The following is a 56,392-nucleotide window of genomic DNA, read 5'->3' on the forward strand; positions in this document are numbered from 1 at the left end:
AGGATCACCAGCGCGATGCCGACCGCGAGCCACCAGCCGACGTCGGCGCCGGTGGCGGCGAGGGTGCCCACCCCGCCACCGGCCACGCCGACCCCGGCGCCAGGCATCTTGTACATCGATCCATCACCTCACCGGGTCAGGCAGCCGCGCGTCGCCGGGTGAAGCGCAGGCCGACCGGCACTGCGACGGCGGCGAGCACGCCGAAGCCGATCCACATGCCTGCGCCCGAGGCGAGCGGCATCGGCGGAGCGGCCGGACCGCAGGTCGCCGACGACAGGATCACGTCGCCCGAGCCGAGCGCGCCCAGCGCGTCGCCGCCGAGCAGCTTGAGGTGCAGGGCGTTGACGGTCAGGCTGCCGTCCTTGTTCTTGATCTGCTCGTTCAGGATCAGCGTCGCCACGTGCAGCGGGCCGACCTGGACCTTCAGCTCGGTGTTCGCCGCCGGGGTGGCGTCGACCTTGCCGAGGCTGCCGAGGTTCGCGCCGACCAGCGTGCTGCTGCCCTTGACGCCTTCCTGGGTGGCGGTGCAGACGGCTTCGACCGCCTTGACGCCGACATCGCCGGCGGCGGCCTTGAGCAGCGGCAGCCCGACGTCGGCGACGGACGCCTTCGCCGTGACCGCGCCGGAGTTGTCGTCGCGCACGGCGGACGTCTTGATCACGCCGGTGGTCAGCACGCCGGGCACGTTCGCGGAGACCGCGGTGCTTTCCGTCGGGCCGTTGGTGTTCGCGGCCGCGAGCGGGCCGAGGTGCACCGCGGGCTGGCCCAGCAGCGTGACGTTGACGTCGACGCCGTAGGCCGACCCGTCGCCGGGAGCGGCGCTGGCCGGAGCGGCTCCGGCCAGGGCGATGCTCGCCACGACAGCGGCGAGCAGGCCGCCTCGTCGCACGAGGTGTCTCTTCACTGGTCCTCCGATTTTTCTCAGGGCGAGCCGCTGCGCGGACTAAACCCGCTGAGCAAGAGTCGGCACGCGGATCGGTTATCGGCGGACGTTTCAGAAATGGCACAGCTTTTTCGCTGGATCACTACATCGGGTGATATAGATTCCGGTTTTTCCCAGGCCGGGTGAAGTATCACTCGAATGGCGTAGCAAGCTTGGGTAAGAATATGCCGAAAGCTGCTCGGGTGTCCCCGGAAAGGGGGCCGCCCGGGGAAGGGCGGAAACCGTCGCGGACACGACCGTGGCCGGGTCCGCCCCGGTTCCGCTGGGTTTCTTCTCGAGAGGGTCGTCGTGACAGCAGTCAACGCGCCGGTGTCAGGCGCATCCCGGTTTCCGCTGCGTATGGCGGTGTTCGGGGTGCTCGCCGCGGGGGTGGTGCTGGTGCTCGTGGAACGCGGGTACCGCGAACTGGAGGTACAACTGGCCGGTGCCATCCTCCGGGTTTTCACCTCATCGGGGGTCTATGTGGCCGGAAACCGGGAATCGGTCTACTTCGGGTTGTCCGGCGATACTCCATTCGGGTTGCGGATGACTCCGGAATGCTCGTCGGTATTCCTTCTTCTGCCGTTGCTATTGGTCACCGCCGCACTTCTGTGGTTCCGGCCACAGAATGCCCGCAGACTCTTTTTCTCGCTGGGAATTTCCGCGATCGCGGTGATTCTGGTTAATCAGTTACGGATTCTCACGATCGTCGGGCTGGTCAACGGGCTCGGCACCGACGACGGCTACTACTGGGGCCACACCCTGCTCGGCTCGCTGGTCAGCGTCATCGGCGGGGCGATCTCGCTGGTGCTGTTCGTCTGGCTGGCGACGCGGAAGACGAAGGCCGAGAAGCGGGCCGCGGCGTGAGCAGCTCCGGCCTGAAGATCCTGCTGTCGGTCACGCAGGCGTTCGCGCTCACCATGAGCGTCGCGTTCCTCGTGTACGTCGTGGTGATCGTCGTGCCGTACCTGCGCCGCAAGCCCGCTCCGGTCGGCGATCCCGCCGACTTCTCGTGGCACTTCTTCGTCCCCTGTCGCGACGAGGAAGTGGTGATCCGCGAGACGGTGAAGTACCTGCGCAGCACCTTCCGCCGTGCGCACGTGTGGGTGGTGGACGACGACTCCGACGACCGCACCGCCCGCGTCGTGCGCTCGGTGTGGCGGCGAAACGGCGGCTACGACGCGAATCTGCACCTCGTCGCCCGGCAACGTCCGGAAGCGCGCACCGGCAAGGGAGACGCGCTCAACGCCGCCTACCGTCAGCTTGACGACTGGCTCGGTCCCGACGCGGATCGGGACCGGGTGGTGGTCGTGGTGGTCGACGCGGACGGCCGTCCGGCGTCCAACTGTCTCGAAGTGTGCGCGGCGGACCACCTGTTCGGCGACGAAACCGTCGGCGCCGTCCAGCTCGACGTGCGGATGAGCAACTTCCGCAGCCGACCGCCGGGGCGCACGTGGTTCTCCCGCGCGTTCGGGCTCAAGCTCGCCCAGTTGCAGGACTTGGAGTTCCGTACCGCGATCGCGGCGATCCAGACCTCCCGCGGCTTCACCGGCACGATCTCCATGGGCGGCAACGGACAGTTCACCCGGCTGTCCGCATTGGACTCGATCGCCGGCGACGAACTGGCGCCGTGGCGCGGATCGCTGCTGGAGGACTTCGAACTCGGCGTGCACCTGCTCACCGCGGGCTGGCGCACCGGGTTCACGCCGGATTCGCATGTGGCGCAAGAAGGTCTGTACAGCCTCCGCCGGTTCCTGGTGCAGCGCACGCGCTGGGGCCAGGGAACGATGCAGTGCATGCGGTACCTGCGCCGGATCTGGGACTCGCCGCATGTGTCCACTTTGGGCGCCGCGGAGATGATGTACTACCTGGCGCAGCCGTGGATGCAGCTGCTCGGCTCGCTGCTGTACCCGGTGCCGTTCATCCTGCTTCTCGTGAGCACCGCGGGCGATCCGGGCCAGGTGTGGACGTGGTTCACCGGCGGCGCGTGGATCCTGTTCGCGATCTACGGTTCGTTCGGACTGCTGCCGTTCGTCGTATGGGGCCCGATCTACCAGATGAAATGCTTGCGCAGCAAGAACATCTTCCGCGGCATCGGCATGGGCCTGCTGTACGCGGCCTACATCTACACCTTCTACATCACGTCCTGGCGCGCGCTGTTCCGGCTGGTGCGCGGTCGCAACGGCTGGGCCAAGACCCGGCGCAACACCGAGGCCAGCGCCGGCGTGAAAGTGGCACTGGACGCGTGAATGCCCGGGCCGCGCGCGGGCGGCCCGGGCATTCAGCGTGGTGTGATCAGGACGCCGGTTCGAGGTCGACGTCGTCGCGGCTGACGTACGCCACGCGGTGGCCGAGCTGGATTTCCACGTACCGCGACTTGCCCTTCACGACCTTGTTGGTCGCGACGTCGAACGACGCCGAGTAGTACTCCGAGCCGGTCAGCCCGCCGACCGAGTACTTCTGGCCCGCGCCGAACTGGTACGGCAGCGGCTTGAGCTCCTGCACCGGAATGTCCTTCGGGTACGCCCCGGCCTCCGGGTACGCACTGCCGTAGACCGGCACGGTCGCCTTGCCCGCCTTGGGAGTCGCGACGAATCCGTCGGCCGGGTACGCGGTGGGCGCGTCGCCCGGGTTGCGGAACCAGCCCTTCTGGCCGAGGTACCAGATCGCGGTCCAGTCGCCGCGGGTGTCCGCGACGGCGTACTTCTGGCCGGTGGCCGCGCGGCTGCCGATATCCGAGACGTCCATTGTGGACGGATTCGGCCCGTGCATGCCCACATCGGACAGCAGCGGCGCGGATTCGCTCGGCTCGGTGTGCAGCACGACGGATCCCGAACTCCGCTCGGGGCAGGGGTTTCCGGACCCGATCTTGTCGCAGCCGGTGAACACCGGGCGGTTGGCGGAGTACTCCGGCGCGATCGTCACCAGGTCGGAATCCGGCGCGCCTTCGTGCTCCAGCGGGGCTCCGAGCAGGTCGAAGTAGTGCGCCCAGTCCCAGTACGGACCCGGATCCCAGTGCATGCTCTTGATCTTGTCCGCGTTCGGGCCGGGCACGTTGTCGTGGCCGAGGATGTGCGCCCGGTCCAGCGGAACGCCGAAGCGGTGCGCGAGATAGCGCACGAGCTTCGCGGACTGGCGGTACATCGCCTCGGTGAACCAGGTGCCCTGCGCGGCGAAGCCCTCGTGCTCGACGCCGAGGGATTTCGCGTTCAGGTACCAGTTCCCGGCGTGCCAGCCGACGTCCTTGGTCGGCACGTGCTGGGCGACCTGGCCGTCCGAGGAGCGGACCGTGTAGTGCCACGCGGTCTGGCCCGGGGTCTGGGCCTGCTTCATCACCGAGTCCCAAGTGCCCTCGGTGTCGTGGATGACGATGTAGTCGATCTTCTGGTCGCGCGGGCGGTCGGCCTTGTCGTAGTTGCCGTAGCTGTCGCCGATCTTCTGGAACGGCGCGGGCACCGACTCGCAGGACATCGACCTCGGGCACTCGGTGGCCGGCGGCTGTCCGGCGCGCAGGCCGAGGCGGTCTGCCTGAGCACGATCCGGGGTGACGCCGGATGTCGCGGCGAGCTTGACCGCCTGGCCGTCGTCGGTCGTACGCGCGATGCCGCTGTTGATGGTGGCGAAGACTTCATCGGCGAAGGTACGCGCGCCGGTGACGTCTTCGGAGCCGCTGTACCGCGCGACGGCTCCGTACCAGTCCTTCGCGTTGTCACTCTTGACGCCTAGCTCTCGCTGGTACTGGGCCAGCAGCGCCGCTCCGCCGCGGATGTTCGCTTCGGCGTCCGTACGGAGCTTCGCGGCATCGGTGTGCAGCAGCTCGGCGGCCTTGTCGATGGTCTGGCTGCCGGGCGGGGGAGTCGAGGGCTTGAGCGCCTTCAACCGCAGAGTCGGGCGAGAGTCGTCGCCGCGGGGGTCTTCGTCGGGGTTGTCGAACTCGCTGGTGCGCAAGCCGGTGGCGCGGACGTCGGTGAGGTGCATCGGTCCGTAGCCGGCGGCGGTGCTGGGAGCGCCGGAATGGGTGTCCCAGCGGGATTCGAGGTAGGAGACGCCGAGCAGGACGTCCAGCGGGACGCCGAACTCGGAAGCGGCGTCAGCGAAGGTGCGCTGGCGGGCCTCGTTGGCCGGTTGGGCGGAGGCCGGGACGGTGACCGCGATCGCGGCGAGTGCCAGCAGCCCGGTGGTCGCGGCGGCCAGGCGCCACGGGAGTGAGCGGGGCATAGGAGGACTCCAGGAGTGAGATGCCTGTCTGTGCGGATCCAACCAGGAGCGAGGGGACTTGGTGGGGTTTGTCCGCCGGATGGAGGCCGATCGGGCACGCGCCGGTGCCCGGGAGCCTGGGCCGGTCGACGAGGTGCCGTGATCAGCGGGTTGCCGCGCCCGGCCGGGGGTGCGGAATCCGCGCGGAGCAAAGCCGCCGGTCAGCGGCTTCCGTTCCGAGTTCCGGCTCGTGAGCGGACCCTCCTTGCGAAGCTGGCACTCCCATGGCTAGAGTGCTAAATGAACGGCCCGGACACGCCCCGGCACCCGCGACGGCGGGGGTGGTATGAGCCGTAACCAGTCATCATGCCGACGCTTTCGACGACCGTGGAGGTCAACCCGGTGAGCGTGAACATCAAGCCGCTCGAGGACAAGATCGTTGTCCAGACGAGCGAGGCCGAGGAGACGACCGCTTCCGGCCTCGTCATCCCCGACACCGCCAAGGAGAAGCCCCAGGAGGGCAAGGTTCTGGCCGTGGGCCCGGGCCGCATCGACGACAAGGGCAACCGCGTTCCGCTGGACGTGGCTGTCGGCGACGTCGTCATCTACTCCAAGTACGGCGGCACCGAGGTCAAGTACAACGGCGAGGACTACCTGATCCTCTCCGCCCGCGACGTGCTGGCCGTCATCAACTGACGCGTCACTCGCAGCGCAAGGACGCCCCGGGCCCCGCTCATGCCGGGGTGCGGGGCGTTTTGCGTCGCACGACAACCGAAAGGTAAGCGGAAAGCGTTATGCCCAAGCAGATCAGTTTCGACGAGGACGCTCGTCGCGCGCTCGAGCGCGGGGTGAACAAGCTCGCCGACGCGGTCAAGGTCACCCTCGGCCCGCGCGGTCGCCACGTCGTCCTCGACAAGAAGTTCGGCGGCCCGACGATCACCCTCGACGGCGTCACCGTCGCTCGCGAGATCGAGCTCGACGACCCGTTCGAGAACCTCGGCGCGCAGCTCGCGAAGAGCGTCGCCACCAAGACCAACGACGTCGCCGGCGACGGCACCACCACCGCCACGGTGCTGGCCCAGTCGCTGGTCAAGCACGGCCTGCGCAACGTCGCCGCCGGCGCCAACCCGACCGCGGTCGGCAAGGGCATCGAGGCGGCCGCGGAGAAGGTCATCGAGGTCCTCAAGGCCAAGGCCACCCCGGTCAAGGGCCGCGACAACATCGCCCAGGTCGGCACCGTCACCTCGCGTGACGCGGCGATCGGCGCGCTGCTCGGCGAGGCCGTCGAGCGCGTGGGCGAGGACGGCGTCATCACCATCGAGGAGTCGTCGACCCTGGCGACCGAGCTGGTGATCACCGAGGGCGTCCAGTTCGACAAGGGCTTCCTGTCGGCGCACTTCGCGACCAACCCGGAGGACCAGAAGGCGATCCTCGAGGACGCCTACATCCTGCTGAGCCGCGAGAAGATCTCGGCGCTGGCCGACCTGCTCCCGGTGCTGGAGAAGGTCGTCGAGGCGAAGAAGCCGCTGCTGATCATCGCCGAGGACGTCGACGGCGAGGCGCTGTCCACCCTCGTGGTGAACTCGCTGCGCAAGACGATCACCGCGGTCGCGGTCAAGGCCCCGTTCTTCGGCGACCGCCGCAAGGCGTTCCTGGACGACCTGGCCGTCGTCACCGGCGGCGAGGTCATCTCCGCCGAGGTCGGCCGCAAGCTGTCCGAGGTCGACCTCAGCTCGCTGGGCAAGGCCCGCCGGGTCGTCGTCACCAAGGACGACACGACGATCGTCGACGGCGCGGGCACGAAGGACGACATCGCCGGGCGGACCGCGCAGATCCGCAAGGAGATCGAGACCACCGACTCCGACTGGGACCGCGAAAAGCTGCAGGAGCGGCTCGCGAAGCTCGGCGGCGGCGTGGCCGTGATCAAGGTCGGCGCGGCCACCGAGACCGAGCTGAACGAGCGCAAGCACCGCATCGAGGACGCCGTGGCTTCGACCAAGGCGGCCGTCGAAGAGGGCATCCTGCCCGGCGGCGGCTCGGCGCTGGTGCACGCGGTCAAGGAACTCGAGGGCGACCTCGGCCTGACCGGTGACGAGGCCACCGGCGTGCGCATCGTCCGCGACGCGCTCACCGCCCCGCTGCACTGGATCGCGACGAACGCGGGCCACGAGGGCGCGGTCATCGTGAACAAGGTCAAGGAACAGAGCTGGGGCCAGGGCTTCAACGCGGCCACCGGCGAACTGACCGACCTGATCGCGGGCGGCATCGTCGACCCGGTCAAGGTCACCCGCTCGGCCGTCGCGAACGCGGCGTCCATCGCCCGGCTGGTGCTCACCACGGAAAGCTCCGTGGTCGAGAAGCCGGTCGAGGAAGAGCCCGAGGCCGCCGGCCACGGACACTCGCACTGACGCGGTTCGCTTTTCGGCGGGGCGGCACTTCCCTTGGGGGTGCCGCCCCGCTTTACGTGGCGAGGCCGTTGGGCCGCAGGCGTTTCCGCATGATCGGCCGGCTCGGGAACGTCCTGCCCAGCTCGGTGAAACCGGCCCGCGCGAACATCGCGGCGGTGCCGGTGAAAACGGCCGAGGGCGACGGCGCTGTCTTCAGGGCGGACACCTCGACGGGATGGCCGTCCAGCACCGATCCTCCGTGCGCCCGCGCCCATTCGACCGCGGATTCCAGCAGCGCGACCCCGACGCCGGTCCCTCGCTGTGCCCGCCGCACCACGAAACACGCGACCCACCAAGCATCCGGGTCGTCCTCAAGCAACCGGCGGACCGCGCGGTTGCCCGTCACGCCGGGCAGCGAGGCGCGTGGTTGCACCCGTGTCCAGCCGACCGGTTCGTCGTCGAGATATCCGATGAGCCCGACCGGTACCGGCAGGGTTTCCACTTCCGAGCGCGGGGCCGAGCGCTGGCGAAGACGCGCTCCAGATCCGGCCAGGTCTCGGCGGTAAGCGCGCCGAACTCATAGGCACGGGAAAAGCCGCGGTCCTGAAACCGCGGCTTCCCCACCGGTCGGTCAGGCAGTGAACCCGCCGTCCACCGTGATCGACGTCCCCGTCAGATACCGCCCGTCCGGCCCCGCCAGGTACGCCACCGCGGCCGCGATGTCCGACGTATTTCCGTAGTGCCCCAACGCGATGTGCGCCAACTGGTCACCGGAATGCGGCCCGTCCGCCGGGTTCATCTCGGTGTCCGTCGAGCCCGGGTGCACCACCATCGCCGTGATTCCGCGTGGTCCCAGGTCTCGCGCCAGGCCCTTGGTCATCCCGATCAGCGCCGACTTGCTCGCCGAGTACAGGCTCAATCCGACGAACGGCGTGCGTTCGGCCAGGTCGCTGCCGATTGACACGATCCGGCCGCCCGCGGTCATGTGCCGCACTGCTGCCTTGGCCGCCACCAGCGGGGCCTTCACGTGGATCGCCAGCGTGCGGTCGATCGTCTCCGTCGTCAGTTCGTCGATCGGCGCCGCCGGGAACACTCCGGCGTTGTTCACCAGCACGTCCAGTCCGCCCAGGTCGGCCGCGGTCTGGTCGACCGCGCTGGTCACGGCGTCCGCGTCCGCGGCGTCCGCCTGCAGTGCAAGACCGCGGCGGCCGAGTTTTTCGATGGACGCGACCACGTCCGCCGCCCGGTCCGCGGCGCGTTCGTAGGTGATCGCGACGTCCGCGCCGTCCTCGGCCAGCCGGAGTGCGATCGCCGCGCCGATCCCGCGGCTTCCGCCGGTGACCAGCGCGACCTTGCCGTCCAGGGTGCCCATGCCCCCACCTCTTTCTATAGCGATAACTAAATAAATAGCCGCGTACGATGGGCGAGGTCAAGGATTCTGTATCGTTCGCTAAAGAAGGTGGTCCATGTCACCCCGCGGCCGCCCGCGCGCATTCGACCGCGAGCAGGCGCTCACACAGGCCATGTTGGTGTTCTGGGAGCGCGGCTACGACGGTGCGTCGCTGGCGGAGCTGACTGAGGCGATGGGGATCAAGCCGCCGAGCCTGTACGCGGCCTTCGGGGACAAGGAGTCACTGTTCCGCGAAGCAGTCGAGCACTACCAATCCGCGCACGGACAACACACGATGCGCGCGTTGACCGAAGAGCCGACAGCGCGCGCGGCGGTCGAAGCGATGCTTCGCAACAACGCTTGCGCGTACGTGGAACCCGGACACCCCAAGGGGTGCATGGTCGTTCTCGCGGCTACCAATTGCACGCCGGCCAATGCGTCCGTGTGCGAGTTTCTCGCTGCTTCGCGCGACAACGTGCGACGCGAGATTCGCGAGCGGCTTCGTCGCGGAGTGGAAGAAGGCGACCTCGCGGCCACTGTGGACACTGATGCGCTCGGCGCGCTGTACGCGACTGTCTTTTATGGACTGACCATGCAGGCGCGCGACGGCGTCAGCCTCGAGGAGATGATGACCGTGATCGACCTCGCGCTGTCGATGTGGCCCGAAAACGGCGGAGGGACGGCGTCCACTGTGGACACCGCCCCTTCCGCGCCGTGAGTGAAGTCAGATGTGCGCCATGGTCAACGCGCGTTTGTCCTGTTTGATGATGTGGTCTCGTTCCGATTCGGACAGCCCGCCCCAGATGCCGTAGGGCTCGTGCACGGCGAGCGCGTGCTTGCGGCACATCTCCAGCACCGGGCACGACAGGCAGATCGCCTTGGCCCTGGCCTCGCGCCGTGCCCTCGCCGGTCCCCGCTCTCCGTCCGGGTGGAAGAAGGATCCGCTGTCCATCCCCCGGCACGACCCCTCCAGCTGCCAGTCCCACATGTCTGCGTTGGGGCCGGGGAGCCTGCGCGTGTCTGCCATCCTGACCGCCTCCGTCATCCGGTCGATGCCATTAGCTGCTCTGCTGTGGTGCCGATACTCCATTCGGTGCAACGGCGGTAACGTTAGAAGCGCGCCAATAGTTGTTCAATAGATCGGCGGCGATTCAGCCGTTAGGCATCCCCCAGATGTGTGAGCAGGGCTTTTGGCTCGGGTTGCCGGGACCGCGAGCGGGCTGGATATTGACCGGGTGGGATCCGGATCAGGCGATGGAGAACCCACCCTGCCGGTGGCCTCGGTCGCCCGCCGGCTCGGTGTCGCGCCGTCCACCCTGCGTACCTGGGACCGCCGCTACGGCCTCGGCCCCAGTCGCCACACCGACGGCAGACATCGCCGCTACGGCAGCTCGGACATCGGCCGTCTCGAACTTATGCAGCGCGCGCTCCTTCGCGGCGCTTCAACGGCGGAGGCCGCGCAGTACGCGTTAGAGCAGATGCCGCGCGCGGACTTCGTGCCAGCGCCTGCGGAGCCCGCTGAAGCGACGGAGGCGAAGTCTGCGGCTGACGACGTCGAAGTCCCTTCGCGACTCGCGCGTCGACTGAGCACTGCGGCGTTGGCGATGGACGTCGGCGCGGTGCAGCGAATGCTTGTCGACGCCATCCGCGAGCTAGGCGTGCTTCAGGCGTGGACTGGCGTGATCGACCCAGTCCTCACTGCGCTCGGCGCGCGGTGGCGAGGGGTGCACGCGGGCGCGGAAGTGGAGTACCTGCTTGCCGAGTGCGTGTACGCGGCCTTAGTGCGCGCGACGCCGGTCCTCGACGAGCCTCGCAACCAACGGCCGGTCCTTCTCGCGTGTGTGCCGGACGAACGGGACAACATGCCGGTGTACGCGCTCGCGGCCGCTCTCGCGGGACGGCGGATCGGCGCGCAGCTCTTCGGCATCGCGCTGCCCCAGGAAGTGCTGGCGGTAGCTGTACGCCGAAGCGCGCCGGCCGCAGTGGTGTTGTGGGCGAATCGGGCGCACGCTGACTCCCGGCTCTTCGCGCGCGTGTCTCGCGGACGGCAGCGGACTCGGATGTTCGCCTGCGGTCCCGGCTGGGATCCGGCGTTGCTGCCGCCGAAGGTCGAGCTGCTCGCGGATCTTTCCGCGGCGGCCGACCGCGTGGAGCACGTTCTTGTCGGTGCTCCACGCTAGAAAGGTGAGGTGGACGAAGAAGCGCTGACGGCCCTCGCGTTCGGCTCGGACGCTGCCGGACCGGCGGACTCGATACCTCGCGACGGCTCGCCAAGGCAACGCCTCCTGGCGGCGATCGTGCTGGGCGCCCGCGGCCGATACGCGGCGGCCGCGGCCTTGCTCGACCCGCTCCGGCGCGGCCGGGATCCGCTGACGGCCTCGCTGGCGGCGAGCACGCTCGCGTCGCATCGACGGCAACTGGGCGGACACGTGGCGGCGCGGAAGCTGGACGGGGAGGCGCTGCTGGCGGTGGGGCTGCGCGGAGTGGGGGCTGTTGGCGAGGGCCTGACTGCTGCCAGGCCGGGCTCGGGCTCGACAGGCGGAGCGGTGGATTCGGCTGCTTCGTCGGGCTTGGTTGCTGGCTCGGGTCGAGGCGGCTCTGAGGCGGGCTCGGTTGTCTCGGGAGCGGCGACCGCAAGCACCGGCTCGCGAGGTGCCAGAGCGGGCTCAGCTGGTCCGGGATCAACTCCGGCAGCTGCCGACTCGCCCACCACCGCAAGCCGCGGCGCACCCCTCCGTCCAAACCTCAGCGCACCCGCCCCCGCTGACAGCCCGGTCGCGCCCGCCGAAGACCCCCACGGACTAGACCTCCAAGGCGCGAGAGCCGACGCCCTCCTCGGCCTGGCCGCCGACAACCTCGCCCTCGGCCGCATCTCCGCCGCCCGCCGCCTGGCCGTCCGGGCTGCCCAAGCCGACCGGCGCTGGCGGGCGACCGTCCGGGGCGGCTGGGTGGGCGCCGAGATCGAACTCGCCGACGGACAACCCGAAGCAGCCGTCGCCCCGGCTCGCCTCGCCTACGAGACCGCCGTCGCCCGTCACGCTCAGCGACACGTCGTGAAGTCCGGCATCGTCCTCGGCGTCGCCCTCCTCGCCGCCGGACAACCAGGCGCGCGGGAGCTCGTCCTCGCGGCCGTCGCCGACGGCGAAAAATATGAACTCGATTCACTTAATTGGGTGGCCACCCGTGTCGCCGCTGACCTGGACCCCGACCGGGCCGAGGAGTATCGATTCAGGAGCCGCCAGGTGTTGCACGCAGTGTTACGGCACGCGGATCCTTGCGTGATGCGCATCGCACACGAATCGCCGTGGGTGCCCGTCGGACCCGGGTAGGCCTGCGGGAACGGGCGTTCCGGCATCCGGGCTAAGAAACTTCAAAAAAAGCCACCGGATCGTGTCAAGGTTCGGACTAAAGCGTCCGATAGGGGAAGTGGAATGTCACCCGGCTGCAGGAAGGAAACCCCGTGACGACGGTCTTGATCTGCGACGACCGACGCAGTGTCCGCGAAGGGCTCACCCGTGTGATGTCCGCGGTGCCTGGGGTCAGTCGCATCGACTGCGTAGCGCACGGTGACGAGCTGCTGGCCCGGTACACCCGTCAGCCGGTCGACGTCGTGCTGGTCGGGACGCAACGCGCGGTCCCGACAGGCGTCGAGGCAACCCGCCGGCTCGTCTCCGCGAACCCCCAGGCGAACGTCATCGTGTTCGGCGCCCCGGACGACGCGGGCAGCATCGCGGCCGCCATCGCCGGCGGAGCGCGCGGCTACCTGCGCTGGGACGCCTCGCGGCCCGAACTGGTCGCCGCGCTGGCGCACACCCTGGCCAGCACCTCGGTGCCCGCGCCGCGGCAGCCGTCCGACCCGGGCGTGCAGCTCACCGAGCGCGAGCTGCAGGTGCTTCGCGGCATGAGCCAGGGCAAGAGCAACGGCCAGATCGGCCGCGAGCTGTACCTCTCCGAGGACACGGTCAAGACGCACGCGCGGCGGTTGTTCCGCAAGCTCGGCGTCCGCGACCGCGCGCAGGCCGTGGCGCACGGCTTCCGCCGCGGTCTCGTGTCCTGACCGAGGCAGAGCAAGCCAGTACGGGACTTCCGATCCGATTCCCGCGGTGACGAACGGGCCAGGGCAGCCAAGCCCTGGCCCGTACCTGTTGTCCTGGCCCCTGCTCCGCGTGCCTCGCCCGCGTCCCCACCGCGTGACGGCACCGCCCCACCCCGTCTGCCTGCGACAATCGCCGCCCGGCCGCGCCCGGCGCGCCGGTCACCACCTCTGGCGGTTGTCTGGTAGGACTCCGACGGTACGGTAGCTGTGACCGGCGCAGGACGGGGACGACCACGCGCCGGACTCTTTGCACGCCTACACGTAACGCTGGGACTGTTGTCTGCGATGGCCACTGTGGGGGATGGACTGGACGAGCCGGTCGCCGCCGCTGTCGAGGGAGACCCTCAGGCAGTCGAGCGGTTGCTGGCCGCCATTCGTCCCCTTGTGGTGCGGTATTGCCGTGCCAGGGTTGGCAGGCAGGAGCGTTCGTTCGCTTCGGCAGACGACGTCGCGCAGGAGGTGTGTCTCGCGGTGCTTACGGCATTGCCTTCGTACCGTGACCAGGGCCGCCCTTTTCTGGCGTTCGTCTACGGCATCGCCCAGCACAAGGTTGCCGACGCGCACCGCGCCGCGGCGCGCAACCGGGCGGAGCCGGTCGCCGAGATCCCCGACGAGATCGAGGGCGGCGTCGGTCCGGAGCAACGCGCTCTGCAGGGTGAGCTGAACGAGCGGATGGCGCAGTTGCTGCAGGTGCTGCCGGACAAACAGCGGGAAATCGTTGTTCTGCGGGTCGTGGTCGGATTGTCGGCGGAGGAGACGGCGGAAGCCGTCGGTTCCACGCCGGGCGCCGTCCGCGTCGCCCAGCACCGGGCGCTCGCCCGGCTGCGCAAGGTGCTTGCCGCCGAGGAGGTGATCTGAGTGACCGATCGCGAAGACCGGGACAGAGACCTGTCACCTTCCGCGCAGGCCAGCGGCCTGACCGGGTACGAAGCGGAAGCCGACGGCGACCTGACGGCCATCCAGGCCGACGACGCGCTGCTCGACGCGCTCGGCGGGACCGATCCGGCTGTGGCCGACGGGCTCGGGGACCAGGAACTGAACGCGCTGCTGCTCGCGTGGCGCCGTGACATCGACAGCGAACCGCTCGCCGAGCTGGTCGACGTCGACACCGCGGTCACCACGGTGCGGACCGCCACGCTGGCGCGCAAGTACCAGAGCCGCGGTCGCCGTCGCCGCTATCTCGTGCCGGTGGCCGCCGCGTGCGCCGCCGCCGCGATCGCCTTCACCGGCACCGGTCTCGCCGCGCGGGACGCCCAGCCCGGCGACACGCTGTGGGGCCTCACCAAGGTGCTCTACGCCGACCACGCCCGCTCCGTCGAGGCCGCGGCCGCCGCGAAGCTCGACCTGGAGAAGGCGAACCTGGCCCTGGCCGACAACCGGCTCGCGGACGCCCGGCGCGCGCTCGCCGACGCGCAGGCCGCGCTCACCCAGGTCACCGACGCGGACAACCGCAACCAGCTCCTGCAGCAGCACCGCGAACTGGCCGCTCAGCTCGGCCAGCCGACGGCCCCGCCCGCGGACCAGAAGTCGTCGACGCCGCCCGCCGTTCCGCCGGTGCACGACCCGGTCAGCAGCGCGGCGCAGCCGCCCGGTCAGTCGACGTCCCTGCCCGGCACCGGGGGCGGGCACACCAATCCGCCGCCGGTCACCTCGGCGACGCCGCTTCCGCCGGTGACGTCCACGCCGAGTTCGCCGCCGCCGTCGCCGAGCGCCACCCCGAACGATCCGGGCACGGGCAGCAGCCCGCGCAATGAATCGTCGCAAGGGGTGCAGGCGCCGAACGGCACCAGCGGCTCGTAGGTTTCACGAAGGTCCCGGCACGGACAGTGCCGGGACCTTCTTCGTTTCAACGGGGGAGGCACGGTGCTGGTTTTCGGGGAGCCCTACGAGACCGCCAAGGGGACGGTGCTGATCACTGTCACCCGGCAAAGCCGTCGAGGCGGTCCGGGGCACGCGGTCGGGCTGTACACGATCGACTCCGACGGCGTGACGTGGACGCCCGCTGTCGACGGGGGTCGGATGGCGCTGATCGGGGCGTGCACCGGTTTCGTGGCGGCGGCGCTCGCGACGCTGGCCGTGGTGCTCCGTCCGCCGTGGCCGAACATGACTGAGCGCGTGATGATCGCCCACGCGGAGAGCGCGAAGAACCGTCGTTGACCGGTTGCCCACAGGACCGCGTGCTTGTGGGCAACTCTGTGGACAACTTGTCCGCGCACGCGAAGAAGGTCCTGGTGGTCAAGCTCACCAGGACCTTCTTTTCCGGCTGTTCAGAACCGAACGATCAGTACGCGCTCTCGTTCGCGGTGACCCCGTCCGCGAACCCGCGGCAGTAGTCCCAGCTCACGTAGTCCGTCGGGTTCGGGTCGAAGGCCGGCTCGTGCGGGCGCATCCGGCCGTCGGACAGCAGCTGCTCCAGGCTCGCGCGCAGCAGCGTCCAGTCGTGATAGTGGGGTTCGTCGCACTCGCCGCAGTCGACCACGATGCCGCGAACCCCGCGAGGCTCCAGCAGAGCCTGGTACACGGCGAGGTCGGACAGGTCGGCCAGCAGCTCGGTGCGCTCGTCCGCGCTGATCGGCTCTTCGAGGTGGTCGTCGGGGTCGGGGATGGCCCGGGCCGGATCGTCCGGGTCGTCCGCGAACGGATCGGGGGGCAACACATCGTGCGGCACGGCCTGCACGGTACCCGGCGGGCCACCCACCCGGGCCAGGACCCCGGCCCGGATATCATGAGGGGAAGGCCCGACCACCCTCGGCCCACGCCCGGCACCGCTGCCCGCGACTCCAGCCCACTCCCGCCAGGAAGGCCCTTCGCCCCTCATGACCAGCGAAAGCATCACCCCCGCAGTGCCCAGCAAGTTCGCGATGCTCGGCTTGACCTTCGACGACGTGCTGCTGCTGCCCGCGGAATCGGACGTGGTGCCCAGCGCGGTGGACACGAGCACTCAGCTCACCCGCAACATCAAGCTCAACGTTCCGCTGGTCTCCGCCGCGATGGACACGGTCACCGAGGCGCGGATGGCGATCGCCATGGCCCGCCAGGGCGGGATCGGCGTGCTCCAGCGCAACCTGCCGATCGACGAGCAGGCCGCGGCGGTCGAGGTGGTCAAGCGGTCCGAGGCGGGCATGGTCACCGACCCGGTCACCTGCGCCCCGGACGACACCCTCGCCGAGGTCGACGCGCTGTGCGCGCGGTTCCGGATCTCCGGCGTCCCGGTCACCGACGCCTCCGGCGCTCTCGTGGGCATCATCACCAACCGCGACATGCGGTTCGAGGTCGACCACACGCGACTGGTGAGCGAGGTCATGACTCGGACGCCGCTGGTGACCGCGCAGGTCGGCGTCACCGCGGAGGCCGCGCTCGGGCTGTTGCGCAGGCACAAGATCGAGAAGCTGCCGATCGTCGACGGCGCGGGCAAGCTGCGCGGCCTGATCACGGTCAAGGACTTCGTGAAGACGGAGCAGTACCCGCGGGCGTCGAAGGACCCGGACGGCCGCCTCGTCGTCGGTGCCGCGGTCGGCGTGGGCCCGGACGGCCACAAGCGGGCGATGGCGCTGGCCGAGGCGGGGGTGGATGTCCTGATGGTCGACACGGCGCACGGCCACTCGCGCGCGGTCGTGGAAACCGTGCGGCTGTTGAAGAAGGAACTGGGCGAGACCGTCGACATCGTCGGCGGCAACGTGGCCACGCGGGCCGGGGCGCAGGCGTTGGTGGACGCGGGCGTGGACGGCGTGAAGGTCGGCGTCGGCCCGGGCTCGATCTGCACCACGCGGATCGTCGCGGGCGTGGGCGTGCCGCAGATCTCCGCGATCTACGAGGCCGACCAGGCTTGCCGTCCGGCGGGCGTCCCGGTGATCGGCGACGGCGGCATCCAGTACTCCGGCGACATCGCCAAGGCCATCGCGGCCGGTGCGTCCACCGTCATGCTGGGCAGCCTGCTCGCGGGCACCGCCGAATCGCCGGGCGACCTGATCCTGGTGAACGGCAAGCAGTTCAAGGTCTACCGCGGCATGGGCTCGCTGGGCGCGATGCAGTCGCGCGGCCAGGCGAAGTCCTACTCCAAGGACCGCTACGCCCAGGACGACGTGCTCAACGAGGACAAGCTGGTGCCGGAGGGCATCGAGGGCCGGATCCCGTTCCGCGGCCCGCTGTCGAACGTCGTCCACCAGCTCGTCGGCGGCCTGCGCGCGGGCATGGGCTACGCGGGCGCGGAGACGATCGCGGCGATGCAGGAGGCTCAGCTGGTCCGGATCACCGCGGCCGGGCTGAAAGAAAGCCACCCGCACGACATCACCATGACGGTCGAGGCCCCGAACTACACGACCCGCTGATCGACCCGATCCGCTCTGTTCGCCCGCTCCGCCTCCCCGCCACACTGGATCTCCAGGTGACGGCGAGGGGAGCGGGCGAATGCGGTTTTCCCGGAGGTTCGTGCTGACGGCGGCTGCCGCGATGGTGCTCGGGGGAGGGGCTGCTTCCGCGGCCGCGGCGGATTCACCGGACAGCTCGCTGTGGAAGCGCACCGAGCTGTACTTCGGCACCGCCAAGCCCGGCGGCGGCGAAGTGACCGAAAAGGAGTTCGCGGACTTCTCGGCGAAGGACATCACGCCGCGGTTCCCGGACGGCTTCACGCAGCTTGAGGGCACCGGTCAATGGCGGTCCGGCACCGGTGCGGTCGTCCGCGAGCATTCGATCGTTCTCGTCGTGCTGTATCCGCCGACGAACCAGCACGCGAACGCCGATCTCGAGCAGATCCGCACCGACTACAAGCACCTGTTCGATCAGGAATCCGTGCTGCGGACCGATTCCACCGCGCGCGTCTCGTTCTGAGCGCGGTTCCACCCGAGCAGCAGCAACGGCGTCGCCAGCATCAACGCGCCCGCCAGCCCGAGTGCGCCGCGCGTGCCCAGCCACGTCGCCACCAACCCCCACAGCAGCGTCAGCCCGGCCGTGCTGGCGCTGCTGCTGATCCGCCACGCGGACAACATCCGGCTCACGTACCCGTCTTCTGTCTCTTCGAGCCGGTACGTCGCGAGGACGGTGTTGTAGGCCGCCGCGCAGACGATCAGGCCGAACTCCACCGCCATCACCCAGAACAGCCCGCCGATGCCGGGCGGCACGAACGCCAGCAGCACGACCCAGCACGTCCGGACCGCGCCGACGATCGGCAGCAGCCGGACCCGGCCGTAGCGCGGCACCAATCGGCGAGCTAGCCGCGAGCCGACCAGGCCGCCGAGGCACGGGACGCCGAACGCGAGCCCGTACTGCCAGGTCGGCAGGCCGAGTTCGCCGAGCAGCAGCACCGCCAGCATCGGCGCGGTAGCCATGATCAGGCCGTTGACCAGACAGCTGTTGAGGAAGAGCATCCGCAGCCGGGCGTGCCGGAACAGGTACCGCCAGCCTTCGACGAGGTCGGCGGCGCGGAAGGCGGCAGGGCGGGACGGTTCGGGCTCGCGGGTGCGGATCGTCGAGAGCGAGAGTGCGGAGAGCAAGTAACTGATCGCGTCCAGGATCACAGTGGCGAGCGGGCCGAAGAACCCGATCGCCGCACCGCCCGCCGGCGGGCCGAGCGCGGTCGCGGTCCACAGCGTCGTCTCGAACCGGCCATTGGCGGTGAGCAGGTCTGGACCAGCCGCCAGTGACTTCAGATACGCGCCGCTCGCCGACGTGAACGCGATGTTCGCCGCCGCCACGAGCACCGACACGGCCACGAGCTGGGCGAACGTCAGCACGTCGAGCAGATACGCGGGCAGCAGCGTGAGCAAGGCGGCGAACCGGACGAGATCCATGGCGATCAGCACCGGCCGTTTCCGCCGGAATTCCACCCACGGACCGAGCGGAAGCGCGGCCAGCGAACCCACCGCGAGCCCGGCTCCGGCCAGCAACGACACCTGCGCGGCACTGCTGTGCAGCACCCGTACCGCGATGATCGAGAAGGCGTCGAGAGCGAAGTAGGTGCCCGCGATGCTGACCGCGTACGCCAGCCACAGCCGGTGAAAGTCCTTGCCCAGCGCCAAATCCGTCCCCCTCGTTCAGCCGGGCAGCCAACCACCCGCTCGCGCCGGTGGCAAACAACCGCGCGCACAACCGGTGGTTGTCGCCACCGCAACGGTCCCCCGCGCGCAGGTCACCCGCGCCGACTCGCGACAATGGACCGCGAAGCGGCAGGCGCGAGAAGGGACATCACGTGCGGGATCTGGTCGAGATCGGCATGGGCCGCACCGCGCGGCGGGCGTATGACCTCGATGACGTGGAGATCGTGCCGTCGCGGCGGACGCGGTCCTCGTCGGTGGTGTCCACTGCCTGGCAGATCGACGCGTACCGGTTCGACTTGCCGCTGGTCACCCACCCGACGGACGCGATCGTGTCGCCGGGGACCGCGGTGGCGATCGGCGAACTGGGCGGCCTCGGCGTGCTCAACGCCGAAGGACTGTGGGCGCGGCACGCGAACGTCGAGGAGGCGATCTTCCGCCTCGTTCGCGCGGCCGAGGACGCCGATGACCCGACCGCGGTCGTGCGCGAGCTGCAGGAGCTGCACTCCGCGCCGATCCGGCTCGACCTGCTGACCGAGGCGATCAAGACGGTCCGCGAATCCGGCGTGACGGTGGCCGCGCGGGTCAGCCCGCAGCACGCCGCCGAGCTGACGCCGGATCTGGTCGCGGCGGGCGTCGAGATCCTGGTCGTGCAGGGCACGATCATCTCCGCCGAGCACGTGCAGCGGGACGCGGAACCGCTCAACCTCAAGGAGTTCATCGGCCGTCTCGACGTGCCGGTGATCGCCGGCGGCGTGAGCGACTACCGCACGGCCATGCACCTGATGCGCACCGGCGCGGCGGGCGTCATCGTCGGCCACGGCTACACCGAGGGCGTCACGAGCACCGACCGCGTGCTCGGCATCGGCACCCCGATGGCGACGGCGATCGTGGACGCGGCCGCCGCGCGCCGCGACTACCTCGACGAGACCGGCGGCCGTTACGTGCACGTCCTCGCCGACGGCGGCATCACGACCTCCGGCGACATCGCGAAGGCGATCGCCTGCGGCGCGGACGCGGTCATGCTCGGCGCCCCGCTGGCGACCGCGTCGGACGCCCCGGGCCAGGGCCTGTACTGGACCGCCGCGGCGGCGCACCCGTCGCTGCCGCGCTCGCGCGTGGTGGCCGGCCCGGACTCGGACTACGCGGTGGACCTGAAGACGCTGCTGTTCGGCCCGTCCTCGGACGCGGAGGGCGTGGTGAACCTGTTCGGCGCGCTGCGCCGCGCGATGGCGAAGACGGGGTACTCGGACCTGAAGGAGTTCCAGCGCGTCGGGCTGACCGTGCGCGGCTGAGCTTCGCCTGATCGGCCGTGAAGGGCCCCTTGAGGGAATCTGATTCCCTCAAGGGGCCCTTCACGTACGTCGGAGGGCTTTTTCGCACCGTTCGCGCCAGACTCCGTTATGCTTTCGTTATCTTTTGAATTCGGGGGCGCGCCTGAAGGGTGAGCGGATGGCACTGCTGGGGGAGTCCGCGTCGGCGTGGTGGCTCGGCGGGATCGTGGTGGGCAGCCTGCTGATCCGGTTGCTGGCGCTGGTGGTGGCGTTGCGGGGGACGAAACCGGCGGAGCGGCCGGCCATCATCCGGGCGCTCGGCGAGCTGTTCCGCTTCGCCCCGCGGCGCAAGGCGCGGTGATGTAACCCGTCAGTAACTTACCTCTGGTCTGGCGGCTCCCCGGGGGTTACCCTCTTTCCTGTGACTGCCAGTAACACCACCACCGCGCGGCAAGAACCCGACTATGACGTCCTCGTCGTCGGGTCCGGGTTCGGCGGCAGCGTCGCGGCGTTGCGGCTGACCGAGAAGGGCTACCGCGTCGCGGTGGTCGAGGCGGGCAGGAGGTTCGCCGACGACGAGTTCGCCAAGACGTCCTGGGATCTCAAGCGCTACCTCTGGGCCCCGCAGCTCGGCTGTTACGGCATCCAGCGCATCCACATGCTCAACGACGTCATGGTGCTGGCCGGCGCGGGCGTCGGCGGCGGTTCGCTGGTGTACGCGAACACGCTGTACCGGCCGCTCAAGCCGTTCTACCAAGACCGGCAGTGGGCGCACATCACTGACTGGGAAAGCGAGCTCGCGCCGCATTACGACCAGGCCAGCCGGATGCTCGGGGTCGTCACGAACCCGACGATCACGCCGTCCGACGTGGTGATGCGGGACGTCGCGAAGGACATGGGCGTCGAGGATTCGTTCCACGCCACGCCGGTCGGGGTCTATTTCGGCAAGCCCGGCGAGACGGTGAAGGACCCGTTCTTCGGCGGTGCCGGGCCGGATCGCGTCGGGTGCACCGAATGCGGGTCCTGCATGACCGGCTGTCGCGTCGGCGCGAAGAACACGCTGGTGAAGAACTATCTGTACCTCGCGGAAAAAGACGGCGCGAAGGTCATTCCGCTGACCACGGTGACGTCGGTGAGCCCGCGCAGCAACGGTTACGCGGTCACGTTGCAGAAGACCGGAACCCGTTCGCGCCGTTTCCGGACGACGGTCACGGCGTCGCAGGTGGTGTTCGCCGCTGGCACCTGGGGCACGCAGAACCTGTTGCACCGCATGAAGGACACGGCCGCGCTGCCGAAGTTGTCCGGCAAGCTCGGCGAGCTGACCCGGACGAACTCCGAGGCGATCATCGGCGCGGCGCGGACCACTGTGGACCCCGAACGAGACTTCAGCCGCGGTGTCGCGATCACCTCGTCGATTCATCCGGACGAAAACACCCATATCGAACCGGTGCGTTACGGCAAGGGCAGCAACGCGATGAGCCTGTTGCAAACCGTTGCCACCGACGGTTCTTCGAGCGTTCCGCGCTGGCGGCAGGCGCTCACGTTCCTGGTCAAACACCCGGTGCAGTCGGCGAAACTTCTGAACGCCTACCGGTGGAGCGAGCGCACGGTGATTCTGCTGGTGATGCAGAGCCTGGACAACTCCATCACCACCTACACGCGGCCCGGTCTGTTCGGACGGCGGAAATACACGTCGAAACAGGGCCACGGCGAGCCGAACCCGAGCTTCATCCCGGCCGGGCACGAGGCGAACGTCCTTACCGCGGAACGGATCGGCGGCATGCCGGGCGGCACCTGGGGCGAGGTGTTCGATATCCCGCTCACCGCGCACTTCATCGGCGGCGTGCCGATCGGCGACAGCGCCGACACCGGCGTGATCGACCCCTACCACCGGGTTTACGGCTATCCCGGACTGTCCGTTGTGGACGGTTCGGCGATCACCGCGAACCTCGGGGTGAACCCGTCGCTCACCATCGCCGCGCAGGCCGAGCGGGCGTTCTCGTTCTGGCCCAACAAGGGCGAGGCCGACGAGCGGCCCGAGCAGAGCAGCGGGTACGCCCGGATGGAACCGGTCGCGCCGAAGAACCCGGCGGTTCCGGCGAACGCCCCCGCGGCACTGCGTCGCTGACCTAAGATCGTCCGGTGACGACTGCGGCGCTGGACCGGATCCGGGAACTGCACGACGAATGGGCACGAATCGCCCAGGCGATGCCGGAGGCGGCGTTCGCCGAGCCGAGCGCGCTGCCCGGCTGGACGCGCGCGCATCTGCTCACCCACCTCGCGCGCAACGCGGACGCTCTCGGCAACCTGTTGACCTGGGCCGAAACCGGGGTCGAGCGGTCGATGTACGGGCCCGGCAACGCCCGCGACGACGACATCGAGGCCGGTGCCGGTCGCGCTCCGGCGGACATCGTGGCCGACCTGGTGGCGTCCGGGAAACGGCTGACCGACCATGCCGCGCGGTTGTCGGACGAGACTTGGTCAGCGCGCGTCCGGCACCGGCACGGCGGTGAGCTGACCGGCGCGGACGTGCTGACGCTGCGGCTGTCCGAGACCACGATCCACCTCGTCGACCTCGATGCCGGCCACGATTTCGACAGCGCCACGGCTTTGCTCGGCGAGCATCTCGACGCGGTGATCGCCACGCTGATCCGGATGTGCCCGCGCCCGTTGCCTTCGTTCCGGCTCACCGACGGCGTCCGTACCTGGACTTTCGGCGAGGGCGGCGATCTCGTGACCGGGACGCCGGGCACGGTGTTGGCGTGGCTTACCGGACGCGGCGATGGTTCGGCGCTGTCCGGGCCGGTGCCCGAGATGGCTCCGCTGCTCTGACCTCAGCTCGGTTGCCTGTCGGCCGCCAGTTCGTCGTCATCGCCGACGATGCCCAGCTGCTGCAGGATGGCGAGCCGGTCGGTCTGGATGTCGAGTTCGGAGATCCGGCCGCCGGTCACCCGCGCCAGGACGAAACCGCGCCACGTTCCGCGTTTGCCCGTCGCCGAACCTCTCCGGTAGTAGCCGGTGTTGGTGGCGGTGAGCGTCACCGTGGCCGCGGCCCGATCGCCTTCCGCGAGCAGCGAATCGAGGTCTACGTGCAGGTCCGGGAACGCGGTCAGCATCTGCGTCCAGCCGGTGCGGAAGGCGGCCAGCCCGCCGGTCGGCGCGTCGACCACGACGGGGCCGGACTCGGTCACGTCGTCGGCCACCACGGTGTCCAGGCCGCTGAGGTCGTGGCTGTTGACGATCGAAAGGAACTGCCGCAGGACGGTCTTGGGGTCAGTCATCGCTTCCTCGATTCTTACGCCGTAAGAGGTGAGAACAGTGGTACCTTACGCCGTAAGAAACGTCAAGGGGGACCAGTGTCCGACCGGAGGGCCCGGCCGCGTGCCGGGCTGACCAGGGAGCGGGTCGTGGACGCCGCGCTCGCGTTCGTGGACGAGCACGGCATCGCCGCGCTGTCCATGCGCAAGCTCGGCGCGGAGCTCGGCGTGGAGGCGATGACGCTCTACCACTACGTGCCGAACAAGGAAGCGCTGTTCGACGCCCTGATCGACCGGCTCGTCTCGGCGCTGGCCGGGATCGAACCGGAGCCGGACGAGCGCGGTCAGCAGTGGCTGGGCCGGGTGGCGCGGGCGTACCGGGTGCAGTTGCTCGCGCATCCGGGCGTGCTGCCGCTCGCCGCGACCCGCCCCGCGGTAAGCCCGGATTCACTGCAGGTGCTCGAAACCGCATTGCGGCTGCTGGAGTTGCCGCCAGCGCGCGGACTGGACATGGTGAACGCCGTGATGACTTTCGTCCTCGGCCACACGCTCGCCGAGGCTGGCCGCACGCCCGGCATCCAGTCCGATGTGGACAGTCTGGAGCACCTCGACGAGGACCGCTTTCCGCTGCTCGCGCAAGCGCTGAGCGACGGAGCCCGGCACGACGAGCGGTTCGAATTCGCCCTTGAGGCATTGCTGACCGGACTTTTCGCAACCGACTTGAGGTCTGAGGCGTCTGAATGAACATGACAGTCGGGAGAAGGACGTTCTTGCGCGCCGCCGGATTGACGGCGGTCGGCGCGGTGGCCGCGGCCTGCACGGCGAAACCGGGGCCGTCGGTGCCGCAGACCAGCCCGACGTCCAGAACGACCGCACCGCCGAGCACCAGCTCGAAGCCGTCCGGGCCGCCGGACTGGAACGCGTTGCGCGGCAAGCTCTCCGGGGACCTCGTGCTGCCCGACGACGGCGGATTCGCCACCGCGAAACGTGCGTTCAACCCGCTTTTCGACGGGAGTAATCCTGCTGCGGTCGCGAAATGCGCGAAGCCCGAGGACGTGCAGGCGTGCGTTGAAGCGGCTGGCGGCCGGGTCCCGCTCGCCGCGCGCAGCGGTGGGCACAGCTATGCCGGGTATTCCGCGCCGGACGGCGGATTGGTCATCGACGTCGGCGGCATGGCCGGCGTGGACGTCCAGGGCGACCAGGTCGTCATCGGCGCGGGCGCGAAACTCGGGGACGTCTATTCGGAACTGGCGAAAGCGGGGCGTTGCCTGCCCGCGGGTTCGTGCCCGACTGTCGGCATTGCCGGGCTCGCGCTCGGCGGCGGAATCGGGGTATTGACCCGTAAATACGGTTTGACGTGCGACCGGCTGCAGTCCGCGAAGATCGTCACGCCGGACGGCAAGCTGCGCACGGTGAGCGCGCAATCCGACGACGACCTGTTCTGGGCGCTGCGCGGCGGCGGAGGCGGAAACTTCGGCGTGGTCACGTCGTTCACCTTCAGCACCGTGGAAGCGCCGACCGTTACGGTGTTTTCGCTGAAGTTCCCGTCCGGCTCGGCGAGCGACGTGGTCGACGCGTGGCAGCGCTGGCTGCCGGGCGCTCCGCCCGAATTGTGGTCGAACTGCGTGGTTTCCGGCGGTCCGGGCGGGGCGTGCCGGATCGGCGGGGCATTCGTGGGCAGTTCGGCGGGGCTGACGTCGGCGCTCAGCGGATTGTCGGCGACGCCGTCGAGCCGCACGACGAAAACCCTCGGCTACGGCGCGGCGATGAACTACTTCTCCGGCAGTTCGGAACGGCAGACCTTCGTGGCGTCGTCGCGGATCATCACCGATCCGGTCGACGGCGGGAAGATCGCCGATCTCGCCTCCGGGCACAAGGGAATGGACCTGCTGATCGACGGCCTCGGCGGCGCGGTGGGCGATATCGCGCCGACGGCCACGGCGTTCCCGCACCGGAAAGCGCTGGCCAGCATCCAGGTCTACGCCCCGGCCACCGCGAGCAGCCAGGACAGCGCGCGCAAGTCAGTGTCCACTGTGGTCGCTGGGCTGGCGGACGCCGGCGCGCGCGGCGGTTACGTGAACTACATCGACCCGGATCTGCCGGACTGGAAGTCGGCCTACTACGGCGACAACGCGGCCCGGCTGGACCAGGTGGCGAAAAAGTACGACCCCAACGGGGTTTTCAAGTTCGCTCAGTCTGCCTGAGGCGCGGGCCAGACGTAACGAACGTCTGGCTCGCGCTCTTCATTTCGCTGTCCGTCGGTGTATTCGACGGCGACGAAACCGTGACGGCGGTAAAACCGTTGCGCTGGCTCGTTGATCTGGAACGTCCACAACGTCAGTCCGTCCGGGCGGAGCTGTTTGGCCAAGTCCGCCAACTGATCCCCGATTCCGCGACCGCGCCATGGCAGGTCGAGGTAGAGCTGTGCCAGCTCCGCGCCGTCGAGCACGAGCAGTCCGGCCACAGTGGACTCGGCAACCGCGACCCAGGTTTCCTGCTGCGGCACCACGACATTCGCGAACCACCAACGCACCGCGTCATCGTCGTGGGCGCGGCGGACGGTCGGTAACGCGGCGGCGAACGACCGCAGCCACACGTCGGCGATGTCGCGTGCGTCCGCGGCCGTCGCCCGTCGCAAGTCCACTGTGGTCAGAGGTCGACCCCGGTGAAGACCGTGACCCGTTCCTCGGTCAGGTCGTGCATCGCCGACAGCACGCCCTCCCGGCCGACGCCCGAACCCTTCACGCCGCCGTACGGCATCTGATCCGCGCGATACGACGGAACGTCACCGATGATCACCCCGCCGACTTCCAGCTCCGCCGAGGCATGGAAGGCCAGCTGCACGTCACTGGTGAACACCCCGGCCTGCAGTCCGTACGCCGAAGCGTTCACCGAAGCGAAAGCCTCGTCCACGCCATCCACAATGGACACCGCCAGCACCGGTCCGAAGATCTCCTCCGACCAGGCTTTGGCGTCCGCGGGTACGTCGGTCAGCAGGGTCGGCGCAACCGTTGCGCCCGAACGGGTTCCGCCGGTCAGCACCCGTGCGCCACCGGCCACAGCTTCCTCGACCCACTCGATGATCCGTTCCGCGGCAGATTCGTCGACGACCGGACCGACGTCGGTGTTGCGGTCGTAAGGATCGCCGGTTGCCTGCGCTTCGACGGCTTCGGTCAGCGCGGGAACGAACTCGTCCGCGATCGCCGCGTCCACGATCACCCGCTGCACCGCGATGCACGACTGGCCCGCCTGGTAGTTCCCGAAGGTCGCGATCCGCTGCGCGGCGCCCTCGACGTCCGGCCAGTCCCGCAGTACGACCGCCGCGGCGTTGCCGCCCAGTTCGAGCACCACGTGCTTGCGCGCCGCCGCGTCCGCGATCGACCAGCCGACCGGACCCGATCCGGTGAACGACACGACCGGCAGCCGCGGGTCGGCAACGAGTGCCTGAGTTTCCTCGTTTTCCAGCGGCAGCACGGAAAACGCGCCCTCCGGCAAGTCGGTCTCGGCGAGCAGTTCGCCGAGTACCAGCGACGACAGCGGCGTGCGCGGCGCGGGCTTGATGATGATCGGTGCGCCGACCGCGAGCGCGGGCGCGACCTTGTGTGCCACCAGATTCAGCGGAAAATTGAACGGCGCGATCCCGAGCACCGGTCCGCGCGGCACCCGGCGGGTCAGCGCGAGCCGGGCGTCGCCGGACGGGTCGGCGTCGAGCCGCTGGACGTCGCCGCTGAACCGGCGAGCCTCCTCCGCCGCGATCCGGAAGACCGAAATCGCCCGCTTCACCTCGGCTTCGGCCCACTTCAACGGCTTGCCGTTCTCGGCCGTGATCACCTCGGCGAGTTCCTCGGCCCGCATCGCGAGCCCGCGCGAAACGTGCTCCAGCGCGGCCGCCCGCTGGTGCGCGGGAGTGCGCCGGAATTCCTTCGCGACCGCGGCCGCCGCGGCCACCGCCCGTTCCACCTGGTCCGCGCCGGGCACCGCGACCGTCGCCACTTCGCTGCCGTCGAACGGGTGGTGCACCACGAGGGTGCTCGCGCCCTGCTCAGCCTGCCCGGCGATCCACGCGGCCCGCGGCTGTGGGGTGATCGTGTCCATGCGCTCAAGGTATTAGGCAGCACCAGGCCCGGCACGCCGGACCAGGTCCTTCTTTTGTGGCACCTGTCGTGGCGCGGAGATGACATTTGTCGGGGGTCTCCCGCGGGGTGCCGCCATATCGTCAGCCCATGACCACCTCGGTTGCCTCTCGCTGGTCCGCCAACCCGGCTGGAGCCTTCTTCGCCCGCGTCGGAACGCCGCGCCGTCCGGTGTTGACCGGCGCGGTGTTCCTCGCGACCGCAGCCGTGCTCATCGCCCAACTGGCGGACCCGTCCCTCTTCGACCGCTTCAAGCGCGACGCCACCGCGATCGACGCCGGGGAGTGGTGGCGGCTGCTGACCGGGATGTTCTTCCAGGACGGCAAGCTGTTCGGCGGGATTTTCAACCTGGTCGCCCTCGCTGTGGTCGGCACGTTCGCGGAATGGTGCCTCGGCCGCGTCTCCTGGTTCGTCCTCTATTTCGGCTGCGGACTGTTCGGCCAGTACCTCAGCTACGTCTGGCTGAACCCGGTGGGGGCGGGGAACTCGATGTGCGTCGCCGGACTGCTCGGCGCGCTCGCCGTGGTCGTGCTGCGAGCGCGCGCCACTCAGCCGCCGCAGGGGTTGTACCTCGCCGCGCTGCTGATCGTGCCGCTGGCTGTGCTCGACACGGTGCTGCACGACAACCACGGCATGCCCGCGCTGCTCGGGGTCGTGCTGGGGCTGCTGGTCAGCGGTTTCGGTAAAGGTCGCGCAGCAGCAGGATCTCGGCGCAGTGATGGATCATCTCTCGGTTGATGTGCAAGACGAGCGCGGCCATCGACAGCTCCGCGTACGGTCCTTCAGCCGGACCGCACGGACGAGCCAGCGCTTCAGCGTCGAGGCTGCGTACACCGGCGATCCAGGTCGCGTACGCGTCGTCGAGCTGCTTCAGGGCTTCGTCGGCCGTGCCCGCGTACGGGAAGTCCTGATAGGACGTCGGAGGCCCGCCGAAGTGCGAGGCGGAACGCATGCCCAGCACTCCCGGGATGATGTGGCCCAGCCGCCACGCGATTGTGGTCACTGGCGGAGGAGTCGGCTCCGGGAACGAGAAATCGATGGTGAAGTCACCGGTGCCGGGTTCTTCGTCGTTGGTGCGAGGGCGCACCGTCCAGCAGTCCGCGACCGGCTGCCAGAAGTACTCGTCGTCAGTGAGCCCCTCCAGCTTCGGGCGCACGTGGTGCTGCCAGTGCCAGTCGAGCTGTTCAGTCAGTTCGTTGGTCCAGTCGTTGGTCATGAAGGCACGGTAAGCCGGTTCGCGGACAGCTGGTGTCCTCATTCCGGGGCCATTGCCGACGTGACCGAGCCCACCTGGGACGATGGTGGCAAAAGCGCTCATTCGCCTGGAGGTCGTAGGTGGCCACTCCCACCGGTCCGGTACTCGTCATGGACTTCGGGGCGCAGTACGCGCAGCTGATTGCCCGTCGCGTACGCGAGGCGCAGGTCTTCTCCGAGGTCGTGCCGTCCAGCGCGACCGTCGAGGAGCTGCTCGCCAAGAACCCGTCCGCGATCATCCTGTCCGGCGGCCCGTCGAGCGTGTACGCCGAGGGCGCTCCCGCGATGGACCCGAAGCTGGTCGAGGCCGGCGTGCCGATCCTCGGCATTTGCTACGGCCACCAGCTGCTCGCCCGCGCGCTCGGCGGTGTCGTCGAGCCGACCGGCGTGCGCGAGTTCGGCCGTACTGACGTGCGGATCGTCGGCGAGGGCGGTGTCCTGCACACCGGGCTGCCCGACCACCAGACGGCGTGGATGAGCCACAACGACAGCGTCACCAAGGCCCCCGAGGGCTCGGTCGTCACGGCCAGCTCCGACGGTGCCGAGGTCGCCGGTTTCGAGGACGTCGAACGGCGCTTCGCGGGCGTGCAGTACCACCCGGAGGTGGCGCACTCGCCGCACGGCCAGGAGGTGCTGCGCCGGTTCCTGTACGAGATCGCCGGCGTCCGGCCCGGCTGGACCACTTCGTCCATTGTGGACGAACAGGTCGCCAAGGTCGCCGCGCAAATCGGTGAGGGGCGGGCGATCTGCGGCCTGTCCGGCGGCGTCGACTCCGCGGTCGCGGCGGCGCTCGTGCAGCGCGCCATCGGCGACCGGCTGACCTGCGTGTTCGTGGACCACGGCCTGCTGCGCGCGGGCGAGCGCACCCAGGTCGAACGCGATTTCGTGGCCGCGACCGGCGTCAACCTGGTCACCGTGGACGCGCGCGAGCGGTTCCTGAACGCGCTCGCCGGCGTCACCGACCCGGAGCAGAAGCGCAAGATCATCGGCCGCGAGTTCATCCGCGTGTTCGAGCAGGCCGAGCGCGATCTCAAGGCGCAGGGCGACTACCGGTTCCTCGTGCAGGGCACGCTGTACCCGGACGTCGTCGAGTCCGGCGGCGGCGAGGGCACCGCGAACATCAAGAGCCACCACAACGTCGGCGGCCTGCCCGACGACCTGCAGTTCGAGCTGGTCGAACCGCTGCGGCTGCTGTTCAAGGACGAGGTCCGCCGCGTCGGGCTCGAACTGGGGCTGCCGGAGACGATCGTGCAGCGCCAGCCGTTCCCCGGCCCGGGCCTGGGCATCCGGATCATCGGCGAGGTGACCGCGGACCGGCTGGAGACCCTGCGCGAGGCGGACGCGATCGCCCGCGAGGAGCTCACCGCGGCCGGGCTGGACCAGGAGATCTGGCAGTGCCCGGTGGTGCTGCTCGCGGACGTCCGCAGCGTCGGCGTCCAGGGCGACGGCCGGACCTACGGCCACCCGATCGTGCTGCGCCCGGTGTCGTCGGAGGACGCGATGACTGCGGACTGGACGCGGCTGCCGTACGAGGTGCTGGAGCGGATCTCGACCCGGATCACGAACGAGGTGTCCGAGGTCAACCGCGTGGTGCTGGACGTGACGAGCAAGCCGCCGGGCACCATCGAATGGGAATGACGTGAAAAACGGGGCCCGGATTTCCGGGCCCCGTTTTTTTGTCGCGTTTTACGGCCGTCGCTTGCGGAACGACGCGCCGAGCATCAGGATCCCGCAGAACACCGCGCCGCCCGCGATGATCCAGCGGAAGTCGAAGGTGGGCAGCCAGCTGGAGCCGTCGGTGAGGACGTAGCCGGACACCAGCAGCGTCGCGACCCCGACGATCAGCGTGATCCAGTCGACCCCGCGGCGGCGGGCCGGGGCTTCGGGCTCGTCGTAGGAGTAAGGGTTCTCAGCCACGGCGCACCTCCACCTGGCCCACGCCGTTGGTGACGTGGAGCGTGATCTTCTGTCCGCCGACGTTGTCGTCGCCGTTGTCGGTCCCGGTGATGGTCGGCTGGTCGACGCCGTTGGACGAGCGGTTCAGGCAGTCGACCTCGCCGGCGGAGTTCTCGCAGGTGAAGGTCACGTCCGCGGTCCTCGGCACGATGATCTCGGTGTTGCCCGCTCCGTTGGAGACCGTCGTGGTGATCGGGTCGCTCGCGGGCAGCTGGGTCAGGTCGATCTTCATGTTCCCGGCCGCGTGCCGGTACTCCGGCTGCAATTCGGCGACTGACCGCGGGGTGGCCGACAGGTTGCCGAAGCCGCCGCGCACGTCGAGGTTGTCGAACGTGCTGGTGGTGAGCACCATCCCGGCGATCGACAGCGGAATCGCGAGCCCGATCAGGCCGCGGGCGCCGCGGGCGAACGCCCCCGCCACCAGCCCGACGCCGAGGACGGCGAGCGTCATGCCGATGATGTGCCGCAGCGAGAACCAGTCGAACCCGTTCAGCGAGAGCGCGACCCCGATGCCGGCCACGATCACCGCGACCCCGAACGTGGCGGCCCCGATCTTGGACCGCCGCCGCGGCGGCCTCGGCTGGTGGTCGTTGTAGTCGCCGGTCGGAGGGGGAGGCGGCGTTGGCGCCGCCGGATCAGGCAGATCCCAGCCCGCCGGGTCGGCGGCCAGTGGATCCCAGCCCGGCGCCGCCGCCGCGGGAGTCGGGGTGTCGCTGTTCATCGTGAAAGCTCCGGTTCCGGAAGCGGTTCCGTCCGCCGCGAACGCGACGACCGGCGCCGGTCGGTTGTCCTGCCCGCGGGTGCGATGCAGGAGATAAAGGCTTGTGGCGAGCAACGCGAACCCGATCAGGCCGCCCCCGTCGAACCAGCCGCCGCCGAAAGTCCACCCGGCCACCGGAATCACCGCGACGGTCAGCACGGCCGCGAAGGCCTTCGTCATGCTCGACCGCCCGCGCCCGATCAACGCCTCGAAGCCGGAAACCTCGTCGCCCTCGGAGGGGAAGAACAGCCACCCGAGCAGGTAAAGCACCAGCCCGAAGCCCCCGAAAACAGTCGCCGCCGCCAACGCGACCCGAATCACCACCGGATCGATCCCGTAGCGATCCCCCAGCCCGGCCGCGACCCCCGCGACCTTCCGCCCCGAGTGCGGCCGCCGAGGCCTGCTGGCCCAGAAGTCCTTGACGGTCTCCTCGAACCCGTTCAGCGGGTTTGTCCGCGGAGGCCGCACGTCGTTCGCACCACTCATGCTTCACAGCATGGTCGATGGCGGGGGAGGGCACATCGGGGAAGGTCCCTGAGGTTATCCCCGAGATGGGACCCTAGCTGGGGCCGGCCCTCGGGAAGGGAGGGGACCAACTCGGTAGCCAGGGTTCTCGGCCGTGCTGCAGGATGCGGCAGCGTCATTGCCGGACTTGTCGGCAGCGCAGGGTTTTCGGCAGTGTGTGATCGATGGAGTCTCTTCGAGCGACCTCCGGCGCTGAGAATCTGTCCCAGGAGGGCGCACTGATGCCTGCTGAAGATAGGTTTTCAGGAACCTGGAGAAGATCGCTTCAGCCTCGTGGAAGCCGCTTGTCTAACGCGATCGCGACCTCTTCGGCTTCTTTACAGGCGGCCGCGGTGTCATCACTGATCAGAACGATCACCAAAGCGCGAGCGTTGGGCCCGACCTCCATGCCTATCTGACACCCGCCCGGGGAGCCCAGCAGGTCGCGTTGTTCGATCATCTTTCGTCCGTTGATATTCCCATTGTGTGCAGAGTTGGGATTCTGGATGTTGTCCGTGTACTTCTGGCCATTTTGAAGCACTATTCCGACTTCAGTCGCTGGATTTGTCGCGGCATTGTGGGATTTCTTCATTGACCGGCAGCTTCGGTTGGAGTCCGCGACGGAGGGTTGTGCTGGCGGAAATCCTTGACCGGCCAGAATTTGATCGACCAGCTGGCATTGGTTCAGCGAAGCGAATGGATTGCCGGAACTGGAGGCCGGACTGCTGGTTGGAGCGAGCGCTGATGCAGCTGGCTTTGCGGTGCCGTTGACCGGGTTGCCGCACGCTGCTGTGCCGACTATGGCCAGCGCGACGCTGAGCGCCCCGGCCGCGCGGCAATTCTTTGCCACGAATCTCCAGTTCTTGTTCAACCGGCGCGCGGCGGCTTCGAGTTCCCATGCCCGCGGTGCGAGGGAGCGTCAGCCCTTAGGGAGGAGCGGGTCCAGTTTGGTCGCCAGGTCCTCCGCGGTCTTGCAGGAAGCGGCAGTGTCATTTCCGCCGGTCACGGTGATGATCGCGCGAGAACTGGTCTGGACCGACATGGATATCGTGCACTGGCCGGCTGCCCCCAGCTCGGCGGGATCTTCGACGAACTTCCGGTCGCCGAGGCTTCCGCTGCGAGCTTGCGCGGTGTTCTTGACGTCGCTGTCGTAGCGCTGTTCCTCTTGCAGGAGCAGCCCTACGTTGGTGGCGTTCAAGCCGCCGCTGGATTTTTGGGTGACGCAGGCTTTGCGTTCTTGTGCGATAGAGGGTTTCGCTGGGGGGTAGCCTGCCCCGCTCAATATTTGATCAAGCAGGGCGCACTGGTTCCGGGCTGCGAAGGGGTTTCCCGCGGAAGCGGGCGGAGCCGAACCGGTTGAGGGGGGTGTTCCGCTGGCCTGTGCTGCGCCGTTTACCGGACTGTCGCATGCGGTGAGCGCCAGTGCGGCTGCACTGGCCAGCAGGAAGGCGGTAGCGGCACGGGATGTTTTCACTGATTGTCGAGTTTCTTGTTGAGCTCGGCGAAGGACAATGAATGCGCGCTTTCGGTTTCTTGGTAGTTTTTCCGTGCGATGAGGAGCGCCTGCTGTGCGGCGTCAACTGCTTGCTGCATCAGTATGAGATTGGGCAGCATTCCCTCTTGCGGGTGGCTTGCTACCGTGACATTGAAGTCGGCGACGGATCGAGCGTAGTTGAAATTTCCCATTTTTGCGGCTCGGCCAAGAAAGGATGCTTGGCCCATAAAATCGTTTAAGACGCTGAGGAAGAAGTCGCACGCCTTCATGTACGCGGTGAACCCCTCCTCGTTCACCGCGAAGGACCCGTTCTGCGCCAAGGTCTTCAGTGTATTCCCGGCCGTCTTCATCTTTTGCGCGGCCTCATGACTTCCCGGCCCCTCGGTTAGCCCAGCCAGGAAGTCGTTGCCCGCCGTGCCCGCAGCGGGTGAGCTTTCGGTCGAAGACTTCTTGTCCCAGACGATTTCTGCCATCGATTGCTCCTAGATCTGCGCGAGGGAAAGGACTCAGCCGCCGAGAACCGGGGGAGTGATCTTCTCCCCGTCCGGTCCTCGCTCCGGCTTGACCTCGAAGACCTCGTCCGGATCGATCTGCGTCGGGATCTTGTTCTTGTGTTCCTTGTCCTCTTCCTTCTTCTTCCCGGCACCCGCCGCACCAGCGCCAGCACCCGCCGCACCAGGCTTCCCGGCTTTTCCAGCGTTCGCGGCAGCGGTAGCGCCGCGCTCAAGCCGTTCAGCGGCACCCTTGCCACCGGACTCGCCGGGCTTCCCGGAACCGCCCGAGCCAGCACCGCCGGTCACTCGGCCACCGGCACCGCCCCGGCCAACACCGCCTCCTGACCGGCTGCGCGGGGTGTCCTGTCCAGCATTGCCGACGCCGCCTCCGCCCAAAGCGAGCCCTTCCGGAGAAAGTCGCCCGCCGATGCCCGTAGTGGTCCGGAGGTTGTTCCCGCCCCCTGACACCGCAGGGTTGCTGAGCGGCCCAGTACCGGTGTTGATCCCCGGCCCAGGGCTGTAAGGAACGCCCGGAGGGTTGCCGCCTCCCCCAGGCGGGAAGGAGTTCACCGCAGGACCGCCAAGCGGAGGATTCGTACCCGTGAACCCATTCGCCGGACCACCAGTCACTGGACCGGACCCACCAGGACCGACGTAAGGCCCGCTGGAAGCGCCACCCGGAACAGTCACCGGTGCGGCACTGCTCGCATGCGTGCTGTCGTTGTTCATCTGCGGCGGCGGCGAGTAAACCGGCTGCGTAGTCGACGTCTCGTGATACGTCGTGTCCAACCCGTGCATCACCTGGACCGCCTGCTGGTGCGCCGCGTCAGCCTGCTGCTGCTTGGCCGCCACGTCGCCCATCGCGATCACGCCCTGCAACGGGTTGCCGTTCTGGAACTGCTCGGTCGCCTTGGCCATCTCGGCCTTCTGGTTGAACCCAGTCGGCTCCGGCATGTTCTTGTGCGCGTAGTCGGCCGCCGCGGACTGCTGGGAGTAGCGGTTCGACACCAGCTGCATCGCGCTGCCGGTTTTCTCCGTGTGGTCTGCCGTGCTCTGGAAGAACGAATGCGCTTGCGTCGCGGCCGTGCCCTGCCACTCCGCGCCCGCGGCGTTGGCCGCCTCTCGGAACTGGTTGGACGCGTCCGCGAGCCGGTTGCCGTACGTGTTCGTCACGCGGCTGCGTTCGTTGATGTCCTTGAAGTCCAAGCCCTCGTTGACCATTTTGTGCAGGTCTTCGTGGCTGTACGACGCGTAGTTCGCGTCCGGCGCGGGCGCGTCGCCCCTGGTCTGCTGGCCCTGGAGCAGCTGCTGGCCCTGCTGGACCGAGTACTGCGAGGCATCCCGTTCAGTCGCGCTGCGCGTCTCCGGCGAGTCCTCGCCGACCGCGAAGATCTGGTGCACGTTCTGCGTCCGGGCGTAGTAATCGCCTGCGGACTCGACGTGCTCCGCGCGATGCTGCTCGGTCATCCGGCCTCCCCGCCCCGTTTACGCACTGTGATCACTCGCCCCCTGCATCGTACCGAGTCCCGGAGGGCGGCAGGGAGGTTCGCGGAATTTCCCCTCGGGCGGCCGTCTGGGGGAATTGATCAGGGCCTTCCCCGATGTCCGCGCCGCTCCCGCGTGTGACGATGGACCTCGTGCAGGACTTTCTCGACATCAGTGCCCCAGGGCGGGTTTCCTCGGCCGAAGAGGAGCCCTCGGCGCTCGTGTCCGCCCAGGCGATGGAGGTCGCCGAACCCGAACCGCGGCCCAAGATGTACCGGCGACGCTCCGGACGGGCTGTCGCGGGCGTCGCGAGCGGGCTCGCCGACCACCTCGGGGTTCCGGTCGTCTGGGTCCGCGTCGTGTTCGCGCTGCTGGCCGCGCTCAACGGAGCCGGGCTGCTCGCGTACGGCCTGCTCTGGGTGTTCGTGCCGCAGAGCTCCGAGGAAAGCGAAGTAGCGCCTAAGGCTCGCGACAGGCAGCAGGCGTATGGGCTGATCGCGCTCGGCATCGGTCTCGCGATCGCCAGCAGCACGCTCACCGGTGCCATCCGCGGCTGGGTCGCGGTTCCGCTCGCGCTCGCCGCGCTCGGTGCGGCGGTCGTCTGGCGGGAGGCGGACGAGTCACAGCGGCGGCGCTGGCGCGTCGGGGCCCGTGACGGGCTGGTCGGCGAAGGCGGACGGCTCGCGGCGATCGTCCGGATTCTCGCCGGGGTCGCGCTGGTGGCCACCGGCATCGGCTTCGTCGTGTTCGCCAGCGGCGACTTCGACCAGGTCAAGTTCGCCCTGATCGCGGTGCTCGCGACGCTGATCGGGGTCGCCGTCCTCACCGTTCCGTTCTGGCTGCGGCTGGTCCGCGACCTCGGCGAGGAACGCCAGGCCCGCATCCGCACCGACGAGCGCGCCGAGATCGCCGCGCACCTGCACGACTCCGTCCTGCAGACCCTCGCCCTGATCCAGCGCCAGGCCGACCAGCCCGCCGAGGTCGCGCGCCTCGCCCGCGGCCAGGAACGCGAGCTGCGCGGCTGGCTGTACGGCCCCGGCGGCTACGGCAAACCCAGCGACAAGCGGACCAAGGAAGAGGAAGAAGGCGTTCGGCAGCAGCTGTCCGAGGCGCTCGCCGCCGCCTGCGGAGAGGTCGAGGACCAGTTCGCGATCTCGGTCGGGCAGGTCGTGGTCGGCGACGCCGAGCTGAACCCGCCGCTCACCGCGCTGGTGCAGGCGGCCCGCGAAGCGATCGTCAACGCCGCCAAGCACGCCGGCGTCGACGAGGTCAGCGTGTTCGCCGAGGTCGAGCCCACCGAGGTCACCGTGTTCGTGCGCGACCGCGGCAAGGGCTTCGACCCGGACGTCGTTCCCGCCGACCGGCACGGCCTCGCCGACTCGATCCGCGGCCGGATGGAACGCCACGGCGGCACCTGCAAACTGCGCACCGCGCCCGGCGAAGGCACCGAGGTCCAGCTCGCCATGCCGATGAAAGCGAGCAAAGGGGTGGCGTGACCTCGCTATGCTCGGGGGCAGGCGAAGCGAGGGAGTGGGCAGTCGTGACGGAAAGCCAGCGGGAACCGGTCAAGGTCTTCCTCGTGGACGACCACGCGTTGTTCCGCGCGGGAGTGCGCACGGAGCTGAATTCGATCACCGACGAGGTGCAGGTCGTCGGCGAGGCCGGGTCGGTCGCCGAAGCGGTCGCGGGCATCGTGCGCACCAGTCCGCAGGTCGTGCTGCTCGACGTCCACATGCCCGACGGCGGCGGGGCCGAGGTGCTCCGCCGCGTGCGCCCGGAGCTGCCGGACGTCGTGTTCCTCGCGCTGTCGGTGTCCGACGCCGCCGAGGACGTCATCGCGGTCATCCGCGCCGGCGCGCGCGGGTACGTCACCAAGACGATCTCGTCGAAGGAACTCGTCCGCGCGGTGGTCCGGGTGGCCGACGGCGACGCGGTGTTCTCTCCGCGGCTGGCCGGTTTCGTTCTCGACGCCTTCGCCGACCGTCCTGGCTCCGCGCCGATCAACGACCCCGAGCTGGACCTGCTCACCCCGCGCGAGCGCGACGTCCTGCGCCTGCTCGCCCGCGGTTACGCGTACAAGGAAATCGCGTCCGAGCTGTTCATCTCGGTGAAGACGGTCGAGACGCACGTGTCGAGCGTCCTGCGCAAGACCCAGCTGTCCAACCGCTACGAGCTGTCCCGCTGGGCCTCGGACCGCCGCCTCGTCTAAGCCGGAGTCAGTTCTTCTTCCGGAGCCACCGCCGGCTTGCGCTGCAACCTGGTCAGCGCGACGCCGACGAGCACCACGAGCATGCCCGCGATCACGCGCAGGTTCAGCTGCTCGTGCAGGAACACCGCGCCCAGCAGCACCGACACCACCGGCAGCAGATAGCCGACCACCGACGCGGCGACCGCGCCTTCGCTCGCCAGCAATTGGTAGTTGAGCGCGAACGCGATCCCGGTCGAACCGAGGCCGAGGATGACCATCGCGATCACCGCGACCGGGCTCAGGTGCACCGGCGTGAAGCCGCCGAACGGCATGGCCAGCACCAGAAACCCAGTGGCCAGCAGCATTTGCCCGGCCGCGATCGCGTACGGCGAGGAGCCGGTGTTCGACAGGTACCGTCCTTCGTAGACGAACGCGAACCCGTAGCTCGCCGCGGCGGCGAGGCACGCCAGCGCGCCCCAGCTGAGCAGTCCGGACGCCTGCCACGGCGCGAAAATCAGCAGGATCCCGCCGAGCCCGATCACCAGGCCGGCGATCCGCGTCGCGTTCATCCGGTTCGCCGCCCCGAGGAACGGGGCCGCCACGAGCACCCAGAGCGGCGTGGTGGAGTTCAGCACCCCGGTGATGCCGGAGTCCACAGTGGTCTCGCCGACCGCGAAAAGCAGGAACGGCAAGGCATTGTGGAAGAACGCCGCGACGAGCAGATGTCCCCAGGTGCTTCGCTGCGCTGGCAAGCTCCGGCGGCCGATCAGGCACAGCGCCAGCAGCACCGCCGCGCCGAGCACGAGCCGCGCGAGCACCAGCTGTACTGGCGAAAACGCCGCGAGCCCGAGCTTGATCCAGAAAAAACTCGAACCCCACATCAACACGAGCGCCGCGATCCTCAGCAGCGTCTTCGTCTCGCCCACCCCAGGTTCCTCCTTCGCCTCACTCGCCAGCTTCGCCGCAGTGAGGTGTAAGGACAAGCGAAAATAACTGCAGGGACAATTAAGCAAAGCTGTAGGATTGAAGCCATGCTCGATGTACGGCGCATGCAGGTGCTGCGCGCGGTGATCACGAGCGGCTCGATCACTGCTGCGGCAAGGAATCTCGGGTACACACCATCGGCGATCAGCCAGCAGCTGGCGGTGCTCGAACGCGAAGCGGGCACGCCGTTGCTGGAGCGCGTCGGCCGCGGCGTCCAACCGACTCCGGCGGGGACGCTGCTGTCCGAACACGCCGAGACGCTCAGCGCGGAGCTAGCCCGAGCCGAGGCCGCGCTCACCGAGCTGAAGGAAGGCCGTACCGGCAAGCTCGCCATCCGCTACTTCGCCACGGCTGGCGCGACGATGGTGCCGTATGCGGTGGCCGCGCTGCGTCGCGAACACCCTGGCGTGTGGCTCGATCTCAAGCTCATCGACCCGGGCGACCCGCTCACCGAGGTCGAAGAAGGCCGCGCTGACCTGGCGATCATCGTGTACCCGCGGCCGTCGGAGCCGGGCCGGGGCATCGAGCTGGTGCCGCTGCTGGACGACCCGTACCGCGCGGTGCTGCCGCGTGCGCACCGGCTGGCCCGCAAACGCGTCCTCGACCTGACCGACCTCGCCGACGAACCGTGGGTCGGCGTCGACCCGATCCCCGGCGCGTGCCGAGCGATCCTGGAAGGCGCCTGCGCGTCGGCCGGGTTCCACCCGAACGTCGTGGTCGAGTCCGAGGACTATCCGTCGGCACAAGGCTTCATCGCCGCCGGGCTCGGCGTCGGGCTGGTCCCGGAGCTGGGACTGGGCACGCCGCATCCGGGCGTGGTGGTGCGCCGCGTCCGCAATCCGCAGCCGAGCAGGCACATTCACGCCGCGGTGGCCGCACGGGTCGCGGGCAGTCCGGCCGTGCAGACCTTCCTCGAAGCCATGCAAGAGGCGACCGAGAACGTCGCCTGACGCCGGCTCAGACGAACAGCAGCTGCGAAACGCCGATCCCGATCAGGATCGCGCACAGGATCGCCGCGACGGTGAGGATGATCCGCCGCCGCGCGGCCGCCTTCTCGCGAGCAGCGGCCTGTGCGGAAGCGGCCTGCTGCGCCGGGGTGGGCGTGTAGCGGGCGGTCGGCTGCTGCATCGCTTGCTGCTGCATCGGCTGCGCCGGAGCGGGAGCCTGCGGCACCTGCTGGACCGGAAGCTGCATGAGCGGAGCCGGTTGCTGTGCGGGCATCGGCGGCTGCTGCGGCGGCAGGATCTGCTGGGTGGCGTCCGGCTGGATCTGCTGCGTGGCTTCGGCCGGATTGGGCTGCTGCGGCGGCACCGGCCGCGACGTCGGAACGGGCGGCAGCGCGGGCGCGGTCGGCGGGATGAACGCGGTCTGCTCGCGCCCGACGGTGATCGCCTTCAGCGCGTGCACGGTGTCGTCCATGGTCGGCCGGGCCGACGGGTCGGGACGCAGCATCTTCTGCAGCGCCCCGGCGAGCGGGCCAGCGTTCTCGGCAGGCCGTTCCGGGGACTGGCCGTCGTCGCCGAACGGCGGCACTCCCTCGACCGCCGTGTACAGCGTCGCGCCCAGGGAGAACACGTCTGCAGCTGCAGACGGGGGAGCGCCGCGGGTGACCTCAGGCGCCCGGTAAGCAGCGTGCGGACCGCCGCCGGTGATGCCGATGTCGGTCAGCTTGACGCTGCCGTCGTCCGCGAGCAGGACGGTGTTCGGTTCGAGCGTGCGGTGGACGATGCCCGCCGAGTGGATCGACGCCATCGCGTCGCCGAGCTGAATGCCGAGGAACGCGGCCTGCTCCGGGGTGAGGCGGCCGTGCTCGGCGAGGAACACCGACATCCCGCGCGACGGGATGTACTCCATCACCAGCCACACGTCCTGGCCGTCGGGCAGCACGTCGTACACCGTGATCGCGCACGGATGGTCGATCCGGGCTGCGGCCTTGCCCTCTTCCATCGCCATCGCGCGGGCCTGTTCGGCACGGTCCGGCGGCAGGCCGACGGGCAGGTACATGCGTTTGACGGCGACGGTCCGGAACAGCCGCGTGTCGAACGCGAGCCACACGATGCCCGCGCGTCCGCGTCCGATCGGCTGGTCGAGCCGGTACCGCTCGCCGACGATGCTGCCTTCTGAACTCAATGCTGTCCCTGGATCGCTTAGCTGGTCGCAGTCGGCGGCGCTGTCGCCGAGGTCTCCGACTGCGGCGGCTTGGTCTGCGACTGCTTGGTCTGAGACACCCGCGTCTGCGACGGCTGATCCTGCGTCGGAGTGTCCTCCGCCGTAGTAGGCCGCTTCGAGTGCCGCGTCGACTGGGTCTCGCGGGTCGCGCTTTCCCGGAAAGACGTAGGCGGGGACGTAGTGGTTGCTTCCGAAGGCGGCTGTGTGACGGACGTCGGCGCGACCGCGGAGGACGAAGCAGGCGGCGCAGGCTGCGAGGCGTCCGGCGGATTGCCCGGGGTCAGCAGCCACACGCCGAGCGCGACCAGGCCGACCACCACGACGCCGCCGATCAGCGCGGGCTTCTTCCAAGCGCCGGGCTTCTCGTCCTCGTCGTCCTCGGGCGCGGTCTGCACGCGGGTCCGAGGCGCGGGGTCCTCGTCGTACGGGTCGTCCTCGTAGTGCTCCGGCACCGGGACCGCGCGCGTGGCGGCGAGGCCGTTGCGGCTGGGGTCGCCGTAGAGCGGCGGTTCCTGGTAGCCGTCCTGCTGGTAGCCGCGGTCGTCGTAGTCGTCCTCCGGATAACCGGAGCCCGGCGGGTACGGGTCCTCGCCGTAATACTGCTGCGCGCTCGGGTCGTACTGCTGCGTGACGCCCGGGTCGTCGAGCAGCGTGCCGGAGTGGCCCTGCTCGTCGTCGTGGTGCAGCAGACCGGCCGCAGCCGCTCCGCCCGCCGCGCCGAGCGCAGCCGCTCCGAGGGTGCCCGAGGACGAGGCCAGCATCGTGTCGCCTGCCGGGCCGCCGAGCGGGGTCTCGCCGCGCGCGACCGCGGACAGCAGCTCCTCGCATTCCTCGGCGGTGGGCCGGTGCTGGGTCTCCGGGTGCAGCAGCACCGCGAGCACGCTCGCCAGCGGACCGGACTGCCGAGGCGGGTTGATCTGTCCGGCGGCGACGGCGTGCAGCAGGCTCAGCGTGTTCTCGGACAGGCCGAACGGCGGCTGTCCCTCGCAGGCGGCGTACAGCGTGGAGCCGAGCGAGAAGACGTCCGACTCGGGGCCGGGGTCGCCGCCGATCGCGACCTCGGGGGCAAGGTAAGCGGGGGTGCCCGCGATCATCCCGGTCTTGGTGACCGTGACGTCGTCCTTGGCTCGCGAGATGCCGAAGTCGGTGATCTTCACGGTGCCGTTGCCGGCGAGCAGGATGTTGCCCGGCTTGATGTCGCGGTGCACGATGCCGACCGCGTGCGCCTCGCGCAGGGCGGCGGCGATCTGCGCGCCGATCCGTGCGACCTCCAGCGGCGGCAGGGTGCCCTTTTCCTGCAGCACCTGCGCCAGGCTGGTGGAAGCCAGGTATTCCATGATCAGGCAGGGCTGGCCGTTGTCGTCGGTGACGACGTCGAACACGGTGATCGCGTTCGGGTGGTGCAGCCGGGCGGCGATCCGGCCCTCGCGCATGGTGCGCTGCCGGGCGTCCTCCGCCTCGTGGTTCTCCAGCCCGGGCTGGAGAAGAAGCTGCTTGATGGCGACCGTACGGCCCAGCACCTCGTCGTGGGCGCGCCAGACGGCCCCCATCGCGCCGGAACCGATCTTTCCGACGATCCGGTACCGGTCGGCGACCAGACGACCCTCGTCGCTCACGCGACCTCCCTTTGGGGCTCCGACTTGCCGGGGCGGGACTTGTCTACCCCAAAGGGGTGAGTTCGAACCCGCCGCAGCACCGGAGCGTAGGCACCTGCTGTGGACCGTGCGCCGGTTTTGCCGAGACCGACCCGTGACAAGGCTAGGCGCTCACTCTGCGCACACGCACGCGGCACACTTCCGACGACCCGGCATAACCACGTTCGCGCAGGTCAGGAGTAGACCGCGGACAGGACGCGGGCCTGGGAGATCACATCCTGCTCGACGACGTCGAACAATTGGGTCACGCGCACCAGGGTGCCGTCGGCCTGGTGGACCAGCGCCACGGCGAAGACCGAACCGTCGTCCTGGACGTGCAATTCCTGGACGTCGATCGAATCGGCCCCGCTCCACGCGCGGACCAGGTCGCCCGTTTCGCCGCGCGCGACGCTCGGGGCGAGCAGCGAAAGCGCGTTCTCCGGGTGGTGGTCGATCGAGGCGTAGAACTTGCGCACCGCTTCGAGCTTCACCGGATCCGGCGCGGCCGCCGACGAGGTGGCGGACTTCTTGTGCGACTCCGAAGAGGACGGCGTGCTCGGCGAAGAAGAAGACGAGGTGCCGGAGGTGGTTTGCGGAGTCGTGGCACCCGAATTCGACGGCGTGGTCGCCGCGGAATCGGTGTGCTTGGACTGCGTCGTGCTTTCGCTCTGCCCCGACGTCGTGCCGCCGGACGAGTGGATCTTGCGTTGCTGCGGCACGGCCTGGCCGCCGAGCGCTGCCGCGCCGCTGAACCCAGCGGGCATCGCGCTTTCCTTGGCGACGGGAACGGTGGGCCGCGGTCCGCCGCTGAGCAGCGAGGCGGTGACGACGGCGCCGGCGACGAGTGCGCCCGCCCCGACCAGCCCGGCCAGCTTCGCGCGGCGGGCGAGCTTGCTCTCGGGCTCTTCCACGGGTTCCGCGGCCCGGTCGACCGGACGGCGGCTGCGCGGCGGCAGGTACTTCTGCGGTTCGCGGAACACCTGCTCGAGATACTCGCGGTCGGCTTCGGCCACGTCCTCGAGCAGTTCCGGCGGGATCACGTCCTCGACGCGCACGGCGTCGGGTTCTCGCCGGGTTCGCTGCCGTTCAAGCACGAAAATCCTCGCTCTGGGGGTTCGGGGCGGGACACGACACGGTGGCGGTGTCCCCGGGGCGGCCCGGACAGCCGATTCGTGGTCGGCGCCGAACCTGGTAGTCGCCAGGTAACCCTGTGCCGACCGGCGGCCGCCAGACTCCGTCGCCGGAATGCCGCCGTCGTACGACGAACGGCAGCTTATGTCACCCAACCGGACGAGGGAACAACCGCTCACCGCTCCGCACGTGCATCGGCATTTGCAGACAGTGTGCTGGTCAGCGCCCGTCGTCGGTGATCTTGCCGTTGTCGTCGAAGGTGAGCGTGCGCTGCTCGGTGCTCTTGCTGCCGTCCTGGTGCGTGACCTCGACGGTGTTCACCGTGGTGCCGTGCTGCGGGTCGATGGTGACCTTCTTGACCTCGAAGTACGCGACGCCGGCGTAGCGCTTGCGCAGGCCCTGCGGACCCTCCTGCTTGAGGTCGCCGGACGTGACCGACGAGGCCTCCGACGGGTCGGTGGTGACGTTGTTGAAGAACTTCTCCGAGTTGTTGCCCATGGTGTTCGGGTCGGCGGCGGTGAAGTACGGGTCCTTTGTTTCCCGCTGAGCGGGAGTGACCGGCGGCTTCTGCGGCGGCTCGCTGGACGAGGGCGTGTCCGTAGTGGTCGGCGCGGACGTCCTGCTTCCGGTGCCGGGCCTGGACGGCGTGGTCACGTCGGCGGAACTGCTGCTCGCGGAACTGCTCGGACCGGAGCCCTGCTGCGGGTGCGTGCCGTTGTCCGAGGTGACGCCGTCCGGGCTGGTGCTGGTGCCGCTGCGCGGGACGTTGCCGCCGACCCCGCCGTGCTGCCCATTCGGAATGAGCGCGCTGAGGTTGGGGTTGCCGCCGTTCTGCCTGCCCGGCCAGCCTCCGCCGCCGACCGCGTCGGTCGTCGTGGTGGTGGGCCCGCCGACCAGGAACGTCCCGGCGAACAGCAGCCCGACGACCACCGCGCCGGACGCGCCAGTGGCGAACCACGCGGCCTTGCGCCAGGTCTTCGGCGGGGTGACGGACGCGGGCACGGAGCCGAGATCGAACGTGCCGAGCCCGTCCAGCAGCGGCGCGGCGTACACGCGCACCTCGTCGTCGTCCTGCTGCTCTTGTTTCTCCTGCTTCGAGACGGCCGGCTCGCCGAGGGTGACGCGCTGGCGCCGGGGCGGCTCTTCGGAGACCGGGTTCAGCTCGACGCGTTCACGGGGGCTGTCCGGCCGGTTGGCCAGCGCGGCGGAGGTGGTGGCGACTCGTTCCTGGCGGGTGCGCCGGGTCGGCTGGGGGAGCGCGCTCGCCGTCGGGGCGAAGGCGCGGTGCTCCTCGGGGATCTGGTCCTGCGGGGGTGCGAAGGCGGCGCGGGATTCGGTCCGGCGGCTCGGGGATTCCGTCTGCCGGGCCGTCGGGGCGGCTCGGCGGCTGTGCGATTCGGCTGATTGGCCGGGGGAAACGACGGTCGGGCGGGGTTCGGCCAGCCGATCCGGGACGGCGGCCGGGCGGCGGGCGGGTTCGACGGGGGCTCGGTGACTCTGCGGCTCGACCGGAGCCCGGCGGTCCTTCAGCTCGACGGGGGCTCGGCGGCCTTGCGGCTCGACTGGCACCCGGCGGCCCTGTAGCTCGGCTGGCACCTGACGGCCTTGCGGCTCGCCCGGCGCCCGGTGGTCCTGCGGCTCGGCTGGGATCCGACGGCCTTGCGGCTCGCCCGACACCCGGTAGTCCTGCGGCTCGACTGGGATCCGACGGCCTTGCGGTTCGACTGGCGCCCGGTGGTCCTGCGGCTCGGCTGGCATCCGACGGCCCTGCGGCTCAACCGGCGCCCGGCGGCGCTGCGGCTGCGGCAGCGGGGGCTCGCCGATCGGCAATGTGCCGCTGGCGGTGGGAAAAACGGGCTGATTCGGAGCCGGGCGATTCCCGTCGTCGGGCGCCCGGTTCGCGCGCGGGGCCGGTGCGCCGCGCCGCTGCGGATTCTCGGCGCCCCGCTGCACCGGAGCGGCCGGGCCGCCGCCGGTGCGGTGCCGGTGATGCCCGGCGGCGCGAGGCGGCACCACGGGAGTCCAAGTGCCGTCGGCGCGGACGCGGTGCCGTCCGGGGACGGTGACCTCGGCGTCCGACACCGCGCCGGGACGGTCAGCGTGCCGCGAACCGCCCATCGTGTTTCCCGTCATGCCGGTCCGACCCCTCCGCGAGAGGGGCGTGACGGCACCGGGGTCGTCGTCAACCCGAACGGAGCAGGGAGGCGGAGAACGGCGCTTGCGTCCACACTTGCGAACTCCCGAGCAAATGCACGCGCACGCGGAGAACGGCGCGCGGAGCCGCAGCTCCCGCGCGTCCTCCGGGCATAGCCCGGCGTAGACGCCAGGGTCCTCACGGACTTCACAGTAGGAAACCGGCAGGCGAATGTCTTCACCCATCCTGCAACTTGCACCGGTTTCACTCGACCGGGCGCGCCCGAACGGGCGGCACGTCACGCAGCGCAGCAAGCCGCCCGGTATTTCCCCAGTTCGGGGGCAGATCAGCCGCCGCTGCGGTACTTCGCCTGCGTCGACTGGAGGGCCTTCACCGACGTCGCGCCGCTACCGACCGCGATGACGATGGCGAGGATGTCCAGCACGACGTTGCCGGAAGTGAGCAGCCAGGCGAACAGCGAGGCCGCGGTCGCACCGCCGGCCAGCGCCCAGCGGCTGCGCACGTACTGCGCCACCGGAGTCCCGCCCGCCCGCTTGCCCGCCGCGTTGTTCAGCATTGCCAGGTAGCCGACGTGGCCGAGGGACGCCAGCACGCTCGCGATCGCGATGATGACGGCGATGATGTTAATCATGTGTCCAGTCTGCCCGGTTTCCGTGGGGAGCGAATCGGGGATGCCCCGGATACCGCGTCAGCGGCCCAGCCTGCCGCGCCCGAGGTTCAGCAGCAGCATCGCCAGCTGACGGCCCTCCGGGCCCAGTTCGCGGTAGCGCGCCAGCACGTCCATCTCGCGGTTGTAGACGATTTTCGTTCCGCCCGCGGCCATCCTGGCCGCGCCGATGGTCTTCGACACCTCTACCCGGCGCTTCACGAGCCGGAGGATTTCGGAGTCGAGCCAGTCGATCTCCTCGCGAAGCGACGAGATGTCCTCGCCCGCCGGGGAGTGCTCGGCAGGCTGTCCGTCGGCGTTCTGCGTCTGCGCGTTCATCGGGACCTCTCTGAAGTCCGGACTCCCTGTGGCCCAGGGACGGCGAAAGCCCCGGGTCCAGTGGACTCCGGGGCTGCGGGTGATGGCGGGTGGGGCACTACGCGATCACGGGAGCCGGAGTCCGGGTCCCGTAAAAAAATCGCTCGCTGCTGTGCCGCACGGGTTCAGTATGGCACAGGCGCGCCCGGCCGCCGCCGGAACGCCCGCACCCGCGCGTGCAGCACAAGGCTGATGAACAGCCAGAACAACGGCATCGCCGGCCAGAAGAAGAACGCCCCGCCGATCGCCCAGCGGACGATCAACAAGGTCGCGAGCACCGCGACGATGGCGAGGTGGACGCGCAGCGCCGGATGTTCGCGCAGGGCGGCCCGGGTGAGCGGCCAGCCGCCGCGCGGCCGTGCCGGCGCCGGGCGGGGGAGATCGGAGGTGAGTTCGCCGAGCTCGTCGGTATAGCGGACGGCGTAGACCGCGCGCAGCCGTTCTTCCACCTCTTCGAGAGTGAGCCGTCCTTCGGAACCGGCGGCCTGGATGGTCTCGGCGACGCGCTCGCGGTCGCCGTCGGAAGCCCTCAGCCGGGCGGGAATCTTGTCGTCCATACCGTTCGATGCTCCGCGCCGCGTCGGCCTCGCGCGTCGGACGCGAGGCGACACTGCGGCGTACGTCCGGAAGCGCAGGCCGACCCCGTGGCTGCTCCGGGACTGTCGTACCCCCGGGGTAGCGTTGACAGACGATGGACACCCTCTTCGATCTCCCCGCAGACCCGCCCGCCCGCGCTGCCCGGCCGGGAACCGCAGACCTGCTCGAGGACCTCAACCCCGCCCAGCGCGAGGCGGTGACGCACGCCGGAGGTCCGCTGCTGGTCGTCGCGGGAGCCGGATCGGGCAAGACACGCGTGCTCACGCGCCGGATCGCCTACCTGCTCGGCCAGCGCGGCGTGCATCCGGGCGAGATCATGGCGATCACGTTCACCAACAAGGCCGCCGCCGAGATGCGCGAACGCGTCGCGGCGCTCGTCGGCAAACGCGCGAACGCGATGTGGGTGTCCACGTTCCACTCGATGTGCGTGCGCATCCTCCGCCGCGAGGCGAAAACCCTCGACATGTCGTCGAGTTTCTCCATCTACGACTCGGACGACACGAAGCGGCTCATCACGCTCGTGGCGCGCGATCTCGACATCGACCCGAAGAAGTACGCCGCGCGCACGCTCGCGGTGCACATCTCGAACCTGAAGAACGAACTGGTCGATCCGGACGAGGCGGCCTCGAAGGCGGCCAACGACCTGGAACGCCGGGTCGCCGAGGTCTACACCGAGTACCAGCGCAGGCTGGCGAGCGCGAACGCGTTCGACTTCGACGACCTGATCATGCGGACAGTGTCGTTGCTGCAAGCGTTCCCGGACGTCGCGGAGTACTACCGGCGGCGCTTCCGGCACGTCCTGGTCGACGAGTACCAGGACACCAACCACGCGCAGTACACCCTGGTGCGCGTGCTGGCCGGCACCGAGGCGACTGACACCGGCATCGAGCCCGCCGAACTGTGCGTGGTCGGCGACGCGGACCAGTCCATCTACGCCTTCCGCGGCGCGACCATCCGCAACATCGAGGAATTCGAACGCGATTTCCCGAACGCGCACACGATTCTGCTGGAGCAGAACTACCGCTCCACGCAAACGATCCTGTCCGCGGCCAACGCGGTGATCGCACGCAACCCCAACCGGCGCGCCAAGCGGCTGTGGACCGATTCGGGCGACGGCGAGAAGATCGTCGGCTACGTGTCGGACAACGACCACGACGAGGCCGCGTTCGTCGCGGGGGAGATCGACTCGCTGGCGGAGAAGGGCGAGGCGGACTACTCGGACGTCGCGGTGTTCTACCGCACCAACAACCAGTCGCGAGTGTTCGAGGAAATCTTCATCCGGCTCGGCCTGCCGTACAAGGTCGTCGGCGGCGTGCGGTTCTACGAGCGGCGCGAAGTGCGGGACATGATCGCGTACCTGCGCGTCCTCGCGAACCCCGACGACACGGTCAGCCTGCGGCGGATTCTCAACGTTCCCAAGCGCGGCATCGGCGACCGTGCCGAAGCCGTCGTGGCCACGCATGCGGAACGGGAGCGGATTTCGTTCTGGGCCGCGCTGCGCGACGCGGTCGAGGACAAGGTGGCGCTGCTGAACCCGCGCTCGGCCAAGGCGATCACCGGATTCGTGACGCTGCTGGACGAACTGCAGGAGATGGCGTCGTCCGGAACCGAGGTGCACGACCTGCTCGAAGCGGTACTGGAACGCACCGGCTACCGCGCGGAGTTGGAGGAGTCGGACGACCCGCAGGACGCGTCGCGCGTCGAAAACCTCACCGAATTGGTGACGGTGGCGCGCGAATTCGCGGAGTTCACCGCCGAGGTCACCAACGACGAAAACGCGGAACTGGTCCTGGACGACGGTGTCCCCGCCCCTGGCTCCCTCCCGGCTTTCCTGGAACGGGTCTCGCTGGTCGCAGACGCCGACTCGATCCCCGCGGCAGACGGCGGCGAGGAAGGCGACGGCGGCGCGGGCGTGGTCACGCTGATGACCGTGCACACCGCCAAGGGCCTGGAATACCCGGTGGTCTTCTGCACCGGATGGGAAGACGGTGTGTTCCCGCACATGCGCGCCCTGGGCGATCCCGCTGAGCTGGCCGAAGAACGCCGCCTGGCCTACGTGGCGATTACCCGTGCGCGGCAACGGCTTTACGTGTCACGAGCCCTGACTCGGTCGGCGTGGGGACAGCCGCAGATGAACCCGGCTTCCCGCTTCCTGGACGAACTGCCGCCCGATCTCGTCGATTGGCGGCGTCTGGAACCGTCCTCGCCGGGCTTCGGAAACTTCGGCTCGTCTTCCGGTTCTTCCTCCGGCCCTCGAGCCGCGACGACGTGGGGCCGCCGGTCCTCGACGTCGACGTCTTCGAGCTCGCCGTTCGGGAAGGGCTGGAAGGAGACGGTGGCTCTGAAGCTGGACGTCGGAGACCGGGTAAGCCACGACAAGTACGGCCTGGGCACGGTCATTTCGTGCGACGGCGTCGGCCCGCGCGCGACGGCGACGATCGACTTCGGAGCGTCAGGCAAGGTCCGGCTGATGCTGATCGGCAGCGTGCCGATGGTGAAACTCTGACGGCTGCTGGGGTTTTGGTTTCGGCGGTTTCGGTGGGTTGATCCTCCGTGCCGTGCCGTGCCGTGCCGTGCCGTGCCGTGCCGTGCCGTGCCGTGCCGTGCCGTGCCGTGCCGTGCCGTGCCGTGCCGTGCCGTGCCGTGCGGCCAACTCGTCAAACCGGTCGACGCCCCTCCTCCCCGTCCTCGCGTCCATTCCTCGGCTAACGAATGCCTCTCCGAGCGCTAGTCCTTGAACCTCCGGCTCCTTGTCGTGCCTCCCAACGCGCAGCGAGCCGCCTCATGTCCGGTGCCCGCGACGCCTTCTCCTGCCCCGTTCTGGACATCTTTCGCCGGACCGAGTGAACCCTCCCGCGATCCAGCCGATCTTGTCGGTCCCCTCCGGCATACTGAGCTTCATCGAACACAAGTTCGATAAAATGCGGTATGCTGTGGAAGGGACGCAGGGGATGGACGCGGTGCTGTTTGGGGTATTTGCCGCTGGGGTACAGGAGTACTTGAGGAGAGTCGCGGGGACGGTTGCTGTGGGGACGGCAATCCGGCCAGCTCGGGACGTGCCAGGGGATGTGGCACGGCTGGCCGCGGCATGGCGCGCGTTGCTGAGGCAACACGCATTGGGACCAGACGGCAGATGCGTCGTCTGTGGAGGATCGTCGCGCGCCGACGAGGGGATCGCGCGATGGATGCCCTGGCGAAGACGCGCGGACCTCTGCACTGTGTGGCAGGTAGCAGTCGCCTACTTCGTCCGTCGCCTTCCTGGCAGCGATCCGTGATGCCCGCTGGCGGCCTAGGCCTATCTCAGACGCTCACACGTGGCCTGGCAGAGATCACCGCAGATTCCCTGCGACACCAGGATGTTCGGAGCGACCTCCACGCCATGCACTACGACGAAAGCAGGGCCGATTGACCGATGTTCTGCTGCGGCACGCGGACTGTGCACACGCGGCGCAGTTCAGCGCCACCGGATTTCCTGCGTGCGAAACAGATTCCACCGCGAGTCAGCCAGAGCGACCCGCGCGGTTCAAGCACAGATGGCGACCATCGCGAGGCGGCAGTTGTCACTCTGCACCGGTTACCTGGCAGGCGATCCGTCCTGGCGCACGCTCAGGCGGCGATCCGCCGTGGGAGAGCAGATGCCGGTGCACCAGCTATCTGACAAGCGAGACTGCGGGCCAAGCTCAAAGGGCAACCGTTGCGCGACAGCGGATGTCGCTGCACCAATTGTCCGATGGGCGGGTGCAGGTCAGCTGACGTTCACGCCGCGGGCAGCAAGCCACGGGCGCGGGTCGATCTTCTTGCTGCCGTCCTGCCACACCTCGAAGTGCAGGTGCGGGCCGGTGCTCTCGCCGCGGTTGCCGATCTCGGCGATCTGCTCGCCGCACTTGACCTTCTGGCCCTCGCGGACGGAGAAGCTGTTCATGTGGCCGTAGACCTGGATGGTGCCGTCGTCGAGCTGGACGCGTACCCAGAGGCCGAAGCCGCTGGCGGGGCCGGCCTGGATGACGGTGCCGTCGGAGGCGGCGTAGATCGGCGTGCCGATCGAGTTGGCGATGTCGATGCCGAGGTGGCTCGTGCCCCAGCGGGCGCCGAAGCCGGAGGTGAACGTGCCGTGAGCGGGCATGCAGGTCTTCGGACGGGCGGCCTCTTCGGCAGCCTGGCGCGCGGCTTCGGTTTCCGCCTGCACGCGGGCCTTGGTGACCTTGGCGCTGTCGGCCATCTTCGCGGCTTCGGCGGAGGCGTCGACGGCGTGGCCGGTCGGCAGCAGTTCGGGAGCTCCCCCGGAGCCCGCGCTGCCGAGGGTGAACGAGGCGCTCGCGTTCTGCGCGTTGGCGAGCGGCGTGACGGCGGCGTCAGAGTCTCCGCCGCTGGTGGACTTGAGGGTCTGCCCGGCGGCGGCTGCGGCGAACGCGCCGGCCGCGACGGCGGCGACCACGACCCGCCCGCGAAGGGCGGAGGAGGGCGGGGAGATGCGGTGCTGTCCCCGGACGCGGATGACTGCACCGTCCAGTGCGTCTTTCAGCGCCGGGGAAGGGGCTTGGCCGCCGGGGGAGCGGTGTGAAGCCAAGACAGAGCCTTCCATCGTCGGGGAGTCGGGCGGAAGCGAACTCGGGCGGGGGATCCCGTGAACGAACCTCGGGGGTGATTCGCTCAGCGTTCGGCTTCGTGACCTGACTGTAATGGGGACCGCAGGACAGTAACGAAGCGGCGCCTCAATGAGCAAGACGCGACCGGGCTTTCGGCCGAACGAGTGGTGCGCATCGAGCTTCTAGCTGTGGAAACTACCCAAAGTTAATCGGGAACTACTTCGCCGAATGTGGCTTGAGTCACATACCTTCGGATGGCCCAGCGCCCCGAGGGCCCTCTCGGCGGCTTGGCGGATGAAATATCCGGCCACCCGGGTGCGTTGAAGGAGTTTCACGCCGAATCTTGTGATGACGCTCACTCGCGCCACCCTCGCCCGACACTCTCGGACGGCTTCGCCTCGCGCTCTCCGCGCCCACTCTCCAGCGACGGATCTTTCCCGCCCGGAACCGCCTGAACCAGGCCGAGACCCGGTCCGCGCCGCCCCTCGACTGCGCCAGGATCCCGCCTGGTCAGCCCTTGCTTCCCAACGACACCCGATATCTCCGGCTCGGCCCGGCGAATCGTCCCCGCACCCTGCGGTGACCAGGGAGATCACCGACCGAAGCGGCCAGGACGACCGGCTGGCCGAACGACTGGTTTCCTTCGACAACTGGCCGAACGGCGCTCTTCGCAGCCCTCTCGGAGATGCGGCCGGTCACCTGCCCTCCCCGGCAGGCCCTGGCCATCCCCGTCTCCGGCGGGCCCGTCCCCACGATCTGCCGCCGCCCGTCGCAGCTCCCTCCGCGACCCGGCCCGGTTCCTGCCCTCCCCCTGCAGGCCCCGGCCATCCCTGTCTCCGGCGGACCGTCCCCACGATCTCCCGCCGCCCGCCGCGGCTCCCTCCGCGACCCAGCCTGGTTCCCTGCCCTCCCGGCAGGCCCCGGCCATCTCCGTCTCTGTCAGGCCCTCCCCGGCCTGACAGAGACGGAGACCGCGGCTCCCCTCCGCGACGTGGCCGTTCACCTGCCCTCCCCGGCAGGTCTCGGCCGTCTCCACCTCAGTCCCGGCACGTCGTCCCCACGACCTGCCGGCACCCGCCGCGGCTCCCCTCCGCGACCTGGTCGGGCACCTGCCACGAACAGGCATCCGACCTCGTCCATCGCCCCCGCGATGTGTCCCCGTGCTTCGTCCCGCGCTGGAGTGACGCCCCGAACGCCACTCCCTTACGCGACTTCCCGAAGTTTTTCCTCGACGCTCCCTCCGGCCCTTCGGTCCCTCTGCCGTCGAGACCTCCGGCCCGCGTCCCTCTTACGCGGATCGGAGGATTTTTTCTTCGCACCTGTCAGACGCACGGGGACTGCCGGAGGTTCATCCGACGCGGAATTCACCTGGAAGTGCGTTCCGGCCTGGTCGAGGCGGCCCTGCCGTCCGCCTGCCGGGACCGGTCCTTGCTAGCGTCGCGAGCGATGACTCCGCCGACCCCAGAGCCTCCCGACGGCGACTCCGCCCCGGACACCCCGGGCCGTCCCGCCGGATCCCGGCGTCCCAGCCTCGCCGAGCGCAAGGCCGCCGCCCGCGCCCGAGCCCGCCGCGACGCCGGTCGCGCGAAATCGGACCGAGCCGACAGTCCTGCCGACTCATCCCGCCGTCGCGGGAAGACTTCCGCGGGGAGTCCGGCTGACTCGTCCGGGCGTGATGAGCCGAAGTCAGCCGGAAGCCTGGACGACCCGCGCCGTCGCGGAAGTTCGCTCGATCGTGGCGAGGAGTCTTCTTCGGGAAGCTCGGGCGACGTCTCCAGCCGCGGTGCGTCGACGTCAGCGGAAAGCTCAGCCGACTCATCCCGCCGTGCCGGGGCGACCGCGGAAAGTTCAGCCCCCTCCGGCAGCGGCGAGGCCGCAGCGGAAGACCTGGCTACTCAGTCCGGCGGAGGAGGCACCTCAGCCTCGTCACCCGAGACCTCCGACGCGCACCCCGCCAAGGACCCGGGCGACAAGGCTGCACCGGCAGGTCTGACCAGCCGCCAAAAGCCCGCCGCCGACACGGTCGAGCGGAGGTCGGCACCCCGCACCATCCCAAGCCGCCGAGACGCAGACCGCCGAGACTCAAGCCGAGACGCAGGCCGAGACTCAAGCCAAGGCGAGCCCCCGCCCCTCCTAGACCTCACCGACCAAACCCCCTCCCCAAGGCTCCGAGCCGCCACCGTCCTCCTCGGTCTCGGCGCCCTGGCCCTCGCCGCCGGAGCCATCGCCCCCGTCTCGCCCGACGCCGGGCCCGGCTACCTCTCCTGGCCGCTTCTCGTCATCCTCGCCGTAGTCCCGGCCGGGATCGCGTTCGCGGCGGCTCGCAGCGGACGGCACGGCCTGGCCGCCGGTCTCGTCACCGGCCTCGCCGCTCTCGCGCCGGGACGGCTGATCCTCGATCTCCAGTTCCTCGTCAACGGCTCCAAAACCATCCGCCCCGAGCTGTATCTCCCCGACCGCCTGCTCGACCGCAGCGGCGTAGGCATCGGGTTCTGGCTGCTGATCGCCGGGCACCTGCTCACGCTCGCCGCCGGAATCGCGGTCGCGCAGGTCGTGCGTGAGCGCAACGAGATCGCCGGCGGGGACGACAAACGACGCTGGCGGTTGATCATTCCGCTGCTCGCCGTCGTCGCCGCGGTCGGATTGCTGATGACTCCCGTTCTCTCGGACGATCCGTTTCTCCTTGCGCGGTCGGCATTCGAGGGTCCTGGCCTAGCCCTCGCCGGTTACCTGCTCCTCGCCGGCGCGCTGCCGGTCGCCGCCGTGCTGGGGATTTCCGCCGGGTCCGACGGTGTCGCTCGCGGGACCCTCGGCGGGATCGTCGCGGCGGTGCTCGCCGTCGCCGTGCCGACGTTCGTCGCTGGGCTGGCCGTGTCGGGGCTGGGGGTGTCGACGGGCGCGTATCTCGCCGTCGTGGCGATGGTGCTGGTCCTCGTTCTCACTCCACTTGCGACACCGCAGCAGACCCAAGCCGAACGCACCGACCTGGCCGGCGAGGCCCGCGTCCCGGGGCTCACCATCTGGCGCACGCTCACCGCTTTGCTGGCATTGCTGACCGGAATCGCCGCGGCGATCGGCGCGTACGCTCCGCAGCTCAGCAACAGCACGGACAGCACGGACAGCCCGGCCCGTTTGCAACTGCTGATCGCGGCGATTCTTGTCGTACTGCCAACACCTTTCCTTCTCTCGCGCCGCACCGCGCCGTTCGCGCGCGGGGTGCTCGCGGTGTTGTGGGCCGGTGTGGTTCTCGCGGGAACGGCCGTGCTCAGCACTGCCATCACCGCCTCCGAAGCGACTGGGCTCGGCGGGCTTGGCGGCGCGATCAATTACCGCCTCGGCGCGGGAGCCGTTTTCACCGCGATCGCGCTCGGTCTCGCCGGGCTTACCGGATTGGCCGCGGTCGTGACCGGCGTCGTGGAACGCGACGACACCGGTACCGAAGGCCCCCGATCCCGAGTTCTGCTTCCGGCCGGAATCACCGCCGTGCTGGCGATCGCGACGTTCGGCACGCCGGTGTTCACCGCGCGGGATTACGCGACGCCCGGGCTCTGGTCCGATTTCGACACTCCGTCATGGGGATTGCTCGCCGCGGTGCTCGTCGTTCTCGGGACGCTCGGGTTGAGCGTGCGTTCGCGGCCCGGCGCCGCGGCGGCGGGACTGACCGGGGCGGCGGTGCTCCTTGCCTTGCACGTCGCCGAGATTCCGCTGGTCAGTTCCCTGTTCTACGCCGCGAAGCCGGGCGCGGGTTTCTGGCTCGGGCTCGCCGCGACAGCGGCGGCAATGGTCGCGGCAATCACCGCGGCCGCCGGTGCGAAGAAGTGAGTCCGCGGCGCGTCGTCCTGGTGGAGCTGTCCGAAGAAACCGCGGCAATTCCCTTGGCGAGAATGCTGCGCGACGCCGGTCTCGAAGTCGTCCACGTTGGACACCTCGACACCGCGGAAAAGATCGCGCGGACTACCGAACAGGAGGATCCAGACATTCTGGGCCTCCTCGGCGGTCCCGTCCCCGAGGGCCTCGCCGAAGCGCTTCCTGGCATCAACATCGCCGAACTGGGCTCCGAAAGCCCCGAAAAGGCCGCCGAAATGCTTGTCGGTGGGCGGTCTCACACCCTCGGCACACCCTCTGACCGCGCACGGTGACCGACTTCACCAGGTGCGGCGCCCCCTGCGTCTGCGCTGGTCGCTAACCTCGACTGGTCCGACAGCGCGGTCCGGAAAACGGACCACCACAGTGGCGTGTCGTCAGGAGACTGGAGTAGTGGACCTCTACGAGTACCAGGCGAGGGATCTCT

Annotated in this window: 56 protein-coding genes (2 of these 56 running past the window's edge); 28 read left to right on the top strand and 28 right to left on the bottom strand. The window is 69.4% G+C overall.

The annotated features are described in order from the left end of the window. Together ACZ7OI_RS31140 and ACZ7OI_RS31145 are read right to left on the bottom strand one after the other, a co-directional pair. A protein-coding gene (locus ACZ7OI_RS31140; protein WP_344270349.1) for an LPXTG cell wall anchor domain-containing protein crosses the window boundary here: on the bottom strand, positions 1 to 116 show its 5' portion. Its footprint begins 64 nt before the window's first position; 116 of the gene's 180 nt are visible here — the first part of the coding sequence; the start codon lies at positions 114 to 116; its stop codon lies off the left edge, out of view. A gap of 20 nt (positions 117 to 136) precedes the next feature. Next, positions 137 to 904: a choice-of-anchor P family protein gene (locus ACZ7OI_RS31145; protein WP_470267678.1), complete on the bottom strand. Its 768-nt coding sequence runs from the start codon at positions 902 to 904 to the stop codon at positions 137 to 139. Positions 905 to 1,282: 378 nt separating this feature from the next. On the opposite strand from ACZ7OI_RS31145, the gene xrtP reads away from it, so the two are divergent. Both xrtP and ACZ7OI_RS31155 read left to right on the top strand, forming a co-directional pair. Next, positions 1,283 to 1,789, top strand: a complete 507-nt coding sequence (gene xrtP, locus ACZ7OI_RS31150) for an exosortase P (protein ID WP_470268041.1) — start codon at positions 1,283 to 1,285, stop codon at positions 1,787 to 1,789. A gap of 53 nt (positions 1,790 to 1,842) precedes the next feature. Beyond that, positions 1,843 to 3,171: a glycosyltransferase family 2 protein gene (locus tag ACZ7OI_RS31155; RefSeq protein ID WP_470268042.1), complete on the top strand. Its 1,329-nt coding sequence runs from the start codon at positions 1,843 to 1,845 to the stop codon at positions 3,169 to 3,171. Positions 3,172 to 3,217: 46 nt separating this feature from the next. On the opposite strand, the gene ACZ7OI_RS31160 is transcribed toward ACZ7OI_RS31155, so the two are convergent. Beyond that, positions 3,218 to 5,140, bottom strand: coding sequence for an N-acetylmuramoyl-L-alanine amidase (locus tag ACZ7OI_RS31160; protein ID WP_470267679.1), 1,923 nt, complete (start codon positions 5,138 to 5,140; stop codon positions 3,218 to 3,220). A 381-nt stretch (positions 5,141 to 5,521) separates the two neighbouring features. Here ACZ7OI_RS31160 and groES point away from each other — a divergent pair, with 381 nt between their 5' ends. Both groES and groL read left to right on the top strand, forming a co-directional pair. Continuing rightward, complete coding sequence (gene groES / locus ACZ7OI_RS31165; RefSeq protein WP_009072407.1) at positions 5,522 to 5,815, top strand: co-chaperone GroES; 294 nt, start codon at positions 5,522 to 5,524, stop codon at positions 5,813 to 5,815. Between the two features lie 98 nt (positions 5,816 to 5,913). After that, positions 5,914 to 7,527 carry a chaperonin GroEL gene (gene groL / locus ACZ7OI_RS31170; protein WP_470267680.1) on the top strand — a complete coding sequence of 538 codons (1,614 nt, stop codon included), beginning with the start codon at positions 5,914 to 5,916 and terminating at the stop codon, positions 7,525 to 7,527. A gap of 52 nt (positions 7,528 to 7,579) precedes the next feature. On the opposite strand, the gene ACZ7OI_RS31175 is transcribed toward groL, so the two are convergent. Then, on the bottom strand, positions 7,580 to 8,008 hold the full coding sequence (locus ACZ7OI_RS31175; protein WP_470267681.1) for a GNAT family N-acetyltransferase: 429 nt from the start codon (positions 8,006 to 8,008) through the stop codon (positions 7,580 to 7,582). Between the two features lie 129 nt (positions 8,009 to 8,137). Next, positions 8,138 to 8,878: an SDR family NAD(P)-dependent oxidoreductase gene (locus ACZ7OI_RS31180; RefSeq protein WP_470267682.1), complete on the bottom strand. Its 741-nt coding sequence runs from the start codon at positions 8,876 to 8,878 to the stop codon at positions 8,138 to 8,140. A 94-nt stretch (positions 8,879 to 8,972) separates the two neighbouring features. On the opposite strand from ACZ7OI_RS31180, the gene ACZ7OI_RS31185 reads away from it, so the two are divergent. Beyond that, the gene (locus ACZ7OI_RS31185; RefSeq protein ID WP_470267684.1) at positions 8,973 to 9,614 is read left to right on the top strand and encodes a TetR/AcrR family transcriptional regulator; all 642 of its coding nucleotides are present in this window, start codon (positions 8,973 to 8,975) and stop codon (positions 9,612 to 9,614) included. 6 nt (positions 9,615 to 9,620) lie between these two features. Here ACZ7OI_RS31185 and ACZ7OI_RS31190 read toward each other — a convergent pair whose 3' ends face one another. Then, on the bottom strand, positions 9,621 to 9,923 hold the full coding sequence (locus ACZ7OI_RS31190; protein WP_037816439.1) for a WhiB family transcriptional regulator: 303 nt from the start codon (positions 9,921 to 9,923) through the stop codon (positions 9,621 to 9,623). A 247-nt stretch (positions 9,924 to 10,170) separates the two neighbouring features. Here ACZ7OI_RS31190 and ACZ7OI_RS31195 point away from each other — a divergent pair, with 247 nt between their 5' ends. Beyond that, complete coding sequence (locus ACZ7OI_RS31195; RefSeq protein ID WP_470267685.1) at positions 10,171 to 11,076, top strand: MerR family transcriptional regulator; 906 nt, start codon at positions 10,171 to 10,173, stop codon at positions 11,074 to 11,076. A gap of 621 nt (positions 11,077 to 11,697) precedes the next feature. Here the strand turns inward: ACZ7OI_RS31195 and ACZ7OI_RS31200 are convergent. Then, positions 11,698 to 11,946: a hypothetical protein gene (locus ACZ7OI_RS31200; RefSeq protein WP_470268067.1), complete on the bottom strand. Its 249-nt coding sequence runs from the start codon at positions 11,944 to 11,946 to the stop codon at positions 11,698 to 11,700. Between the two features lie 3 nt (positions 11,947 to 11,949). Here ACZ7OI_RS31200 and ACZ7OI_RS31205 point away from each other — a divergent pair, with 3 nt between their 5' ends. The 5 genes from ACZ7OI_RS31205 to ACZ7OI_RS31225 all read left to right on the top strand — a co-directional run bounded on the left by ACZ7OI_RS31205 (position 11,950) and on the right by ACZ7OI_RS31225 (position 15,149). Next, on the top strand, positions 11,950 to 12,225 hold the full coding sequence (locus tag ACZ7OI_RS31205) for a hypothetical protein (RefSeq protein WP_470268068.1): 276 nt from the start codon (positions 11,950 to 11,952) through the stop codon (positions 12,223 to 12,225). A 131-nt stretch (positions 12,226 to 12,356) separates the two neighbouring features. Next, a complete protein-coding gene (locus ACZ7OI_RS31210; protein ID WP_020662719.1) occupies positions 12,357 to 12,953 on the top strand; it encodes a response regulator transcription factor in 597 nt (198 codons plus the stop codon). Positions 12,954 to 13,277: 324 nt separating this feature from the next. Then, positions 13,278 to 13,850, top strand: coding sequence for a sigma-70 family RNA polymerase sigma factor (locus ACZ7OI_RS31215; RefSeq protein ID WP_009072423.1), 573 nt, complete (start codon positions 13,278 to 13,280; stop codon positions 13,848 to 13,850). Beyond that, on the top strand, positions 13,851 to 14,792 hold the full coding sequence (locus ACZ7OI_RS31220; RefSeq protein WP_470267686.1) for an anti-sigma-D factor RsdA: 942 nt from the start codon (positions 13,851 to 13,853) through the stop codon (positions 14,790 to 14,792). A 63-nt stretch (positions 14,793 to 14,855) separates the two neighbouring features. Then, a complete protein-coding gene (locus tag ACZ7OI_RS31225; RefSeq protein ID WP_470267687.1) occupies positions 14,856 to 15,149 on the top strand; it encodes a hypothetical protein in 294 nt (97 codons plus the stop codon). A gap of 124 nt (positions 15,150 to 15,273) precedes the next feature. Here the strand turns inward: ACZ7OI_RS31225 and ACZ7OI_RS31230 are convergent, their stop codons facing one another. Beyond that, positions 15,274 to 15,669 (bottom strand): DUF5319 domain-containing protein, encoded by a 396-nt coding sequence (locus tag ACZ7OI_RS31230; RefSeq protein WP_009072430.1) that lies wholly within the window; start codon positions 15,667 to 15,669, stop codon positions 15,274 to 15,276. Positions 15,670 to 15,808: 139 nt separating this feature from the next. Between ACZ7OI_RS31230 and guaB the strand changes: the two genes are divergently transcribed. Beyond that, positions 15,809 to 17,320, top strand: coding sequence for an IMP dehydrogenase (gene guaB, locus ACZ7OI_RS31235; RefSeq protein ID WP_344270386.1), 1,512 nt, complete (start codon positions 15,809 to 15,811; stop codon positions 17,318 to 17,320). A 79-nt stretch (positions 17,321 to 17,399) separates the two neighbouring features. Continuing rightward, on the top strand, positions 17,400 to 17,819 hold the full coding sequence (locus tag ACZ7OI_RS31240) for a DUF3574 domain-containing protein (protein WP_470267688.1): 420 nt from the start codon (positions 17,400 to 17,402) through the stop codon (positions 17,817 to 17,819). Here ACZ7OI_RS31240 and ACZ7OI_RS31245 read toward each other — a convergent pair. After that, positions 17,771 to 19,006, bottom strand: coding sequence for an MFS transporter (locus tag ACZ7OI_RS31245; RefSeq protein ID WP_470267689.1), 1,236 nt, complete (start codon positions 19,004 to 19,006; stop codon positions 17,771 to 17,773). The genes ACZ7OI_RS31240 and ACZ7OI_RS31245 overlap by 49 nt on opposite strands. 170 nt (positions 19,007 to 19,176) lie before the next feature. Here ACZ7OI_RS31245 and ACZ7OI_RS31250 point away from each other — a divergent pair, with 170 nt between their 5' ends. The 4 genes from ACZ7OI_RS31250 to ACZ7OI_RS31265 all read left to right on the top strand — a co-directional run bounded on the left by ACZ7OI_RS31250 (position 19,177) and on the right by ACZ7OI_RS31265 (position 23,127). After that, positions 19,177 to 20,316 (top strand): GuaB3 family IMP dehydrogenase-related protein, encoded by a 1,140-nt coding sequence (locus tag ACZ7OI_RS31250; RefSeq protein ID WP_470267690.1) that lies wholly within the window; start codon positions 19,177 to 19,179, stop codon positions 20,314 to 20,316. A 157-nt stretch (positions 20,317 to 20,473) separates the two neighbouring features. Beyond that, complete coding sequence (locus ACZ7OI_RS31255; protein WP_470232767.1) at positions 20,474 to 20,656, top strand: hypothetical protein; 183 nt, start codon at positions 20,474 to 20,476, stop codon at positions 20,654 to 20,656. 60 nt (positions 20,657 to 20,716) lie between these two features. Next, the gene (locus ACZ7OI_RS31260) at positions 20,717 to 22,423 is read left to right on the top strand and encodes a GMC family oxidoreductase N-terminal domain-containing protein (protein ID WP_470267691.1); all 1,707 of its coding nucleotides are present in this window, start codon (positions 20,717 to 20,719) and stop codon (positions 22,421 to 22,423) included. Positions 22,424 to 22,437: 14 nt separating this feature from the next. After that, positions 22,438 to 23,127 (top strand): maleylpyruvate isomerase family mycothiol-dependent enzyme, encoded by a 690-nt coding sequence (locus tag ACZ7OI_RS31265; protein WP_470267692.1) that lies wholly within the window; start codon positions 22,438 to 22,440, stop codon positions 23,125 to 23,127. A 2-nt stretch (positions 23,128 to 23,129) separates the two neighbouring features. On the opposite strand, the gene ACZ7OI_RS31270 is transcribed toward ACZ7OI_RS31265, so the two are convergent. Beyond that, the gene (locus ACZ7OI_RS31270; protein ID WP_470267693.1) at positions 23,130 to 23,576 is read right to left on the bottom strand and encodes an ester cyclase; all 447 of its coding nucleotides are present in this window, start codon (positions 23,574 to 23,576) and stop codon (positions 23,130 to 23,132) included. Between the two features lie 75 nt (positions 23,577 to 23,651). On the opposite strand from ACZ7OI_RS31270, the gene ACZ7OI_RS31275 reads away from it, so the two are divergent. After that, positions 23,652 to 24,296: a TetR/AcrR family transcriptional regulator C-terminal domain-containing protein gene (locus ACZ7OI_RS31275; protein WP_470267694.1), complete on the top strand. Its 645-nt coding sequence runs from the start codon at positions 23,652 to 23,654 to the stop codon at positions 24,294 to 24,296. Further along, positions 24,293 to 25,756, top strand: coding sequence for an FAD-binding oxidoreductase (locus ACZ7OI_RS31280; protein ID WP_470267695.1), 1,464 nt, complete (start codon positions 24,293 to 24,295; stop codon positions 25,754 to 25,756). The genes ACZ7OI_RS31275 and ACZ7OI_RS31280 overlap by 4 nt, the downstream gene beginning before the upstream one ends. Here ACZ7OI_RS31280 and ACZ7OI_RS31285 read toward each other — a convergent pair. After that, complete coding sequence (locus tag ACZ7OI_RS31285; protein ID WP_470267696.1) at positions 25,744 to 26,196, bottom strand: GNAT family N-acetyltransferase; 453 nt, start codon at positions 26,194 to 26,196, stop codon at positions 25,744 to 25,746. The genes ACZ7OI_RS31280 and ACZ7OI_RS31285 overlap by 13 nt on opposite strands. A 5-nt stretch (positions 26,197 to 26,201) precedes the next feature. After that, positions 26,202 to 27,647 carry an aldehyde dehydrogenase family protein gene (locus ACZ7OI_RS31290; protein WP_470267697.1) on the bottom strand — a complete coding sequence of 482 codons (1,446 nt, stop codon included), beginning with the start codon at positions 27,645 to 27,647 and terminating at the stop codon, positions 26,202 to 26,204. 128 nt (positions 27,648 to 27,775) lie between these two features. Between ACZ7OI_RS31290 and ACZ7OI_RS31295 the strand changes: the two genes are divergently transcribed. Beyond that, positions 27,776 to 28,423 carry a rhomboid family intramembrane serine protease gene (locus tag ACZ7OI_RS31295; RefSeq protein ID WP_470267698.1) on the top strand — a complete coding sequence of 216 codons (648 nt, stop codon included), beginning with the start codon at positions 27,776 to 27,778 and terminating at the stop codon, positions 28,421 to 28,423. Here the strand turns inward: ACZ7OI_RS31295 and ACZ7OI_RS31300 are convergent. Then, positions 28,356 to 28,901: a DinB family protein gene (locus tag ACZ7OI_RS31300; RefSeq protein WP_470267699.1), complete on the bottom strand. Its 546-nt coding sequence runs from the start codon at positions 28,899 to 28,901 to the stop codon at positions 28,356 to 28,358. The genes ACZ7OI_RS31295 and ACZ7OI_RS31300 overlap by 68 nt on opposite strands. A gap of 119 nt (positions 28,902 to 29,020) precedes the next feature. Here ACZ7OI_RS31300 and guaA point away from each other — a divergent pair, with 119 nt between their 5' ends. After that, positions 29,021 to 30,577: a glutamine-hydrolyzing GMP synthase gene (guaA, locus tag ACZ7OI_RS31305; RefSeq protein ID WP_470267700.1), complete on the top strand. Its 1,557-nt coding sequence runs from the start codon at positions 29,021 to 29,023 to the stop codon at positions 30,575 to 30,577. A gap of 48 nt (positions 30,578 to 30,625) precedes the next feature. On the opposite strand, the gene ACZ7OI_RS31310 is transcribed toward guaA, so the two are convergent. The 6 genes from ACZ7OI_RS31310 to ACZ7OI_RS31335 form a co-directional block, all read right to left on the bottom strand. Continuing rightward, the gene (locus tag ACZ7OI_RS31310) at positions 30,626 to 30,856 is read right to left on the bottom strand and encodes a hypothetical protein (protein WP_037368646.1); all 231 of its coding nucleotides are present in this window, start codon (positions 30,854 to 30,856) and stop codon (positions 30,626 to 30,628) included. Further along, positions 30,849 to 32,141, bottom strand: a complete 1,293-nt coding sequence (locus tag ACZ7OI_RS31315) for a PspC domain-containing protein (protein WP_470267701.1) — start codon at positions 32,139 to 32,141, stop codon at positions 30,849 to 30,851. Before ACZ7OI_RS31315 ends, ACZ7OI_RS31310 begins: the two co-directional genes overlap by 8 nt. Positions 32,142 to 32,445: 304 nt before the next feature. Further along, on the bottom strand, positions 32,446 to 33,030 hold the full coding sequence (locus ACZ7OI_RS31320) for a DUF3558 family protein (protein ID WP_470267702.1): 585 nt from the start codon (positions 33,028 to 33,030) through the stop codon (positions 32,446 to 32,448). Between the two features lie 48 nt (positions 33,031 to 33,078). After that, the gene (locus ACZ7OI_RS31325; RefSeq protein WP_470267703.1) at positions 33,079 to 33,633 is read right to left on the bottom strand and encodes a hypothetical protein; all 555 of its coding nucleotides are present in this window, start codon (positions 33,631 to 33,633) and stop codon (positions 33,079 to 33,081) included. Continuing rightward, on the bottom strand, positions 33,630 to 34,127 hold the full coding sequence (locus ACZ7OI_RS31330) for a hypothetical protein (RefSeq protein ID WP_470267704.1): 498 nt from the start codon (positions 34,125 to 34,127) through the stop codon (positions 33,630 to 33,632). The genes ACZ7OI_RS31325 and ACZ7OI_RS31330 overlap by 4 nt, the downstream gene beginning before the upstream one ends. A 33-nt stretch (positions 34,128 to 34,160) precedes the next feature. Next, positions 34,161 to 35,615, bottom strand: coding sequence for a hypothetical protein (locus ACZ7OI_RS31335; protein WP_470267705.1), 1,455 nt, complete (start codon positions 35,613 to 35,615; stop codon positions 34,161 to 34,163). A gap of 254 nt (positions 35,616 to 35,869) precedes the next feature. On the opposite strand from ACZ7OI_RS31335, the gene ACZ7OI_RS31340 reads away from it, so the two are divergent. After that, on the top strand, positions 35,870 to 37,129 hold the full coding sequence (locus tag ACZ7OI_RS31340; protein WP_470268043.1) for an ATP-binding protein: 1,260 nt from the start codon (positions 35,870 to 35,872) through the stop codon (positions 37,127 to 37,129). Between the two features lie 44 nt (positions 37,130 to 37,173). Continuing rightward, positions 37,174 to 37,842, top strand: coding sequence for a response regulator (locus ACZ7OI_RS31345; protein ID WP_470267706.1), 669 nt, complete (start codon positions 37,174 to 37,176; stop codon positions 37,840 to 37,842). Here the strand turns inward: ACZ7OI_RS31345 and ACZ7OI_RS31350 are convergent. Then, positions 37,839 to 38,747, bottom strand: a complete 909-nt coding sequence (locus tag ACZ7OI_RS31350; RefSeq protein ID WP_470267707.1) for a DMT family transporter — start codon at positions 38,745 to 38,747, stop codon at positions 37,839 to 37,841. The genes ACZ7OI_RS31345 and ACZ7OI_RS31350 overlap by 4 nt on opposite strands. Before the next feature lie 105 nt (positions 38,748 to 38,852). Here ACZ7OI_RS31350 and ACZ7OI_RS31355 point away from each other — a divergent pair, with 105 nt between their 5' ends. Beyond that, positions 38,853 to 39,755 carry a LysR family transcriptional regulator gene (locus tag ACZ7OI_RS31355; protein WP_116206532.1) on the top strand — a complete coding sequence of 301 codons (903 nt, stop codon included), beginning with the start codon at positions 38,853 to 38,855 and terminating at the stop codon, positions 39,753 to 39,755. Positions 39,756 to 39,762: 7 nt separating this feature from the next. Here ACZ7OI_RS31355 and ACZ7OI_RS31360 read toward each other — a convergent pair whose 3' ends face one another. The 7 genes from ACZ7OI_RS31360 to ACZ7OI_RS31390 form a co-directional block, all read right to left on the bottom strand. Next, positions 39,763 to 40,935, bottom strand: a complete 1,173-nt coding sequence (locus ACZ7OI_RS31360; protein WP_470267708.1) for a serine/threonine-protein kinase — start codon at positions 40,933 to 40,935, stop codon at positions 39,763 to 39,765. A 17-nt stretch (positions 40,936 to 40,952) separates the two neighbouring features. Then, positions 40,953 to 42,590, bottom strand: coding sequence for a serine/threonine-protein kinase (locus tag ACZ7OI_RS31365; protein ID WP_470267709.1), 1,638 nt, complete (start codon positions 42,588 to 42,590; stop codon positions 40,953 to 40,955). 212 nt (positions 42,591 to 42,802) lie between these two features. Further along, positions 42,803 to 43,702, bottom strand: coding sequence for a hypothetical protein (locus ACZ7OI_RS31370; protein WP_470267710.1), 900 nt, complete (start codon positions 43,700 to 43,702; stop codon positions 42,803 to 42,805). Between the two features lie 256 nt (positions 43,703 to 43,958). Beyond that, positions 43,959 to 45,872: a DNA polymerase III subunit gamma/tau domain-containing protein gene (locus ACZ7OI_RS31375; RefSeq protein ID WP_470267711.1), complete on the bottom strand. Its 1,914-nt coding sequence runs from the start codon at positions 45,870 to 45,872 to the stop codon at positions 43,959 to 43,961. Positions 45,873 to 46,219: 347 nt separating this feature from the next. Next, entirely contained in the window at positions 46,220 to 46,525 is a 306-nt protein-coding gene (locus tag ACZ7OI_RS31380) for a hypothetical protein (protein ID WP_470267712.1), read from the bottom strand. Between the two features lie 57 nt (positions 46,526 to 46,582). After that, positions 46,583 to 46,879 (bottom strand): chorismate mutase, encoded by a 297-nt coding sequence (locus tag ACZ7OI_RS31385; protein WP_470267713.1) that lies wholly within the window; start codon positions 46,877 to 46,879, stop codon positions 46,583 to 46,585. A 164-nt stretch (positions 46,880 to 47,043) separates the two neighbouring features. Beyond that, a complete protein-coding gene (locus tag ACZ7OI_RS31390; RefSeq protein WP_470267714.1) occupies positions 47,044 to 47,475 on the bottom strand; it encodes a DUF1707 SHOCT-like domain-containing protein in 432 nt (143 codons plus the stop codon). Positions 47,476 to 47,609: 134 nt separating this feature from the next. Here ACZ7OI_RS31390 and pcrA point away from each other — a divergent pair, with 134 nt between their 5' ends. Then, entirely contained in the window at positions 47,610 to 50,021 is a 2,412-nt protein-coding gene (gene pcrA, locus ACZ7OI_RS31395) for a DNA helicase PcrA (protein WP_470267715.1), read from the top strand. Positions 50,022 to 51,260: 1,239 nt separating this feature from the next. Here pcrA and ACZ7OI_RS31400 read toward each other — a convergent pair. Beyond that, positions 51,261 to 51,950: a M23 family metallopeptidase gene (locus ACZ7OI_RS31400; protein ID WP_370940578.1), complete on the bottom strand. Its 690-nt coding sequence runs from the start codon at positions 51,948 to 51,950 to the stop codon at positions 51,261 to 51,263. 1,597 nt (positions 51,951 to 53,547) lie between these two features. Here ACZ7OI_RS31400 and ACZ7OI_RS31405 point away from each other — a divergent pair. The 3 genes from ACZ7OI_RS31405 to sucC form a co-directional block, all read left to right on the top strand. Then, entirely contained in the window at positions 53,548 to 55,923 is a 2,376-nt protein-coding gene (locus ACZ7OI_RS31405; protein ID WP_470267716.1) for a hypothetical protein, read from the top strand. A gap of 20 nt (positions 55,924 to 55,943) precedes the next feature. Beyond that, entirely contained in the window at positions 55,944 to 56,240 is a 297-nt protein-coding gene (locus ACZ7OI_RS31410) for a hypothetical protein (protein ID WP_470267717.1), read from the top strand. A 118-nt stretch (positions 56,241 to 56,358) separates the two neighbouring features. Further along, a protein-coding gene (gene sucC, locus ACZ7OI_RS31415) for an ADP-forming succinate--CoA ligase subunit beta (protein WP_470267718.1) crosses the window boundary here: on the top strand, positions 56,359 to 56,392 show its start. It continues 1,136 nt past the right edge of the window; the window shows 34 of its 1,170 coding nt (coding positions 1–34); its start codon is at positions 56,359 to 56,361; its stop codon lies beyond the right edge, outside the window.

It is taken from the genome of Amycolatopsis sp. NPDC114503 (assembly GCF_055633655.1).

Coding starts and splice junctions, on each gene's coding strand:
- xrtP (WP_470268041.1), top strand. CDS start 1,283: ATGGCGGTGTTCGGGGTGCTCGCCGCGGGGGTGGTGCTGGTGCTCGTG.
- ACZ7OI_RS31155 (WP_470268042.1), top strand. CDS start 1,843: ATGAGCGTCGCGTTCCTCGTGTACGTCGTGGTGATCGTCGTGCCGTAC.
- ACZ7OI_RS31160 (WP_470267679.1), bottom strand. CDS start 5,140: ATGCCCCGCTCACTCCCGTGGCGCCTGGCCGCCGCGACCACCGGGCTG.
- groL (WP_470267680.1), top strand. CDS start 5,914: ATGCCCAAGCAGATCAGTTTCGACGAGGACGCTCGTCGCGCGCTCGAG.
- ACZ7OI_RS31180 (WP_470267682.1), bottom strand. CDS start 8,878: ATGGGCACCCTGGACGGCAAGGTCGCGCTGGTCACCGGCGGAAGCCGC.
- ACZ7OI_RS31185 (WP_470267684.1), top strand. CDS start 8,973: ATGTCACCCCGCGGCCGCCCGCGCGCATTCGACCGCGAGCAGGCGCTC.
- ACZ7OI_RS31190 (WP_037816439.1), bottom strand. CDS start 9,923: ATGGCAGACACGCGCAGGCTCCCCGGCCCCAACGCAGACATGTGGGAC.
- ACZ7OI_RS31215 (WP_009072423.1), top strand. CDS start 13,278: ATGGCCACTGTGGGGGATGGACTGGACGAGCCGGTCGCCGCCGCTGTC.
- guaB (WP_344270386.1), top strand. CDS start 15,809: ATGACCAGCGAAAGCATCACCCCCGCAGTGCCCAGCAAGTTCGCGATG.
- ACZ7OI_RS31240 (WP_470267688.1), top strand. CDS start 17,400: ATGCGGTTTTCCCGGAGGTTCGTGCTGACGGCGGCTGCCGCGATGGTG.
- ACZ7OI_RS31255 (WP_470232767.1), top strand. CDS start 20,474: ATGGCACTGCTGGGGGAGTCCGCGTCGGCGTGGTGGCTCGGCGGGATC.
- ACZ7OI_RS31270 (WP_470267693.1), bottom strand. CDS start 23,576: ATGACTGACCCCAAGACCGTCCTGCGGCAGTTCCTTTCGATCGTCAAC.
- ACZ7OI_RS31280 (WP_470267695.1), top strand. CDS start 24,293: ATGAACATGACAGTCGGGAGAAGGACGTTCTTGCGCGCCGCCGGATTG.
- ACZ7OI_RS31290 (WP_470267697.1), bottom strand. CDS start 27,647: ATGGACACGATCACCCCACAGCCGCGGGCCGCGTGGATCGCCGGGCAG.
- ACZ7OI_RS31295 (WP_470267698.1), top strand. CDS start 27,776: ATGACCACCTCGGTTGCCTCTCGCTGGTCCGCCAACCCGGCTGGAGCC.
- ACZ7OI_RS31300 (WP_470267699.1), bottom strand. CDS start 28,901: ATGACCAACGACTGGACCAACGAACTGACTGAACAGCTCGACTGGCAC.
- ACZ7OI_RS31315 (WP_470267701.1), bottom strand. CDS start 32,141: ATGAGTGGTGCGAACGACGTGCGGCCTCCGCGGACAAACCCGCTGAAC.
- ACZ7OI_RS31330 (WP_470267704.1), bottom strand. CDS start 34,127: ATGGCAGAAATCGTCTGGGACAAGAAGTCTTCGACCGAAAGCTCACCC.
- ACZ7OI_RS31335 (WP_470267705.1), bottom strand. CDS start 35,615: ATGACCGAGCAGCATCGCGCGGAGCACGTCGAGTCCGCAGGCGATTAC.
- ACZ7OI_RS31340 (WP_470268043.1), top strand. CDS start 35,870: ATGGAGGTCGCCGAACCCGAACCGCGGCCCAAGATGTACCGGCGACGC.
- ACZ7OI_RS31355 (WP_116206532.1), top strand. CDS start 38,853: ATGCTCGATGTACGGCGCATGCAGGTGCTGCGCGCGGTGATCACGAGC.
- ACZ7OI_RS31375 (WP_470267711.1), bottom strand. CDS start 45,872: ATGACGGGAAACACGATGGGCGGTTCGCGGCACGCTGACCGTCCCGGC.
- ACZ7OI_RS31380 (WP_470267712.1), bottom strand. CDS start 46,525: ATGATTAACATCATCGCCGTCATCATCGCGATCGCGAGCGTGCTGGCG.
- ACZ7OI_RS31385 (WP_470267713.1), bottom strand. CDS start 46,879: ATGAACGCGCAGACGCAGAACGCCGACGGACAGCCTGCCGAGCACTCC.
- ACZ7OI_RS31390 (WP_470267714.1), bottom strand. CDS start 47,475: ATGGACGACAAGATTCCCGCCCGGCTGAGGGCTTCCGACGGCGACCGC.
- pcrA (WP_470267715.1), top strand. CDS start 47,610: ATGGACACCCTCTTCGATCTCCCCGCAGACCCGCCCGCCCGCGCTGCC.
- ACZ7OI_RS31405 (WP_470267716.1), top strand. CDS start 53,548: ATGACTCCGCCGACCCCAGAGCCTCCCGACGGCGACTCCGCCCCGGAC.